This window comes from Algoriphagus mannitolivorans DSM 15301 (genome assembly GCF_000429425.1).
Lineage (GTDB): Bacteria > Bacteroidota > Bacteroidia > Cytophagales > Cyclobacteriaceae > Algoriphagus > Algoriphagus mannitolivorans.
On the sequence record NZ_AUBV01000006.1, the window covers coordinates 1 to 57,671 of the forward strand.

The window sequence follows — 57,671 nt, forward strand, 5'->3', positions numbered from 1 at the left end:
TATGCAAAATGCTTTTATCGAGCGATTCAACAAAACCTACCGAACCGAAGTATTGGATTACTATTCCTTTGTATCACTCCAAGAAGTCAGAGAGATTACCCGGGAATGGATAGAGGACTACAATCATCACAGACCTCACGGAAGCCTGAATAATTGCTCTCCAATAGATTTTGCAAAGCAATGGGCGTTAACAGTGGATAACTTCTCTGAAGTTACCCACAATTAACACCCTTAGTAGTAATAATAGTCAACATCAAAAACCAATTTTGTCTATTTTAGAATTGTCCAAAAAGTGGGAAGCCTTCAACTGGATGGATGTAAAAGGCATATTTTGAAAGGAAAAACAGGTAATTTCCTTCCTCTCGAAATAGGTTGTCATTTCCATTTGCATGGGTCCAAACATGGTAAAATGTACCCGATTCAAATTGATCCTTTGGAGTAGGCATAGCTAAAAAGTCATCTTGAATTTACTGATAAAAAAGAAAATATCTTGTTAAAAATTTCAACTCTCTATGGGAATGGATCAACCCTCCAAGGGTTTAAAAACCCTTGGAGGGTTTGTCAAAAAGTCCGCTTTGGTCTACAAGAAAGAAGCCTGTCTAGATTCTCCAAGCCTCCAAGGTACCTATATTCCTTTATCCTGATTTTGCAGCGAAGTACCAACCCTCCTAGGGGCTCAAAGCCCTTGGAGGGTATTTGCGACAACTACCTGCACCTCCTCAAATCCCTGATACCCACAAATTACCGCCTCAAAATTCTCCAGATCTCCGTGATGCTTAAGGGTTAGAGGAATGAATTTCTCGGAGGAAATTTAATAATACTCCCTTTCCGGAAGGAAAAAAGGTTACTAAATCAAAAGCGGTTTGAGTAATCACTCAAACCGCTTTGTTAGGATTCTGTAGTTTGCAAGACTTTTTACAGTTCCCAAAGGATCAAGCTCTATTTTCCTTAGCTCTTGGCCAATATTGGAGCTTTTTTGCTTCTTCCCCAGGCAACCCATAACGCAATTCCCATCAAAATAACATTCATCCCTATTGCCGAGAATTCACCTCGAACAAGATGAAAGCCTCCTGCAAAAACCATTACCAAAGCCAGGCAAAGGGCTGCCCAAACAGTTAAAAAAGGTTTGAACCGGAGAATAGAGGGAATTATTAATCCCAAGCCTCCTAATATTTCACTAACCCCAATTAATCTTATAAATGCTAAAGGTACGGTTGATGCAAATGGAAGAGATTCAGTCAATGTCTCTAGTGGTTGGGTGGCTTTCATAATTCCTGCCATTCCAAACATGATAGCCAATAAAACCTGTCCAATCCACAAAGCTATATTCATTGCCTTGTTGCTTTTTTGATGTGTCATTTTTCCTTTTTTTTGATTGAAGCACAAAACTCCTAAGCTCAGAGAGCCTATGCCTTGATGTACATCAAGAAATGACACTGGATTATTTATTTTTGGATAGCTCGTTTCTAACTCGGCTCAAAGCCTCAGGAGTGATTCCTAAATAGGAAGCCACCATTTTCAGTGGGACTCTTGGAATAATATTAGGGTAGGTTTCGACAAAGTGCTCATACCTTTCTTTGGCGCTCGAACTCATTAACATTACAATCCTGTTTTGCATAGAGTTTAAACGTCTAAATAATGCATTAAAGTCTGGGGTTTCTTTAACCATTTCCTCTTTGGAGGCGACGTTTAATATAGAGTCTTCAATTGCATCTATAAATAATTGGCAAGGGGTTTCGGGTTTACAATTGTCTGTGACCAGCCAGTTTTCAGGGCCAAACATATAAATATGTTCTTTCCCCTTTTCATCAATCGTATAGCTCCGCAGCAAACCACTTTCCACCAAATAAACCTTGGAGTTTGTATCTCCTTTTCGCTGCAAAATGGTTCCTTTTTTTACCGTTATTTTTTTCAATTGTGAAATCCTATGAGTTGTCCAACTTGAAAGAAGCTTATTAGTCCGGGAATATTTAAGGTTTCCAACCTTCCCAATCTGATGGATTGATTGTTGTTATTCCTATGATTCCCAATTTTCGAAATTTAAAAATATGGATATCCGCCTTCTTACCAGTATAAAAAAAATTCGGCTTATTGTCTACTAAAAGGATCAGAATCCGGAAGCTTCGGTCTTCGGTCATCGGTCTTCCAACCAGCCAAGCAAAGAAAATAAAGCAACTGGCATGATTACGGATAATCAGATTTAAAAAAACCATTTCTCAAGCTTAGTTGATTTTAAAGGAAAAGCTTTACCACTAACTCCTGAGTCTCCTCAAACCCCTGATATGCGCAAATCACGGCCTCAAAGTTCTCCATATCTCCGAGATGTTTTAGTGCAAGTGGATTGCCGAAGTGGACAAGTATGCTAGGTTTGCTTTTCGCCAAAGTCTTGATTTCATCCAGTACAGCTTGATCCATTCCAAACTGATTTAAAGGCTTGTGGCTTGGGACAAATACCCCCAAAATCTGCTTTTCGGAGGTTTCCGCCGGAGGCAAATTCAGCAGACTTTGAAAAAGACTTTTTTCCTTGCTGAAAAACTCCTGATACCCCAGTTTACCTTTTTGAGTCAAATCCTTTAATACTTCGAGATCCAGCTTTCCGGAATGGACTTGTACATAGTTTTCCGCCAAGGTTCGCTGGAAATCAGAGTGGCTTGTCCAGTCGAAAGCAGGAACTTCCACCTTTTTGGACTCCATCACGCCCAGTCGGGCCTTGAGTTCCATGATCTTTTGGAAGGCAGTTTCGATTTGTTCTTCGCTGGCTTTTTCGGAGATTTTTTGGATGCCCTCCTTCACATGATCGGAAAAACAAAGGATGTCATTTCCGGCGTGGAAGGCCTGCCATTCGAGTTCGCCGGGTTCGGGGAAAAGATTGGCGACAGCCTTCATGTTCAGCGCATCGGAAATTACCAGGCCTTCGAAGCCCATTTCTTCCTTTAGCAGGCCTGTAATCAGTTCCCGGCAGATACTGGCAGGGATATCTTTTCCACCAGTCAATGCCGGAACTGCCAAATGTCCGACCATAATCATTTCAACTCCTCGGTCAATTCCATATTGGAAAGGAAAAAGCTCTTCAGCTTGAAGCTCTTCTTTGCCTTTATGCAAAATCGGCAAGCCCAGATGCGAGTCCACCGCAGTATCTCCATGACCCGGAAAGTGCTTCAGGCAAGCTCCGATCCCCGCTTTTTTCATTCCTGTGTAAGCCGCGAAGGAGAGTTTGGCGACTTTCTCTACATCGTCTCCAAATGAGCGATAGCCGATCACGGGATTATTTGGATTGGTATTGACATCTGCGCAAGGAGCAAGATTGAGATGAATTCCCGAACGCTTCATGTCCATTCCCATGCGATAGCCCACCTCTTCCACGAAGATTTCGGCATCTTTTTTCAGCGCACCCAACGTAATCGCGAAAGGGTATTGAGGGGTTTCTTCCACCCGCATGGCCAAGCCGTATTCCCCGTCGATGCTGATCAGCAAGGGGACTTTGGAGGCAGCCTGGTAGCGGTTGATGAGGGCAATGAGTTTTTCAAAAGTACCTTCTGTACTCAAGGTTTCTGCGCGCTTTTCGAAATTGGCTGCAGCAGAGTGTCTGCTATGAAAAAAAGTAAGCCCACCGATTTCCTGTTCCACGATCATGCGTTCGATGGCCTGGTAGTTTTCCTCCGTGTCGTGGATAAATGCAGCAGGAGAGAAGATCTGGGCTATTTTTTGGGATTTGTTCATTTGCTGATTGAAATATTTCAAAATTGTAAGATTGGAAGATTAGGGTTTCGTGTCAGACCGAGCGGAGTCGAGGTCGTGTTTGTAAATGTTGTAAAGGTCTGGAGTTAAAGTGGTGAAAAGTCTTCATCTAATTTAATCCCTTCGTAAATCGTACTTTGAAATGGCTTGGCCTCCCTGACTAGCCGTCAGGCAGGCGCTCAGCCTGACAAAGACTCCGCCCTGGTTGACAACGACTCCGCTCAGCCTGACAGGATTTCGTCTTTTTCGGCTGAGTTGCCTACTTCGATATTCATTATTCAGCGTTCGATATTCGATATTTTTAAACTTTTAAGACTGGATATTGAATGTCGAAGATTCTGCTTTCTGACTTTAGCTTTCTAACTTCTTCCCAAACTCCCTCGGATACTTCACCCAATACGCCATGGCGAATCCGGGAATCGTTGCCAGCACTACCCAAACGAAGAATCCGGGATAACCCAACCATTCCTGCATATATCCGCTGAGCATACCGGGGAGCATCATTCCCATGGCCATAAAGCCCGTGGCTAGGGCATAATGGGCGGTTTTGAAGATTCCTTCAGCGAGGTAAATCAGGAAAACCATATAGGCAGCAAAGCCAAAGCCGTAGCCAAGTTGCTCAATCACCACTACCGAGGAGGCAAATACGATACTTTCCGGCTGAGACCAAGAAAGGAGGATGTAGCCGATATTCGGAGCATTAATCGCCACAGCCATGGGCATCATCCATTTACCCAAACCATCCCGGGAAATAACGATCCCACCCAATATCCCTCCGATCAACAGGGCTATTACTCCCATCGTTCCGTAGATAAATCCCACTTCGGTGGTGCTTAACCCCAAGCCACCGGCTGCACGGTCATCCAGGAAAAAAGGAGAAGCCATCTTGACCAATTGGGATTCACCCAAGCGGTAAAGCAGGACAAAACCCAGAGAAAGCCCGATATTTTTCTTGGTGAAAAAGGTGGAAAACACTTTTCCGAAACTGGGTTGGTCAGCTTTCGCTATGCGCTTCTCAAGTACATTGGGAGTGGAGAGGTAATTGATTCCGGTAAGGATCAGCATCAAAGAGGCAACGCCAATGGTAGTCCAGGACCAAGCTTGAGCAGGGTCTCCGAATTTCTCTTCCAAAAGCCCCGCTACGATCACGATCAAGCCCTGTCCGGTCAGAAACCCGATCCGGTAGAAGGTGCTTCTCAGGCCGACAAAAAAGCTCTGTTCCCCCGGATTGAGGGCAATGAGATAAAGCCCGTCTGAGGCAATATCATTGGTCGCCGAAGCAAAAGCTCCTACCCAGAAGAAGGCCAGCGTAATCACAAAAAACTGACTCGTTCCCGTTGTTAGCCCCACCCCCAAAAAAACCAGGGAAAGGATCAGTTGCATACTGAGAAACCACTTTTTCTTTGTGCCAAAAAGCTCCAATACCGGGCTCCAGATGGGTTTGATCACCCAAGGAAGATAGAGGAAGGAGGTATAAAGTCCGATGTCGGCATTGGAGATGCCGAGGTTTTTATACATCACCACCGATACCGAAATGATGATCGCATAAGGAATAGATTCGGTGAGGTAGAGACTTGCAATCCAAATCCAGGGGTTTTTGGAGGGTTTTTGGGTCATGGCTTACGAAGTAGATTTTGGTAGATGCTGGTCTCGGATCCTTCGATGATTTTTGCTCCGACGGCTTTTTCATAAAATTCCGCAGGTCCGACCCCGCCAATGATGGCATAGGCGTAGCCCATTTCCCGGAGGGATTCCAAGGCTTTGATCAAAAGTATTTTCCCGATCCCTTTTCCCCGCTCAGACTCTAAGGTTCCAGTGGGGCCAAAGAAATTGCGAGCCGTGCTTTCATAGACGGCAAAGCCTAAAATGTCATTTCCCCGCTGGGCAATCCAACAGGAGACAGGTTGCCGGGAAAAGGAAACCTCTACCTCGGATTTCCAGTAGGCTCCAAAGTTTTCCATGACCCATTCGCTGACTAGGTGTTTTTCGGGAGCAATTGCTTTTCGAAAAATGATCTGCTCCTTTTCGGAGAGTTTCTTCTCGATTTCTGAGCTATTGGGAAGCTCTGTCAGCCGAACGAGCATGTCTTTCATGGGCGGGAGGATTTGGGCATTTGAAATACCTGAGTCTGAACGATTCGACCATAATGATCTATCCAGCGAATGGCTAGGTATTCGGTATTCAAACTCGGTACTTCTAAATATCGGACTCTTGATCCACCTACCCAAGCCGTATGAATAATTGCATCATGAAGGCTATTAAGGTAATTTCCACCTTGGACCATGGCGTAGCGAATTGCTGGATCTAGTGGCTTTTCGAGGTTGATTTGAGTTTTTTCGGAATTGGTCTTTACGTCCATCACCACCGGAATTTCGATGACCGATTGATTTTTAGGATTAAAGGAAGGTGGCAAAGTAGGCTTATTATAAAGCTCATTTTTCAGCATGGAGGCGATATCCCGGTTTTTGAGATACATGGATTTGGCTGAAAAATAAGCGTTTCCATGGATCTGGGGTAGGGTTCGGGTGTAGTTCACCTGGGTGTTGAGTTCGCCGGGGTTTTTCCAAGCTTCATCCGAGTCTTCCCGGATTTTGTATGGACCATTGCCGATGTAAACATTGGTATTGTAGGTGTTGTTGGACCACCAGTCGGCCAGTTTTCGATAAGAAGCAAGCCTATGCTCCATGCTCCAATAGAGCTGAGGCAACATGTAATCCACCCAGCCATTTTTCATCCAAAGGAGGACGTCAGCGAAAAGGTCGTCGTAGTTGGTCTGCCCTGCTTGAGTAGGGGATCCTTTGGGGTCTTTGCTTTGATTTCTCCACACTCCAAAAGGGGAAATTCCAAACTGTACCCAGGGTTTTTGGGCTTTGATCGTTTGGTGAAGTGCTGCGATCAGTTCGTTTACATTTTGCCTTCTCCAATCTTCCACCGATTGACCTGGCTTTTTGTATTTGGCATAAGAAGCCTTGTCCGGAAATTCGAGTTTGGGTTCCCGATAAGGATAGAAATAATCGTCAAAATGAATGGCATCGATGTCGTAATTGGTGACAACTTCTTTGATGATGGCAAGGAGGTGATTTTTTACCTCCGGAAGTCCAGGGTCATAGTACCATTTGGTGCCGTATTTCAGCATCCAATCCCGGTGCTTGTGGAAGTCATGCTCGGGACTCAGTTCATTGGTTTCGAGGGTCATGGTGGCCCGGTATGGATTCAGCCAGGCATGGAACTCCAAGCCTCGGTTATGCGCTTCTCGTATCATCCAGGTCAATGGATTTTCCTGGGTTTTGGGAGCTTGGCCTTGTTTTCCTGTCAGGTATTTGGACCATGGGGCATAATTGCTTTGGTAAAAAGCATCTCCCGCCGTTCGGATCTGAACGATCACCGCATTGAAATTAAGGTCTTTGTAGTAGTCCAGGAGGGCGATGAAGTCTCGTTTTTGTTTTTCCCAAGGATCAGTTCCCGAAACCGGCCAGTCAATATTGGCTACCGTAGCGATCCAGACCCCACGGAATTCGCGGGGAATATCCGGGAGTTGATAGGATAAGGGTTGTAGTGCTACTGGAGGCTTTACCGGGGTTTTGGTGGGAAGTGTTTCAGAGGTTTTGGGGCTGGTACTTAGGGGCCCGGAAGGCCGGGGAGGGACAGTTGTCGAAGGTTTTTGCGATTTACAAGCCCCGAGAAAAAATAGACAGGCAAAGGTCCAGATGACCCATTTTGAAGTGGACTGCATAAAGAAATTAAAGCTTAGGAACGGGTTTGAGATTAAGGTCGGATAGGTTTTTTCTCAATTGATTCATGAATTTGTCTCCGGGGTCCGTCTTCACGGTCCGGTAGTTGGGATCGGCTTCTTTCCAAAGCTCTGTTCCCTGAAAATTTTGGTACTCGTGGTGGCCGATTACATACTCGATAGGATATTTTCTTTTCAGGTAGCGAATCAGGGCTTCATTAGCTTGGAGTTGCTTCTTGGTCAGAGGCATATCATCGCTTCCTACATTTTCCACTCCTATGGCCAAATAATTCAAGCCAATGGTGTGCCGAGCGAAAGTCGTGTCTGGCAAAAGCCTGAAAATTGTCCCGTCCCGATCAATCAAAAACTGGCTGGAGACATTCAGATTGCTGGCACCTGTGAGATCTGCTCTTCCGCCAAGCGTCGGTGGATCGAAAACGTCAAAAGTCACCTCAATATTATTGATTGCTGTCCAATGGACTACCACCATCTGGGGTTTGATGGAGGCGGTATTTTGCTCCAATCCATGTCGGTCTTTGAGGTATTGAATAGAAAGTTTTTCTCGCTCGGCATTCCAGGTGATCGGTTTATCGATAATCCGGAAGGTGGCTTGGGGGCTACAGGAAAATAGCACTGAGGCAAATGCAGCGAGTAAGATTTTGGGAAATAGACACTTCATAGTTCTGGGGTAGGAAAGTCTGAATTCTTTGCACTAAACTAGCCAGAAAAAAGGAGGGAAGTGGTGGAGTAAGGCCAAAAATTAAATTCCGGGCCTATAGGTTCTCTTGGCAGATTTGAGGACTGTTTCCTTATCCAGGCTCATGGGCTTGAGTTTTCGGTTGAGAAAATACTCCATCTGATCCGAATAATGAGGACTTCCGGGACGATTACTGGCGCCATAGACGTTGATGGTTTCAATCTCCGGCAATCCCTCTCCAAATTTCACTAGCATGATATAAGATTCTCCCTGAGCTCCTTTGCGCATTCCTTTTTCCCAAGGAGTTGATCTCATGGCGGCGATCACATCATCTATTCCCCATAGTGCTAGGGCTTTATCCCCTCGTACTAATTTTTGATATTCTCCCAAGGGTACCAACGATTTCCCAAAATGGGTTTCAAAATGAGTTTTGGCAGCCTCAATCCCTTGTACAGCTTCAGCCTCGGTCAAAACGGTTTCAAAGCTTCTCCCTGTTTTCGCAAATTCATCCCACCAGTAGTAATATACAAAAGCAAATAGCGCAGCTCCTTCACTTTCCACTCCAGCTGATTTGTCCCAAGTGGCTAAGGTTTTGATTTGCGTAGCCAGTTCTGGATATTTCAAGGTGTCCAATTGGAACAAAGCCTCCATGTCGGTTCGGAAAGTAAGTTTTTTCGGTAGGGTCTGATCAAATTTTATCTTTTTAAACTCCTCATAGCTTAACCTTCCGGTATCCGCCATCAATTCCCGGAACCTCATGGAGCGGTTGTTGTCTCGAAGGATATAGCCCATTTCGACTGGATAGTCTTCCGGATTCAGATTATCTGCAAAAGAACTCGCTTTGAAAGGGGAATGGTTGGTATTGAAAAGATAGCCTGAGGGTGGATTTACCTGCTGAGGCAATTCTGAAAAGGAGTGAAACTCTGACCAAAGCGATTGTAGGGTATTTCCCGGGACGGTTCCTGAGTAGTCAAATCCGGGTGTACGCTTCGGTAGAAGTCCATTGCTTACATAGAAAATCGTGTCATATTTGTCTGCATAGACCGTGTTGAAATTGGTGAGCTGCATGGTGTTCATGGCGGCCTCCCATTCTGCGAAATTCTTGGCTTTGTTCATTCTCCACCATTGTTCGGGAGCTCCCACGCGTTGCAAAGCCCCAAAACGGATAGAAAAGGCACCTTGCTCGGTGACCAAAGTGGGACCATAAATACTTTTCCAGACTTTTTTGGGAACAGGTAAAGTGATCCAATCCCAAAGTCTCACCTTAAGCCAGACATACTTGGATTCGAGTTCCAGCCACTCTCCATCCACCCGGTATTCGTCTTCATCCTCCGGATTGATTTCGAGTTGGTATAGGTCCAGGAAATCAGGAAAATTAACCGTGTGGGCCCAACCCAGATGTTCATTAACCCCATGGAAGATCATCGACCCTCCGGGAAACAAACCTCCTAAAATATTCCAGCCTTCTTCTGACTGTAGATGCGCCTCATACCAAGCCACTGGTCCCTCCAAAGGTTGATGGGAGTTGATAGCGAGGAAAGTTTCCCCGGAATCTGTTCGGGAGGAATGGAGGGCAATGGCATTAGAGCCTTTCGGGTTGGAATCTACCGGGATCAAATCGACCTGTCCATTCACAATTTGCTGAACCGCTCGATCCGCTCCGGACATTTGGGCTAAAGAAAGGATGTAGGCAGAAAGAATTTCTTTGGGATTGATGGGGAAAGCAGGGCTATAAAAAACCTCCTCCGGATGAGCTAAGGCATAATCATTCAAGCCTGCAGCATAGCCTTCGAGGACTTTTTTGAATTCCGGAGAAAAGGTGGATTCATAGTTTTTTCGGGCAATTTCCTTGGTTTCCAACAGGTGGACAAAAAAATCAACTCCTGCACCTTGTTCTCCAAAAACTCTTCCTGCGAGTGCTTTTCCGGCTAAAACTGTCTTTTGGATGGTTTCAAAGTCATCCTCGGCATGTGCCCAAGCCAGCCCATAAGCCACATCAGCATCTCTTTTCCCAAAAATATGAGGTACTCCAAATTCATCTCTGACGATTTCAATTTGGCTAGTGTCCCAACCAGATGGTTTTAAGACTCTTTGGCAAGAAAAAAGAATCAGAAGGATGAGGGCAAAAGGAAGAGATTTTTTCATTCGAGAAAACTATATTTTCAAAATATAAGGGGAGCTTCAGGATTAACCAAGCTTTGCGGCTTTCCTCTATTTTTTTAAAAAAAAAGAAAGCCGACTGTTGCCGGCTTTCGGGGTGATCAACCACTTTTCTCCTTTTTGGAATTGAGCAATCGACTTATCTGAATTCGTAATCGACTCCGCTTACTTGGGTCAACAAGGTGGCTGGAGCGTCTAGAGCCACCGCCGATTTTGGAGGGATCGGAGTGACTGGTGAATTTTTCGCCAAGTAGTTTTTTACTGCCTGGTGAAGCGTAAAGGCGGTATTTTCAGTCTCCTTTACTCCTTTGAACCTACAAAGCATATCATCTGGGTCTCCATCCCGCTCGCAGGCACATATTTTATAAACCTGAGTTGGATCAATTTGTTTTCCGTGAACCAAAGCGGATTGAACTCTTTTTCCTTCTTCGCCGAAGGCATTGAACTTCACTTCCATTCCTCGGAACTTGATCACCCAGCCTCCAAACCGCTTAGAGGCATCCTCGGCAAAGACATTGTTGAGTTCCCTTTCCAGCCAATCCCGGATTTGAGCTCCGGTGACCTTGCCGGTTCGGATGGTACTGTCCACGGGCAGCATATCAAAAATATACCCGTTGGTAATGGGGATATTTCCGCTTTGGTCTGGAGTGGATCGAGGTGGACAAAAGCGGAATCCATTGGATAGCACGATATCTACATCGGGAATTTGCCAGGAAATGGCATCCAAAATCATCGTGTCGATGGTGTTTTCGATCACAAAATACCGATAGAGAGGAATGGTGGAATAGCCTGCTACTTGCTGAATATCCTGAAGGTATGGTCCTTCATTCTCAGCGATGATTTTCTTCATTTCCATAGACTCAGGATATTTTTCCGCAGATACTTCCATGAGATCGTAATGGTCTGAGATCACCTTTCCGTTTTCGATTTTCAGATCTAGTTTTCCCACAAATGAACCAAAAGCTCCGGGCTCCACCACTTTGGCGTATTTGGCCTGAATGGGTTTTCTGACCCGCTCATGGGTATCGCCTCCGAGTATGTAATCCACTCCTTCGCAGGCAGGAATATTGGCCAGGTGGATTTGTTGAGAAAGTCCTAAATGGGCCACAATAGCCACAAAAGCACATTTTTCTTGATTTCGTAGAACGTCCACGTAATGGGCTAGATTTTCTTCTGGTTTGGTATAGACTATTCCCTTGCTGTAGTTTGGGGATTGTCGGATGGGGACCAAATGATCCGTGTAGCCCAAAAAGCCGAATTTCACTCCATTCACTGTCCAGATATGGTAGGGAGGAAAGATCAATTCTCCTTTTTTTCCATCACCCAAATCATGGTACATATTGGCGCAGACCTTGGGAGCAGTCAAGGATCCCAAGAGATGCTGCATGGATTTTTTGTAATAAATCACTTCCCAGTTGCCGGGTAGGTAAAGGTCGTAATCCAATGCATTCAGGATGGGAACCATGGCTTCTCCAGTTGTTTTCACGGAAAGCTCTGAGCCTTGAAACATGTCTCCCGCATCAATGAGAAAGCTGTTTTCGAGTTTGGCTCTTTCCTGGTCCAGAAAGGTTTTGAGGTGGGAATAACCGCCTGTTTTTCGGAAAACAGATTTTCCATTTTCCCAAAACAACTCGTCATGTGCATGGATTTGACAGTGCACATCGGTGGTTTGGAGGATGGAAACGGTAAAGGATTTCGGATTGGATTTTGGCTTTTGTGAGGCTTGGGAAGCATGGCTTACGCCTGCAAGGCCGGTACCGGCTCCCAAGGCTCCCAATTGAGCCAGGAATTTTCTCCTTGAGGATTTCATGATCAAAACTTTGGGCTTATTGTAAGGGAATAAATTTTTTGACTAGGAAAGCGTTTTTCCAAGCTGAGGGAAAAATAGCTCTAATTCCAAATTAAATTTTGTGATCCCTGTCACAAAGGGGGAAAATAGAGGCTGTCTCCTAAATAGGAAATGTCACCTAAAACCTAGACGCAGTGACAGTCTTGCCCAAAAGTATTTATTGAGACAGCCTCTGAAAAAGTCATGGGTGATTACTTCGAAGCAGTAAACTTGACCACTTCATTCGTGATGGGAGGAATAGTTTTCAAATAGGCATAGATAGCTTTTAGATCATCCTCCTTCATCCCCGCATACATGGTCCATGGCATGATGGTGTTGAATTCTCCAGGAGCTACTTTGGGAACCACATATCCGGAATCCACATATTGTTTGAATCTGCTCAGAAACATTTCCTCGGTCCAGTTACCGATTCCGGTATCTGGGCATTGAGTAATGTTGGAAGATGTACTTACAGTGCCATCAGGAAAAGGGAAATCTCTTCCTCCTGCGTAAGCTAATTCTTCAATGATCATTCCTTCGGGGGTGACTTGGGTATGACATTCGATACATCCGGAAGCATTGACCAGATAGGCTCCATAGGCTACTTGGTCTCCGGGAGATGGTTTTTTGACCATTTCTGCATTTTTGGGAATGGTCCTAAGGATCAAATTGACTGGAAAGTCGGGTTGGGAATCAGGAACGTTACTTTCAATGGAGGGCAAGGAACGTACATAAGCGATGATGTCATAAATATCCTCCGGATCCATTTTTCCATAGTATAGATAAGGCATCAGGGGAAACATGGGGCGCTCATCATTGGTCACGCCTGTTGTGATCAGCCTGTACAATTCCCCATCTGTGTAATCTGAAATTCCAAAGGGAGTAATGTTTTTGGCATAGAAAACACCAGGCAATCCCATTTCATGGTCAAATCTGTCTCCTCCTGCACCAAGAGTGCCAGGGGCGGGTGGACCTGAAAAAAGTGAGAAATCACGGGTGGAGTGACAGTCCATACAAACTGCCACATGGTTGGCTAAATACGCTCCTCTTTCAATCCGATCAGGGGTGTATTCGATACTTAGTTCCGGGGCTGGGCTCACATCAGGATAGGATATGTAAAGCACGGCAAAGGCTACAGCAAAAAGAATGACTACCGCTCCTAAAAAATAGGCAGCGATTTTTATGATTCGGTTCATAGTGCTTTTTGATTGGTTATCAAAAAGTTAGGTAAAAAGCTAAGTATTTGAAAATCATCGGGAAGTAAATTTTGGATATTTGGTAAAAAGTGAATTTAAATCTTGATATGGTCCAATAGTTCGAAACAGAAATCTGTTTTAGGGTGCAGATATGTAATTTTTATGACCTTTTAGGGAAAAGTATTCCTATTTTCACCTTTAGAAAACCATCAATTATCATGAAAAAAATATTCCTATTTGTATTCCTACTGACAGGCATTGCAGCCTTTGGCCAGGAGGAGGATGTCTTGAAAAAACTGGATTCCAAGTCGGAGTTTTACGGCAAAATAGCCCATCAAATCTGGTCCAAACCTGAACTTGGATATTTGGAAACTGAAAGCTCGGCCTTGCTTCAAAAAACACTTTCAGATGCAGGATTTAAAGTGACTGCAGGAGTGGCAAACATTCCAACCGCTTTTGTGGCGGAATACGGTTCGGGTAAACCTGTAATCGGGATTATGGCGGAATTTGATGCGCTTCCGGGAGTTTCGCAGGAAGCTGTACCATTTCGCAAGGCAGTCGTCGATGGGGGAGCAGGCCATGCCTGTGGACACCACCTTTTTGGGACCGCTTCTGTGGCAGCAGGTATTTCTGTGAAAGAATGGATGGCTGCTAATAAAATCTCCGGAACAGTCCGAGTCTATGGTACTCCTGCTGAAGAAGGCGGAGGGGGCAAAGTGTACATGGCCCGTGCCGGCTTGATTGACGATGTGGACGCGATGCTGCATTGGCATGCAGGCTCTCAAAATGCCGCAGGAGCTACTTCTTCCTTGGCCAATATTTCTACCAAATTCAGGTTTTATGGAGAGGCTTCTCATGCCGCGGCAGCGCCGGAACGTGGAAAATCAGCTTTGGATGCTGTGGAAGCCATGAACTTTATGGTCAACCTGATGCGTGAGCACGTGCCGATGGAAACCCGAATGCATTATGTGATTACCCGTGGTGGTGAGGCTCCAAATGTGGTTCCTGCATTCGCAGAATCCTACCATTATGTAAGACATCCCAATGCTCAAGTGGTGAAGGACATCTTTGCCCGAATGGTTAAGGCTGCCGAAGGGGCTGCATTGGGCACCCAAACGCGCATGGAGTACGAGGTGATCAATGGAGTTTATAACCTTTTGCCTAATGAGACATTGGCCAGAATCATGCACAAGAATCTGGAAAAAGTCGGCGGGGTAAACTACAATGCTGAGGAGAAGAAATTTGCCGAGGAAATCATCAAAACCTTCCCGAAAGGAGTGATTGCTTCTCCGGAAGATGCCACTAAAATTGCTCCGTTTGTAGTGAGCGAAACAGGTGGTGGAGGAAGTACCGACGTGGGAGATGTCTCTTGGTTGGTTCCGACAGCGGGCTTAAATACCGCAACTTGGGTACCTGGAACTTCAGCCCACACTTGGCAGGCAGTAGCTGCCGGAGGTACAAGCATTGGTCAAAAAGGGATGATGGTAGCCGCAAAAACATTGACCTTGACCGCCATGGATATTTTCAAAAATCCATCTGTGACCAAAACCGCCCTTGAAGAATTGAACAAAAGGCGAGGTGCGGACTTCAAATATGAGGCTCTGGTAGGAGACCGAGAAGCTCCATTGGATTACAGAAAATAATATTTGGTTTGCCAAAGTATCAAAAGGCCAGAAATTCCGCTGATGGAATTCTGGCCTTTTTTTCTTTCCTCTTTTTCAAAAAAATCTAACTTGTCATTCCTTTATTTTCCCAAAATACCCAAACATGGATAGAAGAAAATCCCTCAAGATATTAGGCGCTACCGGTGTCGGTATAGCAGGATTGGCCTTGCTGGATTGGAAGTGGCAGATCGTGGATCGGCTTACCCACCAAGGATTTTTCTCTTTCGAAGAGGAAAAAACCATCACAGCCATTGCTGATACCTTTATCCCTGAGGGTTTACCTCCCATTTTGCCATCTGCCGATGCCAAACCTATCGGTGCTTTAAGCACCGGGACTGACCAGTTTTTGATTCAGCTTTTTGAAAAATGCTACGAAAAGGAGGATCAGGAATTGATTAAGTCTCAACTGAAAGCCTTGCATCAAGCTGGATTTTTGGACCTGAGCCAGGAAGAAAGAGAGCAAATGCTTTTGGGGTTGAAAGACTCGGAAGTGGAAGAGGAGAAGAATTTCTATAACCTCATGCGCTCCAATACCATCATGGGCTTCACCACGGTCAAAGAAGTGATGGTCGAATACCGGGATTATAAAGTCGCCCCGGGATTTTATCATGGATGTGTAGATGTGCCTGCTTCAAAAGCCTAAACCCAAAACGACATGCTTCAAGATTCTAAAGAAAAACGTACCTACGATGCCATTGTGATTGGTTCAGGAGCTTCAGGAGGCTGGGCCGCCAAGGAGCTTTGTGAGAAGGGATTGAAAACCCTCGTCCTCGAACGAGGCCGTATGGTTCGTCATATTGAAGACTATCCCACTGCCTCCAAAGCTCCCTGGGAATTTGAATTCCGGGGAGTAGTCCCCATCGAGAAAAGATCCGGAGTTGGTGCGGCCAACTGGAGACGGGAGGAAACTATGCATTGGGCATTAGCTGAAGATGAGCAACCCTATATCGAGGAAAAGCCCTTTCGCTGGTTCAGAGGCTACCATGTAGGAGGCAAATCCCTGCTTTGGGCCCGGGGCACCCAGCGTTGGTCTGATTTTGATTTTGAGGGACCTGCCCGGGATGGCTTTGCGATCGATTGGCCGATTCGATACAAGGACATGGAGCCTTGGTACACCTATGTGGAGACTTTTGTGGGTTTTGCCGGAAGTCGGGATGGCTTGGATGTATTGCCGGATCAGGTGGTGCAACCGGGATTTGAGCTCAGTTGTGTGGAGCAGTATTACAAAGAGAAGCTCAAGGAATTCTATGGAAATGATAGGCACTTGGTGCAGGGGAGATGTGCGCACCTTACTGACCCTCAGCAAATCCACAAGGATCAGGGCCGGAATAAGTGCCAAAACCAAAACATGTGTAACCGAGGCTGTGTGTATGGTGGGTATTTTTCTGCCAATGCATCTACCTTGCCTTGGGCAGAGAAAACCGGGAATCTGACCATACGGCCTGATTCTGTGGTAGAGTCTGTGCTTTACGATGAGCAGAAGGGAAAAGCTATCGGAGTTCGGGTCATTGACCGACACACCAAGGAGGCGATTGAGTTTTATGCTAAAGTGATTTTTCTCAATGCTTCTACGCTGAACTCCAATGCAATTCTGCTCAATTCCAAGTCTTCCAGATTTCCGAATGGATTGGGAAATGACAATGGCTTGATGGGCAAATATATTACCTGCCACAATTATCGGGGAAGTGGAAATGCCACGTTTGAAGGATTTCAGGATAAGTTTAACGACGGTAAGAATCCTGGGCATGCGTATGTTCCGAGGTTTCGAAATGTGTACCGCCAAGAAACAGATTTCTTGAGAGGATATGCGATCGGTATGTCGGCCAGCCGGCAATTGGACGGCAATGGGGAATTGATCGGGGATGCCTTGCGGGACAACTTGCTCAATCCCAAGTACGGGCTTTGGAGTATGGCAGCTTGGATGCAGGGGGAAATGGTCCCTGAGGAGTCCAATCATATCCGATTGAGTACCGAGGAAACCGACAAATACGGAATTCCTAAAATCATCATGTCAGTGGAGTGGAAGGAAAATGACGACAAGATGACCCGGGATTTTGTGGAGCAACAAAGCGAAATGTACGAACGCATGGGCTTCAAAAATATCAATGTCGTAGATCGAGGAAATCCTCCCGGATCAGATATCCACGAAATGGGTGGAGTTCGAATGGGAAATAATCCCAAGACCTCTCTGCTCAATAAGTATAATCAACTGCATGCCTGCAAAAATGTCTTTGTAACCGACGGGGCCTGCATGACCAGTGCCAGTACTCAAAACCCAACTTTGACCTTTATGACTTTGACAGCCCGGGCGGCCAATTATGCCGTGGAGGAGTTGAATAAATTGAATTTGTAATTGGTCAACGGTCCACGGACGACAGTCAACAGCCAGTCAATTCTATCCATATAGAGCATGATCTGAATTGGCCTCATCGAATGAAGTTCTCATAATTCGGCAGTGGACCGTGGACTGTCGACAGTTGACAAACCTTAAAACCTATGAAAAAGACCCTTTTCTTAATTCTCCTTGCCTTTGTTTGGATGTTTATTCCTACGAAATCCCAGGCCCAAAAGAAAGGAGACCCTTTGTTCCAAGCTCCATTGGGAATCGCCTCCTATACTTTTCGAAACCACTGGAAAAACGGAGTGCCAGAGACTTTGGATATCATTCAGCAAATGGGTTTTGTCGAGTTTGAAGGAGGAGCACCTCAGGGAGTATCCCCCGAGGAATTCAAGCAAATGCTGGCGGATCGGGGAATTTCCATTCCGTCCACCGGAACCGGATTTGAGCAATTGGAGTCAGATTCTCAGGCGGTCGCAGACCGAGCCAAAGCATTGGGGGCCAAGTATGTCATGTGTGCCTGGATTCCGCATAAGCGTGGACAGTTTTCCAAGGAAGATGCAGATCGAGCCATTAAGGCATTCAATGCCGGGGGAAAAGTGCTGAAAGAGAATGGCATCACCTTCAAATATCATGTTCATGGGTACGAGTTTCAGCCTTATGAAGACGGGACGCTTTTCGATTACTTGGTAAAAAATACTGACTCCAGATATGTGTCTTTGCAAATGGATGTGATGTGGACCCACTTCGGCGGGGGAGATCCCGCTGCTTTATTGAAAAAATATGGAAAACGATGGGTGTCTCTTCACTTAAAGGATTTCAGAAAAGGAGCCCCTAAAGACATGACCGGGTTAACCGGTCCAGAAAACGATGTGGCTTTGGGTCAGGGAGAATTGGACTTTCCGGCGATCCTTAGGGAGGCCAACAAGATTGGCATCAAACACATGTTTATCGAGGACGAAAGCGAGCATGAGTTGGAGGCATTGCCGAAAAGTATCGCCTATTTGAGGAGTTTGAAATATTAAGGTTTTTGAAGATTATTTTCGCTCAAAGAGATTTGTAATCAGGATCCCAACTTTTCCAAAGTATGGAACTTTGGAAAAGTTTCAATCCGAAAACCTTCCGCTATTCGGGATTTGCAATATCGAATTTCCAATCGTTGGATTTGTAATCCGAAAAAGATTCAACTCACCAACTTAAACCCATATCCCCGCACATTCAGGATCCGGATTTCCGGATAGTGAAAGTAAATTTGGATCCCTCTCCAAGCTTTGATTCCAAAGAAATCTGACCTCCCAGAAATTCTACCGCTTTTTTCACGATGGCGAGGCCGATACCCGTACTATCAGAATCTCCTTTAGGATTTATTTTTTGAAACATGATGAATACCTTTTCCCAATATTCTGGATCAATTCCAATCCCATTATCTTCGACGGTAAACACCCAAAAATCAGATGACTCATTGCAGCTAATATTGATGACTGGAGGGACATCTGGTTTGGAATACTTGATAGAGTTGGATAGAAGATTGAGAAATATCTGAAAAACGGTGGTTTTGTAGGAATAAATTTCGGGGAGATCCTGAAAAAGGATAGTGGCATGACTTTCCCGGATAGGTTTTTTGAGATAAAGCTGGATCTGTTTTAGGAGTTTGTCTGTAGAAAAAGACTCCTTTTTTTCGTCAGTATTCCCAATTTTGGAATGCTCCAAAAGATCAAGGATAATCTTTTGCATCTGCATAGCGCCATTTTTTGCAAAATGGATGTATTGATGGGCTTTTTTATCCAATACATTTCCATACTTGAGATCCAAAAGCTCCATAAAACTGGAAATCATCCTGAGAGGTTCTTGCAGGTCATGGGAGGCGACATAAGCAAATCGCTGGAGTTCCTCATTGGAAATGGCTAGTTCGTGGATTTTATGTTCGAGCTGATCATTGAGTTTTCGGAGTGACCACTCCAACTCTTTTTGATTGGTGATGTCCTGGATAGACCCTACAGTCCGGATGATTAAGCCCTCTTCATTTCTTATGAGAAAAGATCTACAAGATACATAGGCTATTTCCCCGTTCTTTTTTATAATTCTCAGTTCAATAAGCCAATTGGTAAGATTGGATTTTTTGGACATAAACCCAGAAATGTCCTCCAAAACCCGGTCTTTGTCCTCTGGATGTATGATTTCAAAAAGTTTGGTCAGTGATAGATCGGCAGGTTCGTATCCAAATAGCTGCTGAAATCCCTCTCCAAAATAGGTAGTTTTCTGAGTGAAGTCATAATCCCAAATCGCGTCATTTGTAGCTTTGGTAGCCAATTGGTACCGTTCAAAATTCTCAGCAGATAAGCGCTTGCTCTCCATCAGCTCACTGATATCTTGTCCGATTCCCAAAATTGCTGGATTCCCGTGGTATTGGATGAGTGATGCTGAAAAATGGACAGGAAAGCTTTTGCCGGTTTTAGAGTAAATTTCTAGGACGATTTCCACATTTTTCTTCTCTCCCACCTTCTTAATTGCTTTTTGGATAGCTTTCTTGAATTTGGGATGGAAAAAATGTTCAGGAGACATGTCTTGGATTTCTTCGGGACTAAAACCTGAAATATGCTCCAAATGTGAATTCCAAAGTAGGAGATTCCCGTCTAAAGAGAACAAAAACAGGGCCCCGGGAAGATTTTGAATCAAAGAATTGTTTAGGATAATCTGATCGTTTAGCTCCCTGGAAATTTCCTTTTCCCGAGTTATATCTACCATCAACCCCTGAAGTTTGTGGGCTTTTCCGGCCACCGATATCACCTTGACACGGTCATTGAGCCAGATCGTTTTTCCACTTCGGGTTTTAAATCGATAATCAAAAGCGTGATCTTGTTGTTTTTGTGTCTTCAAGTGGCAAAAGTTGATAGCAAAATCTCTATCCTCCGGATGGATGTGATTTTTCCAGAATTGAGGGTCTCCAAGCCATTCTTTTGCAGTGTATCCAGTGATTTTTTCAACCTGAGGGCTGACAAAGCTGAACTCAAATGTAGTTGCATCTGCTTCCCAAAAAATCCCATCTAGATTTTCTATCAAAGACTTATTTTTTACCTGCTCATCTCCAAGCTTAGCCTGTGTCTCCAATAAATGAGTGATGTCTTGAAATGCTCCCGAAAGAACATTTTTCCCTGTTTCAGGATGCAAAGTCCAAATTGCTTTGGAAAGAACCTTGATGAAAGTTCCATCCTTTTTGATCAACCGCTTTTTGAGATAATATTCCTTTGAATTGACCAGTACATCATTCATGTGATCCAGGGCATTTTGACGGTCATCAGGATGGATTACTTCCAAACCTTTTTCAAATGTGACCTCAAATTCTCCTGGGGAATAACCTAACATTTTAAAAACACCTGGAGACCAGAATAGTGTTTTCTCTTCCAGATTAAGTTCCCAAGTTCCAGACTGGGTAAGCTCTTCTAAAAGATTCCTTTGAAAAGTGTTTTTCTCTTGATTTTTCATAAATGAATAGTCAAAATATTTCTACAAAAATTGGGATAAGTAATTTAAAATTTTGTCCTGAAAAAATCATCAAAGCCTATTCTGATAACCTGTTTCGAAAAGTAAAAAGAGGGGAAATTGTTTATTTCTGGAGTTAAAACTTTAAAATTCCCAGAAAACAATTTGTCAAGGGAAACTGAATAATTCAGTCTATCAAGGGTAAGAAGGTTACCGAGAAGTTTGAAAAATTATAATGAGAAGTGGAAGGCTAGGCTTACTTTTCTATTTCTGATTTAATAAGATCAAGACTTTTCCAAAGTTCCAAACCTTGGAAAGGTTGTATTCCCTCAACACACCAACTTAAACTCCGCTATTCGAGATTTGCAATCTCGATTTCCCTATCGATGGTTTTGTAATCTAGAAAAGTTTCAACACACCAATTTAAACCCATATCCATGGTCGTTCAGCATCTGGATGGTGTTTCATTGCGAAGTTTAGTGAGGAAGAAATCAATGCTTTTTGCGTAGAAAAAGTCATTCTAACTTTCGGTAAAGAAATAAAAAATCGCATTTTTAGTTTTATATCAATGAGAATTATAAGTAAAACTAATACGGTCCCGGTCTTATGGAGAAAGTATCGAAAAGGTTGGCATTTAAAATCTTAAAAGAAGTGTTTCTGCGAAATGGCTATGTCAGGATAAAAGACGAATCAAAGCTAAAAGAACTTGGATCTCAAAAATATAAACAGGGCTACGAAGTAAGGCTTATTGCCAAGGACGAAGCAGAGTTGGAACGCATACGAACTGCCATTTCCGTCTTGGACTTACATGTAGCCAAATCATATCTCAATGGAAAACAGTTTGTTCAGCCAATCTATGGCAAAGAGGTTACGAGGAAATTTGAAAAGCTTAAGCCAAAAAAAGAATCGGTTTTATGAGTTGAAATTTAAGTTCTTAGTGATTCGAAAGTGCTAGCTTTTTTTATAAACTTTTCCAAAGTTCCAAACTTTGGAAAAGTTTGATCTACTCAACACACCAACTTAAACCCGTATCCCCGTACATTCAGAATCTGGATTTTTGGGTCTTCCTGCAGCTTTTTGCGGAGTTTGGTGATAAAGACATCCATGCTGCGGGCGTTGAAAAAGTCGTCCGATCCCCAAATGACTTTCTAAAAAATACCCATAAATCCTCAAAGGTTAATAAAAGAAAATTAAGGGAATGGTCCCTTTTCTAAATCTAAAACTCTCGGGTTTTCCCTAAATGATTTCAAGCAATTTCTTTGATAAAAAACAAACTGAAATTCCTTTATAAATATTTCAATAAAAATTTGTTCGTTTTCAGTTAAGTTGTTTAATTCAACCCATTCTTTAATAATGATTAATTTTAAGATTATGTACACACAATCCCCCCCCCCCCCTCCATTTTGAATGGAATTTTGTAAGAAAAGGGAAAAGATTTTTCCCTGAGATCGTGTCCGGTTTGCTGTTTTTTTCGTGCAGCGAGATGGAATCGTTGCCTGATAGCCAGCTTGAACTGGAGGCTAAAGCTGAGAAACTGGGTTTAGATCCCAAAGATCCCGGTTTTAGATTTGCTTCTGCTTTGTCGAGCGGATTGAAAGATGAGGCCGTGAGAAAGTTTGTCTCGGAAAACATCCAAGACCAGTTTGACGGAGATTTGAACTTTCTGTATTACACGACCAAGGGTAAATCACTTGGCGGACCCAATTCAAAGTCCATCACCTTTGAGGAGGCTTTGTTTGGAAGTCAATCCAACTTTAGGACGACAGAGCCTTCCTTGGAATTTGATCCGCTGATGCAAGTCGCATTAAGAGGTCCTGAGGAGCAGCTCATTGATTTTTCTGAAATTGATGAAGGAATTTCGGTATTGTACATTGCACCGGGTCAGGATTTGAAATCAAATCCAATCGTTCCCATGATTACCGAAGGTGGAGAAGTGTCCGAGTGGGACATCAGAACTGTACCGGCCACACCAGTTTTGGTAATCAGCCAAAATGAGCGACTGGTCAAAGTTCCCAAAAACCCTGCAGCCCGGATCCAAAGTGGAGATGCCTGTCTGCAGAGTGCTACTCCTTATTTCAGCGATGATATAAATGACTATTACTTTTATACGGATTACTACTGTGGTGGAGGAGGTTTAATTGATAATCCTCCGGGAGGAGGTAGTTCTACTGGATGTGACCGAGATTTAAATTCTAATTGGGAAAGGATAGATCGGGTCAGATTTACTACCATGGAGGAATTGAATGAAGCTTCGAACTGGGCAGATGGTGCCCCGGAAGTTTTCTTTATCGTCTTTACCGGCTCGAGTCAACCAAATTTAGCTCAGGTGAAAAAATTTATTCCGAAAGTAGATCGGAGTAAATGGAAAGACTGTAGCGTTTTTAATTGCAAGACCGAGTGGGTTTTTCCTAATAACTTAGAGGTTTTTAATTGGGTAAAATTGGATTATTCTCAGACTATCACCATACAATGGTACGAGTATGATCCCGGCGATTCAGTGACCGAAGAGAGGGAATTTACTTACAAGGACCCAATAACAGGGATCGAGTACACTAGAACTGAAACCGTGGTTACTTCCGATAACGATGAGTATTTAGGCATGACTCCTGTAGAATATTGTAATGATGCTACAGGTACAGATGCTAAAATGTATACAACAGGTAAAATAGATTTTGTGCTAAGGATAGACTAATCACATGAAGATTAGAATATTGATCTTATTGTTTCTTGGATTAAACCTTGAAACCTTGGGGCAAAACTTAAAATTTGGGATTGCCACTGGGAGAGAATACTCGTTTAGTAATTCGGTAGTTCAAATTGATTCAGTTTCTGTTTTTGAGCAAACCGAGAAGGGAGATTATTTTTTGATACCATTCGTTAAAATTGAATGGCCGCTATCAGAGCGATTTCATACCAGCTTTGGGGTTCAATATTATAGATCTTACCTGTCTCTATTGGCAAGTTATTCATCTGAATCATTTCCTAAACATATCCCATATATAACAAAAGGAAGGGTTACAACCACCTACAATTTCGAATTTCCTGTGGGTATAAGCTATGTCCTAATCAAAAAGAATCAATTCAAATTATTCTTGGAATTAGCAGCAGTTCCCGTCCGTTCAATTCAGGATTTTGAGCCCTTCAAACTCGAAGTGCCACAGGGAATAGACTGGACTCAAGAAATACTGGATGTAATTAATGCTGTAGAAACCATCCCCAATCCCTTCTACATGAACTATCAGTATGGGATATCGATGGAGTATAAGCGTTTTGGATTGACTCTCTTCCGATCAGAGAACATGAGTCGATCAATCAGTACGGATTATGAGCTTTATGGTCAGAGTTATAATTTTCAAAGGAGAATTCAATCGATAAGGTTAGGACTATATTATTCCCTTGGACTGAAAAAAGAGAAAGATTGATCTCCAATATTTTAAATAGGAAGACCTGAAGCCTCCTTAGTTTCAGGTCTTTTTTGTTTGGGGTCAACTTTTTCCGCTATTCGAGATTTGCAATCTCGAATTTCCTATCCATGGATTTGTAATCCGAAAAAGCTTCAACACACCAACTTAAACCCATACCCCCGTACATTCAGAATCTGGATTTCCGGGTCGTCCTGGAGCTTTTTCCTGAGCTTGGTTATAAAGACATCCATGCTGCGGGCATTGAAAAAGTCGTCCGAACCCCAGATTTGATTTAGAATCAATGTTCGATCGGTGATGTCGTTGGCATTTTCCAAAAGCATCTGGAGCAGTTGGCTTTCCCGGGCTGTTAGGGGAGTCTCAGTGTCATCGATTTTGAGCAGTTGACGAGTGGGATGAAATTCATACTTACCCACTGCAATCCAGTCGCTTTGATTCTGCCGGGTTCGGAGTCGATCCAAATGGGCTTTGATCCGCACGATCAGTTCCTCCATGCTGAAGGGTTTGCGTACGTAGTCATTGGCACCCAAGCCAAAGCCTTTGACGACATCCTCGGTCTGGCTCTTGGAAGTCAGGAAAATAATGGGTGTGTAAGGGTCGGTTTTTCGGATTTCAGTAGCCAACGCAAATCCATCCTTTTTGGGCATCATCACGTCCAAAACCAGAATATCAGGTTTATCCTGATGGTAGCTTTCCCAGGCTTTTTCTCCATTTTCACAAAGCCTGACTTTGAAGTCCCGACTCTCCAAACTTTCCTGAATGATCATGCCCAAGGCCATTTCATCCTCGGCTAGCAATACTTTGACTTTGCTCATGGCCAGTAGGTGATAAAGGTGGTGGAGTTTTTCCCGGTTTCCAGTTCGATCTTGCCTTCGTGCTTTTCTAGGATCTTTTTGACATAATAGAGCCCTATTCCAAAACCTTTGACATCGTGCACATCCCCTTTTGGAATTCTGAAGAATTGTTCAAAAACGCGTTCTTTTTGCTCCGAAGGGATATTCCCCCCATTGTCATAAATTCGGATTTTGTTCATTCCATTTTGATCCAGGCAGATTCGGATTTCATTTCCTCCGTACTTCACTGCATTATCCAGAAGGTTTGAAAGTGCATTTTCGAAGTGAAAGGGGTCGGCGTGAATGGCTTTAAGTTGAGCCGGAAGAATCAAATCGATTTTCTTTTCAGGACTCAAGGTCTGGAATTTCTGGACGAGTTGTCGAAGAAGCGGTTCAAGGTTAATCGATTCTTTTTTTAAGGTCAACTGGTCAGTATCCAAGGTGGCTGTTTCCAAAAGCTTCTCCACCATTAGGTTGAGTTTATGCATCTGGGACTTCGAAATGCCCAAATATCTCGAAGTCTTCTGAGGATCATTTCCCGGATTAAACTGCTCAATTCCTTCAATTGCCGAAAGGGTCGTGGCAATGGGGGTTTTGAATTCATGGGTAATATTGGAAATCAAATCCTGTTTGATTTCTGCAATTTCCTTTTGGTTTTTGATGGTTTGGTAGAGGTAGAAAAAGGCAAATCCGATGATTCCCAGAAATAGGAATGAAACCAGAACCTCAATAGCTCCCCGCCTGAGGATCGTGGAGGCGGTATTTTCAAAGTACATGACCAGGCTCTGTCCAGCGGGCAGAAAGGTGGATCGGGAGGCCGTCTGAAAAGGCATTTTCGGATTAGCTGCCATCCTGATGCTGTCCTGATCTTTTTTTCCGGTGAGGTGAATCAGCCTATAGTCGATGCTGATATCTCGCCTAGTCAATTCCTCAAAGAGAAACTGGTTTATCTTTTCAAAATCTAAACTGTCGCGGGTAATGGAGATGATGATTTTACTCGTCAAAAACTTAAGCTGATTGATGCTGTCGGCCTGATTTCGGCCAAAGAAGATGTTGAGATCGTTTTTTCGGTCCACCGCAATTCTCCTCGAAGAATCTACAATGACTAGATTGGAATTGGTGTCGCTTTTGATTTCTGACCAGAATAGGGAGTCAAACCCACCTTTTTCTCCTTTTTCCAGTGCTTGAAAAATTTTATGGCTTCCTGAAACTCTTTCCAAAAAGTCGGATGCACTATCCACGGAATTAATTCTTACTCGGGTGATTTGAGCTCGAGAAGATACGCTGTCCGGGATTTTAAAAGGCTCTGAAGCCTTGAAATCGGTGAAGGTCACCACATCCGTTCTGGCGAGTTCGGCATAATAGTTTTCCAATGCATTGTCCAGACTTTCCTGAATATCATTGGTAACTTGACTTTGAATGATTTCAAACTGGTTGAGCATTCTCCAAGATTGGACTCCGATCGCCACTACGAGAGTTGCTCCGATTAAAATCCCTATCCTTTTGAACTCCAGTTTTTTCATGAGAGAGTATTTTCTATAAGCTCGTACTTGAAGGGTATAGTCTAGCTGACCGAAATATCTACCTTCGAGTTCACGATGCTAAATTACAGGCAATTACATAGGGATAAAACTCAGCTTAACACTCGTTAACACTGCTTAACTCAGAGTTTTTGATCCTTGATGTTGATTTGTAAGGTAAATCCAAAAATGCTATGAAAACGAAAAATGTACTCTTGGCTGTGTTGCTCTTTTGGGGAGCAACTTTCAGCGAATCCCTAGCCCAAGGAATCACTGGAAGGGCTTATTATAAATCATCTTCATCTTTCAGGTTTGAATTGGATTCTTCCAGAATGGCTCCTGAGCAGATGGCAGAGATCAAAGCCCAGCTCAAAAAGCAGATGGAAAGAGAATATGTCCTTTCATTCAATCCTATCGAATCCAATTGGAAGCAAGTAGAAAGTCTGGGTGGAGGACCAGCCACCGCATCTTCCGGAGGCATGCAGATTGTGATCAATGACGGAAGTGCTGACCGGGTTTTGTATAAAAACATCGCCGAGCAATCTTACGAGCAGGAGCAGGAGATCATGGGAAAAGAATTCCTGATCAAAGACAGTCTAGAGCCTGCTGAATGGGAACTCACCGGAGAAACCAAGAAAATCGGCAACTATACTGCCCAAAAAGCTACCTATTCCAGAATCGTGGATTCCCAACGATTTTCAACTGGGATGACCGAAATGGAAAATGTCAAAGATACCATCCAAGTGACGGCTTGGTTTACCCCTGAAATTCCTGTTCCCCATGGTCCTGAAAACTTCTTTGGTTTGCCGGGATTGATTTTGGAATTGCAAAGCAGCGGACGAACGCTTATCTGCGAAAAGATCGAATTGAATCCTAAAAATGACCCCGTTGCAATCGTCAGACCCAAGCGGGGAAAGTCAGTCAGTCGGGAGGAATTCCGTGCCATGCAGGAGGAAAGCATGAAGCAAATGATGAACCGCTACCAAGGCAAACCTGGAGAAGGAAATCAGTTTACGATACGGATAGGGAACTGAATTTAGAGGCAAGAAGCTAGAGACAAGACTTTAGACACAAGTAGCTGTATTCGTTGCTTTCTCGAGGGAAAATTTCAGCTTTCTCACTTCAAATTTCATACTTAACCAGCTATGCTTTTTTCAAAAAGACTGATCCTTCTTGCCTTTTTCTTTGGCTTTGCTTTTTCGGCCTTCGGCCAAAGTAAACCCCTCATCGGGCAGGTTCTGGATTCTCTGAATCGGCCCATTCCCTATGCCAATATTGTAGCAATCAACCAAAGCACCCAGAAGATCGGGGGCTTTGGAATTTCCAATGAGGAGGGAAGGTTCAAAATCACCCTAAACCCCGGCGCTGAATATCTACTCAGAGTTTCTTTTGTGGGTTTTAGGCAATTTGAAATGCTCATCAAAGAATGGGATTCCGAAACTCCCATGCTGGTGGTACTAGAGCAATCCGATACCGAATTGGGATTGGTGGAGGTCGTTTCGGAGCTGCCCGTTACCATGAAAGGCGACACCCTGACCTACAAAACCGATGCATTTACCACCGGAACAGAGCGGAAGCTACAAGATGTCCTGGAAAAGCTGCCGGGCTTCCAAGTGGATGAAAATGGAGAAGTGAAAGTTCAGGGGAAAAAGGTGGACAAAGTCTTGGTGGACGGAAAGACTTTTTTCGACGGTGATACCAAATTGGCGACTAGAAATCTCCCAGCCAATGCGGTTGACCGGGTGCAGGTGCTGAAAAATTTCAATGAAATTGCCCCTGTCCGGGGACTGGACAATGACGAGACCTTAGCCTTGAATATCCAGCTGAAGGAGGGGAAGAAAAACATGGTTTTTGGGGATTTGACTGCCGGAGCTGGGCCTCAGCAGCGATACCTTGCTCATGCAAATGCCTTCTATTACGCACCCAAGTTAAATATCAACCTAATCGGTGGCTCTAACAACGTGGGAGAACAGACCTTTACATTGCAGGATTATTTTCGCTTTAGTGGAGGAATGGCCGGTCTGGGAGGGAGGTCAGGTTCAAGAGTTCAGTATAATCCGGATGATTTGGGGATTCCCATGGCCAGTCGAACCAATGCCTTTGATCTACAAACGACCCTAGGGGCATTGAACCTGAATTTTACTCCCAGCAAAAAATGGAGACATACCGGATTCCTGATCGCTTCCAGTTCGGACAATCAATTGGGTAGCAATTCTTTGAGGACTTATCTGAATTCCGGGGAAAATACCCAAGAGACTTTGAATTCTACCAGCCAAGTGGAGAATAAATCCGGCTTGGCCAAATATGCACTTACCTATACACCCAAGGAGGAAACGTATCTGAAATACAGCTTTTTTGGGAAGCTTTCTGAGATTCAAAACAGTAACCTTCTCAATTCAAGATTCGGGGATTTGGATCAAAATATTGAAGCTTTTAATTCCCGAAGCCCATACAGCTTGCAGCAAAGGCTGGATTACTATCATGCTCCCAGCGCGAGGCACGTTTTTTCCTCAGAGGTTAACTGGGAGAAGAAATTCACGGATCCTTTGTATGAATTGGCCACTAACCGAAAGCCGCTACTAGGGTTATATCCGGTCATGGATGCGGATGCCTACAGGTTTTTGCAAAATCAGGAAATCCATTCCCAAACCTTGGAAGGCGCCCTGAATTACTACTATATCCTCAATCCGACCAACCACTTAAACTGGACTTTGGGCTATCAAAATCTCTCCCAAAACCTTTTGGGAAGGCTGAGTCAGGAAGGTTCCTCAGAAGAGTTTGAGGATTTTGACAATGACAATGAATTTGGATTTCAAGATGCCTACATGGGTATGACTTGGAAGACCAAATGGGGAAAATGGATCTTCAGTCCTTCGGCTTACCTACACCGATATACCTGGAAAGACCAACAGTTGGGTGATGAAAATACCTGGCAAAAAAACTTGGCTTTACCAGGCCTTTATGCCAAATGGAATATCAAATCGAACAAATCCCTAACGTACCGATTCCAAACTGAGGCAAATTTCATGGACATCCAAAAGCTGGCTCAGGGACTTGTATTGCAGGACTACAATGCGGTTTTTCAAGGTAATCGAATGTTGGACAATGGAGTTTTTGCCAACCACTCTCTGAATTACAATCATTTTGACATGTTCTCAGGTTTGACGCTTTTCGGGAATATGAATTACCAAAGAAAGCGGAATGAAATCACGACAACCACAGACTTCTCCGGAATTAATAGGCTCTTGACATTGATGAATGTAGAACCAGTGAATGAATCCCTAAACGGTGATTTGCGTCTGGATAAAGCTTTCAACAAAATGAAGTTTGAACTGGGCGGGAGATGGAATGCATTTAAAACCAACCTGTTTCTGGATGAATTGCCTACCCAAAACCGTCAGTTTTCCCAGACCTACGACACCAAGTTGACCACGACCTTTTTCAAGGTTTTGGAAGTGGATTTCGTATATTCTTTTTCTGCCAACCGCTACAATTCCGGCAATGCCCAAAATACCTTCACCACGCATAGCCCCAAGCTGGATATCGACTTGGATATTTTCAAAGGGCTAAAGCTGAAAGCTGATTATACCTACAACACCTATCTCAATCAGGCCACTGCCACCCAGAGTGATTTTGATTTTCTGAATGCATTCCTGATTTATCAGGGAAAGAAAAGTCCTTGGGAATTTAAATTGTCTGTTTGGAATATTCTGGATACCCGAGCCATCCGAAGAGACAGCTTCTCCGAAAACCTGATCAGTACTTTCTCCTATTTGGTCCAGCCAAGGTATGGATTGCTGACAGTGAAGTATGATTTGTAAATGGAATTGACTCCTTGAAGAATCTGTGAGAATCTGTGGTGAAATCAGTGAAAATCTGCGGGAAACAATATCTTGGAATTACACCTTTTGGAGTAAATCATACGCCACTTTCCCATGCCCATCCGGGGTGGTATAGAATGGCCTTTTTTCGATCTCATAATTCAGGTCGGGCGGGATGCCCAAGGCATGGTAGATCGTCTGATGAATGCTGTCGATTTTGATCGGATTTTCGATCGTTTTGCAGGGTCTTTCATCAGCCGTTTTGCCAAATAAATGGCCCCGCTTAATTCCTCCCCCAAACATCAGCATGGAGCAGCCATCCGTGAAATGCCGGTGCATGCCGTAATTTTTCAAGTCCTCCACGATATCCGGAACTTCCACCTGATCTTTGACTTTGAGGTCTGGCCGGCCTTCTGTCAGCATATCCCGACTGAATTCACTGGCGACAATCACCAAAGTTCGATCTAGCTTTCCGCTTTGATCCAGGTCCTTGATCAATTGGGCAATGGGAGCATCGATCAGGTTCTTCATGTCTTTGAGCCGAGTGTGCCCGTTGTCATGCGTATCCCAACCCATGAAGGGTTCATATTCTGTGGTGACCGTAATGTATCGAGCACCTTGGTCCACCAACCTTCTCGCTAGGAGACAGCCCAAGCCAAATTTCCCGGTATTGTAGCGATCATAGTTTTCTTTGGGTTCTTGGCTTAGGTCAAAAGCTTTCGCCTCGGGGGAATTGAGCAGGATATAGGCCTGTTCCATGGATTGGCGAAGGGATTCCTTTTGGTAATCAGAGCCGAATTCCCCCATGGGTCCTGCACTGATGAGGTCCTTGTAGAGTTGATTTCTGGATTCAAATCTTTTGGTGTCCATTCCTACCGGGGGGCGCACAGCTTCCAGCCCTGATGTGGGATCCGGAATCAAGAAGGGGCCATATTCCGAACCCAAAAATCCTGCAGAATGAAAGGCTTTCAATTCTTCCCCTTCTCCTACAGTAAATCGCTGACCGATATTGATGAAGGGTGGAATTACCGGGTTGAGGGCTCCTTTTTCCTTGGCAATCCAACTTCCCAAATGGGGTACGATCACCGATTGTGGAGGCTCATAGCAGGTATGAAAATGATACTGATGGCGTGTATGCAGGATATGTCCCAAATCCGCCGCTTGATACGATCGGATCAAAGTGCCTTTATCCATCACAGAGGCGATGTTTTCCAGTCCTTCCGAAAAGAAAATTCCATCCAGCTTGGTAGGAATGGAGGGGAAAGTGCTGAGAATTTCCTTGGCTTCCATTCCTTTCCGGAAAGGGGTGTATGGTTTGGGGTCAAAAGTTTCCGTGTGTGCCATTCCTCCGGCCATAAAAAGCAAAATCACCGAGTCAGCAGTGGTTGGGATTTTGCTTTCGCAGGAGGAAAGCAAACCTACCAAAGGAGCTCCCATGCCCATGGTTGTGAGAGCTGCAGCACTGGTTTTCTTCAGGAAGTCGCGTCGGGTGTGGAGGGTTTTCATGGCTTTTTAGGTTAGTTCCGGTGTGTGGTGACACACACCTGGGCGAGTGAGGTATTTCATAGCTAATGATTATAGTTTCGGTGTGTGGTGACACACACCGGGGCGGATTTTGTCAGGGATAGTTTCAGTGTGTGAGGACACACCAGAGCGAGTTGAGGCATTTTTTTCAGTAAATCAATTGGAATTCAGGTAACAAGAAAATAGCCCAAAGTAAATCCTGCACAGCTTCAGGACTTGGTTTGGGACCAAGGGCTTTTGTGGCAATTTCCAGTTCTTTGGTACTGGGTTTTCGAAGTAAGGCTTTGGCATACAGGTTTTCCGTAAGGATCGCTGGGTCTGGAAAGGTAGAGGCCCATTTTTCTCCACCTTTGACTAAAGATCGATTGAGCTTTTCTCCATTGCTGAGTTCCAGTGCCTGTAGCAGGCTGGCTTGAGAGTCCCGGCTGGTAGAGACAATTTCCCGATTCGGCCTTCCCAGGGCTTTCAGAAAACCGTTATTGGCCACCAGAGAAGCTCTGGCAAATCCCAAAGATTGCTGAGCTTCTGGAATCAGTTGGTAGGGGCGAAATTTGACTTCTACTGAGTCAAAAAGAGGGGAAGAGAGATTCCCCACTGCATCCGCAAATTGTTCGGCCGTGATTCTCCTTTGGACGACTCCCTGGAATCGATAATTTTCTGCCAAAAGCATATCCGGACTTTTTACCGCAATAGAAGCACTTTGATAGATTCTGGAGTTGGCTATCTGGGCAATCAAGCGCTTCAGATCATAGCCGTTTTCCACAAAATCCACCGCCAGCCAATCCAATAAATCCTGGCTCCAGGGTTCATTGTCCATTTCGTCCACGGGCTCCACAATTCCTCTGCCCATCATCTGTTTCCAGATTCTGTTGACAATAGTACGATAAAGCCTTCCATTAGCCGGTTGGACGAGCCGATCTGCCAATTGCCGAAGTTTCTCGGCTTTGGTAGCCAAACTGTCGATTTCGCCTAATTCCTCCCACAAGATTTTGGTCTTAGCCATGACTCCAGTGGGCTGCTCGCAACGACTTACTTCCAGGGTTGAGTCGGCGAAAATATTGGCAAAAGCATAAGACTGCTCCAGTTTCCAATCGCTGATAAAGCTGTCATGGCAAGAGGCACATTTGAGGTTTAAGCCCAAAATCACCTGTCCCACATTCTGCGCAGCTTGCATTTCGGTCCTTTGGGAGGCATTGACGGTCCCTCTCCAACGGATTCCTTCGATAAAACCTTTGGATTTTTCGGTGGGATTGAGGAGCTCCCTGACAAATTGGTCATAGGGTTTATTCTCCCGAATGGAGGTGTATAGCCAATCGGTAATCGCAAATCTTCCTCGCGTGATATAGCCAGTGCCGGTGTAGTCATTTCTCAGTGCATCATTCCAAAAGGTCAGCCAATGCTGCGCGAAATCATCTTTTCTGTCTAATAGTTTTTCGATCCAAAATGCTCGCTTTTGGGGATTGGGATCTGCTTCAAATGCAGCCAATTCTTCAGGAGCGGGTAGTATGCCTATCAGGTCGAGATAGACTCTTCTTAGAAAGGTTCGATCATCAATAGTCTTGCCCCAGGATAGTTGGTTTTCCGAAAAATAGAGATCCACCCATCGGTCAATGGGGTTTTCGAGTCCCGGTTTTGGTCTGGGCAAGGAAGGTTTTCGGGGAGCCAAGGCTGCCACCCGATATACAGACTGTTGAGCAACTCCGTCCGGCCAAGGGGCACCTTTTTCGATCCAAAGGCTGAGCAATTGGATTTCTTCTTTGCTCAGTAATTTGCCTTTTTCGGGCATCACGTCCTTGTGGTTTTTGGAGAGGGAAATGCGATGGATCAATTCACTTTGAGCGGGATCTCCCGGAATGATGATGGGGCCGTTTTCTCCTCCAGCAAAAACAAATTCCTTTTCATCCAAGCGCAGCTTTCCTTCGATTTTGGCTCCGGAGTGGCATTTGTAGCAGTTATGGGCAAAAATAGACCGGACATTGGAGGCCAATAAGATCTCTTTGTCCAGAGAAAGCTCTTGGGTAAAATTGGCCAAATCCACGGAAAGGGAAGGAATATCCTGCTGGGCAGATTGAAATGGCAAAACCTCGGTGAGATAATCCTCACCGTGAGTCAGGGAAGCCCCAAAATGCCCGGCGGCACCGATTCCGATTCCAGTGAGAAAGAGAAAAAATCGGAAGGTTTTGATTCGGGTTGGAGTTGCCTTGACATCGATTTGGCGCAGGAGAATCAACAAACCAACCGCAAGAAAAGCACTGACTATTCCCAGAATCCGGTGGAGGTCCAAGGAGGCTCCGGAGATGCCTTCATTTTCGACGAGTAGCCATCCCATTCCAGCAGAAAGGACAGCCGAAACTGCTCCCAAAAGGACTAAAAAACGAATTCCTGATCGGAAGGAATGCCGAAAATTACCAATGGTAAACAATTCCATCACAGCAGCAACCAGCACAAGTGCAATCGGAAAGTGAACCAGCATAGGATGAAGTCGCCCGAAAAGCTGACTTAGCCAAAAACCACCGTCCATGAGTAAAAAATCCACTCTGAGAGTGGGGTAAAATAGGTCGAAAGTGGATGGATAAGTCAGCAAAGAAGAAATCATGGAATAAGATTAAGCTCGAAAAATATAAGGCTTTCGTGTCTAAAAACAGTCCTTTACTTGGTGAAAAAACTGGTTGCCAAACTTTTATTCTGAAGTCAAGTAGCAAAAGCCGGATTAATGCCGTCATCGTACTAACCAAATAAGAATCCAGATGCGTAAGTCTTTGATTTTTCCCGTTTTTCTTTTTCTGCTCTCAGGATGCCTGGAAAAAAATGAATTTGCTACAGCCCTTGGAACTGATCCGCTTACCCAAAACGGGGAGATTTTTATCTCAGAAGATGGAGAGGAATATTGGATGGGGTGTGAGAATTCCTATTGTTATGGTTTTTCAGGTGGGATTCCGGGAAGTATCAAAACTTTACAAAATCTTAGGATCCCAGATAATCTGCCGGCTTCTCATGATCTATCTAATTTTCTCCCAGAAGTAGGAAATCAAGGAAGATTGGGGTCCTGTACCGCTTGGGCCACGGCCTATTATGGGAGAAGTTTGCTACACAACTTCAGTCAAGGTTCCTCACGCGCTCAGGCAGTTACTTTGAGTCCTTCTTTCATTTACAATCAAATCACCAAGGGGCAATGCAAGGGGACTTCTATTTTTCAATCCCTTCAGCTTTTAGTAGAGGAGGGGACAAGCGAATGGGAGGTTTTTCCCTATCAATCCACAGGATGTAATCTTCAACCAAGCCCTGAGCAGCGAGAAAATGCAAGGAATTTCAAAATGAAAGATTTTCTGATTTTATCAGGTGAAAATATGGTCGCAGAGGTTAAAACGCTTTTGACTCAAGGCAATCCTGTGGTGGTGGCCATGGGATTGGATCGGGAATTTGGGAAAAAGGATGCGTTGGGACTAAGTGCCTATCGACCTCATCAAGTCAAAAAGAAGGAAATTTATGGATCTCATGCCATGTTGGTAGTGGGCTATTCAGATCAATATCGGGCTTTTAAGCTAGTGAATTCTTGGGGAAGTGGATGGGGAGATCAAGGTTTCATTTGGGTGGACTATGCAGCTTTTGAAAATGTATTTGATCTTCAAAATCCTTTTCGGGTCCTATGTCAAGCCTTGGTGGTGATGAATTGATTACCAATGAAAATGGCCTCAGAATCTGTGTTTCTGAGGCCATTTTTATTTTTTAATTTATTCAGTCTGTTATCGAGTTTTTAAACTCAATTTCATTGATGCCCATCAAGACTTCCTCACCTTTGACATCCGGGTTTTTGAAGATGAAATAGAGGTCCTGAACCCCAGTGCTTGGCTTGATGACTACTTTGGCTCTATTGGAATTTATTCTCCTCCATTCGATCATGCTTACTCCCTGAGGGGGTCTAAATCCTCCCCCGTCTTTTCTGCCGATTTTTTCAGATTCACCCAAAAGTTCCCCGTTAGGAGAGCCCAGACGGATTTCCACAGATCCTCCTAAAGCCCCGTTTCTTTGAGTAATTGCTGCCAAAACATCAATTTGAACTATCCCGGTCAGATCTATTCCTTTGAGTGCAAAGTGAGAATTATTTCCGCTCATCAGGAAGTTGATACTTGGAGTGGTCAGTAGCTGGACACCTTTTCGGTCTACCGAAGTTTGAGGGTCAACAAACGGGGATTTCAAAGCGATAAAGCTTACTCCATTCAAGGAACCGATATTTCCCGCTCCTTTGTCAGCATAGGCGGCACGGAGCAAGAAGCTTCCCTGTCCGTTTTCCCCTTCTGGAATGACCGCATTCACTTTTCCACTGAGCGGAAGAGAGGCAATATTGGCCTTTTCATCATCCATCGCCAGGATATAATTCACCATTCTTCGGGCATCGGCATCACTCAAGGAAGGGTGGGCACTCATGCCATGCTCACCCCATACACCAGCTCCTCCATTTTTGATTTTGCCGATGAGGTAGGTGACATTTTCTTCGGAGTTTGGATATTTCTCTGCCACTGCCTGATAGCTCGGGCCGATGGATTTTTCCTGGAACTGGTGGCAAGATTTACAATCACTTTGTTCGATCAAACTTTTGCCCAGGTTGAGAATGGCTTCATTTTCTACCCCACTTTGCTTGGAGGCAATTTCAATAGGATCAAAGCCTGCTGGGACATAGTCAAAGGTAACCGCGACTTCATCCGCTTTGATGGTACCCGCTTCTGTGGACCCATCTTCTTTATCGCTGACAGAAATTGAATAAGCCAATTCTTTTTGACCAAACCAGAAGGATTTGTTCAGACCTCCAAATTCAATGGAAACCTTTGGAGGCTCATTTCCTGCAATGATTTCCAAGGTACTGGAATTGGTTTCTCCTTTCGTATCAGTGACAGTCAAGACAACTTGATAGGTTCCGGGTTCATTGAAAGTGAAGCTCGGGTTGGCTTCCGTCAGCGTTTGGTTAAATCCAGAACCATTGGTGATCGTCCAAGAATAGCTAAGCTTTCCTTGGTCATAATCATCAAAATCATTGGTGCCTTCAGAACTGAAGTTCACAGCCAAAGGAACAGATCCCGAAGTTTTGTCCACGCTTGCTTGGACATTTGGCTTACGGTTTCCTTTGTTGAATTCGATTTTGATCAGACGGGAATTCGCATTTCCTCTAAACCAAGCCGACCCATATTCCAGAATATACAAGGATCCATCCGGACCGAAATCCATATCGATGGCGGAGCTGAAGGTTTCATTGGGCAGGAATCTCTCCATGCCGGTCATATCTCCATTTTTGTCCATGGAAACTGCGAAAATCCAGCCTCGCATAAAATCTACTATCAACCATTTGCCCTCGTAATAGGCAGGAAATATATAAGGAGCATCTTTGGCAAAATCCGCCTTACGGAATACCGGTCCTCCCGTAGCACTTCTTCCGGAGCTACCCAATTGGGGAAATTCATCCGAAACACCATAGGGGTAATAAATCATGGCCGGTACTACAGGTTTTGGCAATTCTCTCAGTCCGGTGTTGTTTCTGGAATCGTTGACTGGATTATTGACATCATAGGGTTCCCCGTAGGTGCCAGTCTCGTAATCATGCCGATTGTAGGGGAAATTGTTTCCGATAAAATACGGCCAGCCGAAGAATCCCGGCCCCTTGGCTTGGTTGAATTCGTCATATCCCCGAGGCCCCCAAATAGAATCCACGGAAGCATCAGGCCCCACTTCACCCCAATAGAGATAGCCTGTTTTACTATCCAATGTCGGTCTCCAAGGGTTTCTATGACCCATGGTATAGATTTCTGGACGGGTTTTTTCTGTCCCTTCCGGGAAAAGGTTTCCTTTTGGAATGGTGTAGCTGCCGTCATCCTCTGGATGGATTCTCAGGATTTTTCCTCTTAGGTCATTGGTATTCCCAGGAGCACGCTGATCATCGTTGTTTTCAAATCCCGGACGGTCATCCAAATTGGAAGTGCCTTCTCGGGGGTTGACGGTATTGTTTCCAACGGTCAGGTAAAGATTTCCCTCCGCATCGAATACCATCCCGCCACCGGTATGGCAACATTCTTCCCGCTGGGTGGGTACTTCCAGGACGATTTTTTTGGTGGATTCCACCAACTCATTTCCTCGGAGTTCCCAACGGGCAAGGACGTGTTTGGAGTCATTTGGATCTGCATAATACATGTAGATCCAGTTGTTTTTTGCATAGTCAGGGTGCGCTATCACACCCATCAAGCCTTCCTCGGCTTCCCGGGTGACCCCTTCTTTGTTGGTGTATTTGGTATTGACGGGGATAGTGGCGACTAGGGTGACCTCCCGGGTTTTTTCATCCAGGATTTTTACGCCTCCCTTGCGTTCTACAAAGAGGATTTTGCCACCTGGCAAAAAAGTCATTTCCATAGGTTCGTCCATTCCTTCCGTCAATACGACTTTGGTAAATCGGTTGTCTTCGGGTTTGAGAGTTGGGTCATCTTCAGGCTCTGATTTACAGGCAAAAATTGCCATTGTCAGACAAAGAACTGAAAGGAGCTTCCAGGGTAAGGATTTCCACATAGATTTTTAGGGATTATTCTTAATGAAGAAGAACAGGTTTTCTATTGTCTCAATTCTGGACAAAAGAATTTCAATTTCCTAATACAATTTATGTTTCGGTAAAAAATCAGGATAAATGCACCTCTGAACTGATTGATTATTTGGGACTAAATATCAAAATAGAAATATTTTAAGGTCTTGGAATAGGAAAGCCAAATAACCAGTGGTAAAAAACTTGCGCAACTCTTCCTGTCTTTTCTTAATTTTTGACCAAAGCCAATCCTTATGAGAAAATTACTTTTGTTGTTAGGCCTGATTCCGGCCTTGAGTTTTGGGCAGAATCATGCCGAAAATATTCGCAAAATCTACGATGCCGAACTTACCTCAGGCCACACATATGAAAATCTACGCTATCTCTGCAAGGAGGTCGGCAATCGGCTGGCAGGCTCACCCGGAGCTGCGGCTGCTGTGGAATACACCCGTCAGCTGATGGAAAGCTATGGTTTTGATACCGTGTATTTACAGCCGGTGATGGTGCCCCATTGGGACCGAGGAGGTAAAGATGTGGTAAGAATCGTGAATTCTGAGAAATACGGAAGTCTTGAGCTCAATGCTTTGGCTTTGGGAAATACTGAGGGTACCGGTCCTCAGGGTTTGGTAGGGAACCTGATTGAAGTCAGCGGGATCGAGGAGCTGAGACAGTTGGGAGAAAAGGTCAAAGGCAAAATCGTTTTTTTCAACGGACCAATGGATCCGAGGAAAATTAACACCTTTGAAGCGTATGGAGGAGCTAATGCCCAAAGAAGTTCTGGGGCTGCTGAGGCCTCCAAATTTGGAGCCATTGGCACTTTGGTTCGTTCCCTCAGCAATACCATCAATCCATATCCACACACCGGAAATCAGCGCTACAATCCTGATTTTCCCAAAATACCGGCCATTGCCATCAGTACTCAAGATGCAGAAGTGTTGAGCCAAGCTTTAAAGTCTCAACCGGGATTGAAAATATACCTTGAGTCCCATGGATCAATGAAAAATGAGGCTCTTTCTTACAATGTCATCGGAGAAATCCGGGGTACTGAAAAGCCGGAGGAAATCATTGCAGTCGGAGGCCATCTGGATTCCTGGGACGTAGGAGAGGGAGCTCATGACGATGGAGCAGGTTGTATGCAGGCCATTGAGGTGTTGAGGCTATACAAAGAATTGGGTTGGAGACCTAAACGCACTATACGCGCAGTGATGTGGATGAATGAGGAGAATGGACTTCGTGGAGGTCAGGAATATGCGAAAGTCGCCAAGGAAAAAGGTGAAAAGCACATTGCGGCCATTGAATCAGATTCTGGTGGATTTTTACCTACTGGATTTTCCTTTAGTGGTACTTCCGAGCAAAAAGATAAATTACTCTCCTGGGCGGAGCTGTTGCGTCCTTATCAGCTTTGGAATTTGAACATGCCGGGAGGAGGAGCAGATATCGGTCCTTTGAGAGACCAAGGACCTATCCTGATCGGGTTAAAGCCGGATTCCCAGCGGTATTTCTTTTATCATCATACCGAAGCAGACGTGTTCGAAGCAGTGGATCAGCGGGAATTGGAGCTCGGAGCAGCTGCTATGGCGGCTTTGGTGTACCTAATTGAGCAAGAGGGGATTTAATCCCCTCTTTTTTGATTTAATATCCCTTCACTCCGGCTTCCGCAATAATTCCATCTTGGGCAGAAGTCACCCCCGAGATGCCGATTGCTCCGACAATGATACCGTCTTTGAATATCGGAAGACCTCCTTCTACTCCCACAGCATTGGGAAGCGTTGCTATTCTCGCACCTCCTTCTGCTTTCATTCCGTCCTCAAATACTTTGGTGGAACGTTTGAAAAATACGGCTGATTTGGCTTTGGCTTGAGCCACTTCTATCGAGCCGATTTGAACACCGTCCATTCTTCGAAGGGAAATCAGGTTCCCTCCGTCGTCCAAAATGCAAATCACTACATTCCAGCCTTCGGATTTTGCTTTCGCCTCTGCAGCATCAGAAATTCTTAAGGCATCATTCAGACTGAGGTAAGGCTTGGTCTGAGCGGTGGCCAAAATGGGAAGAGCAAGAAAAAGAAATAAAATTAGTTTTTTCATAAATGCGTAGGTTTGTCGAGAGGAAGTTAACTCAAAATCGGAATCAATCCACGGCTTTTTCCACATCATTCACCTGCTGGATTTTCAAGATCACATTTCCTGTTTTTTTGCCGGATGCTACATATTCAAAAGCTTCCCGGATTTGGGTAAGCTCAAAGCTTTGCTCATCAATCAAAGGCTTGAATTTTCCTTCGATGACCAGATTTTGAATTGTTGTCATACTGCTTAAGATTTCGCTTGGAATGGGGAATATGACTTTCTTGGGACCCAAAAGTGGAGCAAAAAGCGCAAGCCAAATATTCTCCCAATTTGGTCCTAGCTCAGAGGAAATGTAAGTTCCATGAGGCTTCAAGATAGGTTTTACCTTTGGAAACCGACTTTTTCCTACCGCATCAAATACAAAATCATAGGCTTTGTTTTCCTTGGTAAAATCCTCCCGATCCAAGGCAATAACCCGATCCGGACCGAGATTTTTTACTTTTTCGACGTCTTTTTCAAAGCATACTGTTGTGACTTCGATATTCATGGCTTTCAGGATTTGGATCGCTGCTGATCCTATGGCCCCGGTACCTCCATTGACCAAAACCTCCATTCCGGGCCGTAGATCCACCTTGTTGATAAAATTCACGGCATAGTGAGCAGCTTCTGCGCAGGCCACCATTTCCTGGAAATCTACCCCATCCGGAATTCTCAGAATGCCTCCTTTGTCCGGAAAACATACATATTCCGCATGCGTTCCAGCCCCGTTGTCATTGAATCCCCAAACCCGATCTCCGGGCTTGAAGGCTTGAACCTCCGATCCAACCTCTTCCACCACTCCGGCAAAATCTGTCCCTGTTATCGGGATTCGTGGTTTGTCCAGGCCCGAAAAGAGCCGAATAGCATAAGGCTTACCCGTCAAAACTCCCACATCTGTCCGGTTGACCGTAGTGGCTATAACTTTTATTAAAACTTCTCCCGGCTTGGGAATGGGTTTGAGATACTCCAGAATTTGAGTTTCCGAAGGACTGCAATACTTGTGACGGACAGAAGCTTTCATGGCGAGGGATTGGAAAAAATGGAAAATAAATTTTACTGAATTTGAGCAAGTTTGGTTTGGATAGCTTGAAACATTTCAGCGGATTCTTGCCGGATACTTTCCACAAAGCCTGTAAATATTTTCCGTTCATCCGGTGAAACTTTAGCAATTAAATCTTCAGCTTCTACTCGGATAAGGAACACATCCCGGTCGTGCCAGGCTCCCAATAAGCTGGACAACTCCTCAATTTTTGGGATGTGTATCGGGAAGTTGTTTTTGCCGAGAATTTCCAGGGAATACTGATAGATTTTCAGTTTTTTGCGAAGCAGATGGGCATTGACAGGATCAATTCCGGAAGCGATCATCAGGAGAATTTCTTCCCATAGATCCTCGATAAAATGGGTGAATTCCAGTGGTTTTTGGTTCTTGATTTCCTTTTGTATTCGCCTAAATCTCTTTTTGATTTTTTTGGTTCTGGCCAGATTTCGGCTCTTAAAAAACTCATTTCTTCTCTTTTGAATTTCCTTGTCCAGTTTGGATTTAAGGTCTGGGACTTTATCTAGGAGTTTGTGCTCGGATAATAAGTCTTTTTCCAATTGCATTTCCCGGATCGGTCCGGCCTTTTTGAAGAGCTTGCGAATGGCTTTTTGGACAGATTTGAAATCGAATTTAGGATTAGCCCTATGAAGAATCTGGAGGAGTGCATTGAGTCTTTTGACTTCAACCCGAAACCGATGGAAGGCTTTTTTACTGAATTTTCTCTTGGAGTACCTCAACAAAAAAGTGAGAGCCTTCTTTCTGGACTTGAAATATTTCGAAAGGTGCTTCATGCGGTTTGATTAGGTGAAAAGATAAAGACAAATTAATTTTTTTAATCCCCAAAGTCCAGAAAGGGAGACATGGATATTCCTGAAGATCCGAATTCCGGGAATTTGATTCGGAAGAAAAATGACTTATATTCTAAGGAGACGGTTTCTATGTGCCTGATTATAACCAGTTTTTTGAGTGACTTTCGTCATTTTATTAGAATAGAATATAGACTAGACTTGAGTAGAATATAACCCCTAAAACCATGACAGATCCCAGAATTTCCAAAGCTTCCATTCTTAGAGCCTGTTTGATCAAGCAAGAATTGACCATAGATGACTTTGAAAAAGAAGCAGCACAAATCAAGTCTGATATCACTTCACGGGACGAATCTGCAAGTCAAGCTCATAAAGGGTCCTCCGAGAGAAATGAGCTGCTAGTTCGAATGGAGAGGGAGATTGTTTTCTTGAAAAATGAATTAATGGGACTGCAATCCATTGATCCCAGCAAAACAAATGTGATCGTTGAGCCGGGAGCGGTAGTTGTGACAGATCAGCGTATATTTTTTATTTCTACCTCAATCGAGCAGGTGGAAGTAAATGGACAAGCTGTCTTCGGAATATCCTTAAAAGCGCCCCTCTATGCCTGCATGAAGGGCAAAAAGAAAGGAGAGAGCTTTTCCTTTGGAGGAGTGAATTACAAAATCCTAGACGTGTATTAAACACTCATTCTATTGGTAAACCGCTCATGGACCAAGCTTGGATTCCGCCTCTCAAATGATAGACTTTGGTGTATCCTTGCTGAATCAAAAGATTGCCAGCCTCCTGACTTCTTGCACCCACTGCGCAATAAATAAAGATTTCTGAATCCTTAGGAAGCTCGGTTGCCTTACTTAAAAAGTCTGGCTCATAGAAATTCAAGGCCAATGAGCCTGGGATTTTTCCTTGGGTGATTTCCTGCGGCGTTCGTACATCGAGAATAATTCCGCTTTGGCTTTTTTCGCTGAATTCCTTAGGGTCCAAACTTTCTACGCTGGCTGATGAATTAGCGGTCTCGGTGGATTGGGATTCTTCCTTTGGGCTGGAACAGGAAGAAATCAGCAAAATAAAGAGGGCTATTAAACTCAGGAAATTTCTCATGACGCGGGATTTTCCTCAAAGCTAAGAATCCTTTCAGGAATTTTTCTGTGAGTTGGCGCACAAAAAGAAGCTATTCACGGATCTGTCCCTCACCCCGGATGATCCATTTGTAGCTGGTCAATTCCCGCAAAGCCATTGGCCCTCGGGCATGTAGCTTTTGGGTACTGATGCCAATCTCTGCGCCGAGACCAAACTGATTTCCATCCGTAAATGCGGTCGAAGCATTGGCATAAACTGCCGCTGCATCTACTTCGCTCAAGAAGCGCTGGATATGTTTGGGATTTTCTGAGACTATGGCTTCGGAATGCTTTGAAGAATAGTTGGCAATATGGTCCATAGCCTCCTCGAGATTTGCGACAGTTTTGATCGCTATTTTCAAGCTCAAAAACTCAGTCCCGAAATGGCTTTCCTCGGCTCTTTGGATCAGGGCATGAGAAGGAAGGACTTCCAGGGCTTTTTGATCCGCAAAAATCTGAACTCCGCTTTGAAGTAGGGGTTCGAGCAGATCCTGCAAACTAGGAAGCAACTTCTCGTGAAGGATCAGACAATCCAGGGAATTGCAGACACTTGGACGACGGGTTTTCGAGTTGTGAATAATTTGTCGGGCCTTCTTTAGATCGGCAGTTTCGTCCACATAGGTATGGACGATTCCAGCTCCAGTTTCGATGACAGGGACTTTTGCATTTTGTCGGACAAAGTCAATTAAGCCTTGCGAGCCCCTAGGAATAATTACATCTACATAGCCGACCGCTTCCAAAAGAGCCTTAGTTGCCGCGCGGTCTGCAGGCAAGAGCTGAAAAGCCTCGATTGGAAGCCCATGCTTTTTGACAATTTGGTGGATCAGGCTAAGGATAGCCCGATTGGAAAAATCAGCATCTGAGCCACCTTTCAGCACAAGACCATTTCCTGATTTTAGTGCCAAGGAAAAAACATCAAAAGTCACATTTGGTCTCGCTTCATAGATAATCCCAATCACTCCCAATGGAACCGTGATTTTGGTCAGTTGAAGCCCGTTTTCAAGGGTTTTTTCTTCCAAAGCTATCCCCAGTGGGCTTGGGAGATTTTTGACCTGCGTAATTTCCTTAGCAATCCCTTGGATTCTGGCTTCGTTGAGCAAAAGCCTGTCGTACATTGGGTTCTCAGGATCCATTTTTTGCAGATCTTTTTGGTTTTCAGCCAAAAGAAATGGAATCTCCTCGACCGCTAGCACAGCCAAGTCAGAGAGGATGGTCTGAACTTGATCCTCAGATATCGCAGCGAGCTTTCGGCTGGATTTCTGGACAGACTGAAAGGTGGTTTTCAACTCATTCATGGTCAAAAAGATAGAGGTAGTCGTAATGAATTAATGCTTTTTGGTTTTTCTGTCCGATTCTTTCCAAGGCGAGTTTCGAAGTGTATTCCGCCCTTCCAATGCCGATTTTATTTCCCTTTTCATCCCGGATAAGCAAAATATCACCTTTAGTAAATTCCCCTTCGATTTGAGTAATCCCGATGGGCAGCAAGCTTCGAATTACGGATGAGGTCAAGGATGCCTTGGCTCCATCGTTAATCGTGATTTCACCTTTGTAATAATGCGCTCCGTGAGCCAACCACTTTTTCGGAGCTTGTTTCACTTTCTTTGGCTCAAACCAAGTGCAGCGGAGTTTTTTGGCCGCAAATTCGGAAAGAACACCGTCCTTTTTGCCATTGGCAATCAGCACCTGAATCCCCAAGTCTGCCGATTTTTTGGCCATAGCATATTTGGTTAGCATGCCCCCACGTCCAAAAGAGGATTTGGTGGCAGAAATATAATTGCTCACTTCTGGCATGGAAGAGGCTATTTTTTCAATCAGCTCCGAGTCTGGGTTTTCCGGATTCCCGGTGAAAATTCCATCCACATTGGTTAGCAGCATTAAGGTGTCAGCATTGATCATGGCCGCGGTAAGGCTGGCCAATTCATCATTGTCCGTAAACATGAGTTCGGTGATGGTGACCGTGTCATTTTCGTTGACAATCGGGAGGATGCCTTGTTGAAGTAAGGCCTCCAAGCAGTTTTTCATATTCAGGAAATGCTTCCGGTCTCTGAAATCTTCTTTGGTTACGAGAATTTGGGCTATTGGCTGATTCAGTTTTCCAAAGAAATCCTGATACTGATTGATCAGGCGGATCTGTCCCGTGGAGGCCCAGATCTGTTTTTTAAAAACTGGATTGAGCTTTTCGGGCAAGGCAATCGTCTGTCTTCCAAAAGCAACGGCACCCGAACTGACCAGTACTACTTTCTTTCCTGCGGAGATCAATTCCTGAATTTGGGAAACCAAATGGCTCATGCGATCCAGATCCGGCAGGCCGTTGGCTTGAGTGAGAACGTTGGAGCCTATTTTGATCACGATGACCTTGCTTTCCTTCATTTGTTAGAAAATTTGCATAAAAGTAAGGGTTTGGATAGGGAATTGCTAAGAAGGAGGGATTTTGTTGAAAAGTTGGAAGATGGTAATCCTTCGTTATTCATTATTCCGCGTTTGACATTCGATATTGATATATATATGATTATCCGCAATTGCACCACAATCCAAAATTCCTTTGGTTTGGCGGTCGGAAGTCCGAAGAGCGAAGTCCGAAGCTGACTAAAACTGAACTTCAAGCGGGATTTTATTCCTAATGGATGGCCTACTGGTAAGAAAGCAGATATACCTATTTTTTTAATAATGAATATCGAACCCTGAATATCGAACTCCGAATTAGAGATGAGACTCAACTCTACTCAGCCGCTCGTAAATCGTAAGTCGTAAATCGTAAGGTGGTAATCCTTCGACATTCATTATTCAGTGTTCGACATTCGATATTTTTTTAATGATGAATATCGAACCCTGAATATCGAACTCCGAATGAGAGATGAGCCTCAACTCTACTCAGCCGCTCGTAAATCGTAAGTCGTAAATCGTAAGGTGGTAATCCTTCGACATTCATTATTCAGTGTTCGACATTCGATATTTTTTTAATGATGAATATCGAACCCTGAATATCGAACTCCGAATAAGAGATGAGCCTCAACTCTATCCAGCCGCTCGTAAATCATAAATCTCAAATCTTACTTCACAAAAACGCCATGCTCAGTGTGCCCGCCAGCATCAGCAATTTGGCCCAGGATGAAAGACGTGTGAAATCGCTTTTGCGATCTGAGGTATATACCTTCCACATGTAAGCAATGAAGGCCATCCCTAAGATTGAAAAAAATATAAATAGATGGGGGTTGTTGATTTGGAATGTTACCGTCAGAATAGCTCCTACAAAACAAATTGCGATCACGAAAATGACCTGTTTGGTTTTACGGAATCCAATCACAATCGGCAAAGTGCGACAGCCATGTTTTCGATCCCCGGGACGGTCTTCGATATCTTTGATGATTTCTCGGATTAGGTTGAGAAAAAAGGCAAAAATAGCGTAAGTCAATACCAAGAGTTCGTTTTTTTGATAGTAAAAGGCGACCAAATAAATCGAAAGTCCTGTCAAAAATGCGACGGTAAGGTTGCCAATGAATGGCTCTCTTTTGAGTCGGTTGCTGTAAAGCCATAGCAAGAAAGCAGCGATAAAATTTATCAGCGCCACTCTCGGGGATACCAACCAACCTAAGCCAATGGCAAAAAAATTAAAAAAGGTATGGAGGAAAATCACCACACGTCTTTTGATTCCTTTGCCTACTACCACTTCATGCGGGCGGTTGACATAGTCGATTTTGACATCGTAGTAGTCATTGATCATGTAGCCCGCAGCCGTGATAATTACCGTAGAAAGTACCAAGAGGTAAAGTCGGTAATCCTGGAGTACGGGCAGTCCCTGGGAGTTGGTTTCTATCAGGAAGTAGGCCGCCATCATTTGGGCAAATGCCACCATCAGCAGATTGATCGGTCTGCTGATCCGGAAAAGGCTCCGAAAGGAAAGCGTGCGTTCCATAGGTTTTGCTTAAGCGCTTAAAAATAGTCTAAAAGTGTATGGAATTGTCAATTGGAAGTTGAACAATCCAGGAAAATCGTTTCCGTAACTTTTGATTTTGGTTAATCCTCATTTGTTTAACTTGATTTCCATAATACAATAACCCTTTAACCATGAAAAGTAAAAAGCTTCAATCCAGACGGGATTTTATTGCCCTTACGGGTGGTGCCTTGGCAGGCTCTATGTTTCTGCATCCTGTAGCAGAAGCTCTGACCTTGTTTAATCGCCCGGGCGAAAAGATGAAACTCGCCTTAGTCGGTACTGGGGTCCGTGGTCTGGCCATGTGGGGAAGAGATGTGGTCAGAGAGTACAAAGGCCAAATCGAATTTGTAGGCCTGGCAGACAAAAATCAGGGAAGACTGGAATATGGAAAAACCTATATGGGAGTCAATTGCCCTACATTTTTGGATACCGATAAAATGCTTGCCCAAACCAAGCCGGATGTCTTGATCGTCACTACCATGGACAGTACCCATCATGAGTTTATCGTCAAAGGGCTGATGGCAGGCATGAATGTGATTTCGGAAAAGCCGATGACAACCGATGAGAAAAAAATGCAAGCCATCTTGGATGCGGAGCGAAAATCAGGCAAAAAATTAATCGTCACCTTCAACTATCGCTATTCCCCTCACCGCCAAAAAATGTATGAACTACTTCGGGCAGGGGAAATCGGAGAAATTACCTCCGTGGATTTTCACTGGTATCTCAATACTTCCCATGGGGCAGATTATTTCAGAAGATGGCATGGTGAAAGAGAATTTAGCGGTACCCTTTTGGTCCACAAATCCACCCACCACTTTGATTTGCTCAACTGGTGGATTGATTCAGATCCAGAGGAAGTGTATGCTTATGGGGAGTTGGAATTCTATGGCAAAAATGGCCCCTTCCGATCCAAGACCTGCAGAGGCTGCACTCATGCCTCCAAATGTGATTTTTATTGGGATATCACCAAAAGTGAACATCTGACCAAGCTATATGTAGAGGCGGAAAAGTATGATGGCTACCATCGGGATGGTTGTGTGTTCCGTGAGGAGATCGATATCTACGACAAGATGGCGGTGCAGATCAAGTATAAAAACAAAGTTCAGGTAAGCTATTCCCTGACGACTTATTCTCCCTATGAGGGTTACAGAATCGCTTTCAACGGCACCAAAGGACGGCTGGAGGCCTGGATCAAGGAAAGTCAACCTTGGCAGGAAAAAGAGGAAGACGAGATTCACTTGACCAAAATGTTTGGCCATCGGGAGGTGATTACGATTCCTCATGGTGGTGGAGGCCATGGTGGAGGAGATACCCGACTGAAGGATAAGCTTTTCAAAGACACCAACGCAGCTGATCCTTGGAGACAATCCGCAGGAAGCCGAGATGGTGCGATGTCTTGCTTAGTGGGAATTGCGGCCCGACATTCAATCGAACAGGGCAAACCGATCAAGGTTCAGGATTTGACGGATATTCCTTTGGTAGCTTCGGGAAGAGGAGCTTGATTTCTGGTGGTTTGTGGAGACCTGCCTTGGCGGCAGACAGGCACAAACCACGGCAAAGAACTTAGAAAATCTGAATTCTGAAGTTAGAAATCTGAAAAATGGAATCCCGCAAGGCAGAGGCTTTGCGGGATTTTTTTGGCCTTCAAAAAGGTGAATGAGAGTGGGGGGTACGGGGTGGTTTGTGGGGACACAAACCACGGCCCGGTTGGTGCTCGATTCAGTTGGTTTGTGGGGACCTGCCTTGGCGGCAGACAGGCACAAACCACGGCAAAGAACTATGAAAAGCCGAATTCTGAAGGCAGAAATTTGAAAAATTGAATCCCGCAAGGCTGAGGCTTTGCGGGATTTTTTTCACCCTACAAAATAGGGGTAGTAAAGAATCACTCCGATTACCAAAGCCGTAAAAACCGCAAAGGAAACAGCCCCCGCGGCAACATCTTTGATGATTCCGATTTGATCATGGAAATCGGGATGAACGAAATTGCAGATTTTTTCCACTGCGGTATTTAAACCTTCAATGGCAAGAACAAAACCGATCAGGAAAACATGAATCAGCCATTCCACCTTTGTAATCTGAAAATAAGCTCCCAGAAATAGTGTCAAAATTCCGATGCTCAATTGGCTTATGATGGCATGCTCAGTTTTGAGAAGGTAGAACATTCCCTGGAGTGCATATTTGATACTTTTGATTCTTCCTAATACGAAGGAGGACATAGGCGATTGGGTTGAAGGCTAAAATTAACTCCGAGGATTAGAATTTCAATATTTGTAAGAAGAAGGCCTTGGCTGGGAGGATTCCCTACTCATTCTCAAGGGAAAAAGATCGCTGTCTCTCCCGATTTACCCTGAGCTGAAGGACATCCGGTCTGGAATAATGTCCAACTGGATCGAAGTTTTGTCTTTCCTCTAGCACCCGGTTAAAATCCAGAGAATGGACAATCAGACCCTCTTGCTCAGCCACAGGTTCTATAATCCATTTTCCATCTGGACCAGCTATGCAGCTTCCTCCATTGGCGAGCACATCCGGGCAATTTTCAAGAATAATATCGAGATGAGGCGTGCCTTTAGGAAAGTCACTTTTTCGCATGAGACTGGAGACTGAAATCACGAAAGATCTGCTTTCTTGGGCAATCATTCGGGTGATGTTTTCAGTGTTTCTCACTGCTCCCGGCCAGACCGCTACGTGGAGATTTTCTCCCAAGCCGTATAAAGCTGTTCGCGCCAAAGGCATCCAGTTTTCCCAACAGTTGAGTCCCCCGACAGTGAATTCTTTCAAAGGATGAACGCGTAAACCATGTCCGTCTCCAGGCGCCCAACTCAGGCGTTCGTCGTAGGTAGGTCGGAGTTTGCGGTGAATTGAACCGATTGCTCCTTGGGTATTGATATAAACCAAAGAACAATACAGGCTATGACCGCCACGGTCTTGGGGTCTTTCGATGATGCCCAGATAGATCGCAATTCGGTGTTTTTTTGCCAAAGCCTGAATTTCGTCCAGATCTCCTTTTTCTACCTGTACTGAATTCCTGGCGTAATGTGCATGGATTTCTTTCTGAATCCTGTCATCCCAGGCCGAAGAATGCGTGATCGAAAGCCACCAAGGATAGCCAGGAACTAACCCTTCCCCAAAGACGATCAGCTCGCACTCCTCTGCGGCCGCTTCTTGGATTTTTTCTTTAACTCTGGAAAGGGTGGCGGCTTTGTTTAGCCATACCGGTGCGATCTGTGCAAGGGCAACTTTTAATTTTGAATCTGACATGAAATTTATCCGGGATTATTCTTCGCCTGGCTTCAGGAGATAATTGACCATCCACCCAATCCCAAATTTATCCTCAAAACTTCCAAAATAGGCTCCCCAGAAAGTTTTTTGATATTCCATTTCTACTTTTCCTCCCTCAGAAAGCCCTTTGAAGATCCGCTCTCCTTCGGCTTTGGAGTCAGGAAGAATTGAAATGTAATTCTGGTTGCCTTTGACCCAGACATGCCCCATGGATGGACTGGTGTCACTAGCCATGATAGTCACTGCCTCGTTTACATTTAGGCTAATGTGCATGACCCGGGATTTTTCCTCCTCGGGAATTTCCATGTCGGGGATTTCTGAGAAATAGCTGATGGGACCTTCAAACTCTCCTCCTAAAACGGATTTGTACAGAAGCATGGCTTCCTCTGCGGTTCCGTCAAAATTTAAATAGGGATTGATTTTCATAGTGCTAGGGGTTTATTGGATTAAAATTTACACCTTTTGGCTAGGAAGTCCCAATGCCCATTCAGGAATATCGGACGATGGTATAGTTTCGGTCCAGCTTAAAAGAAAGGATTCCTGCGATCAGCCCCATGCCAGCCATGATGAAAGCAGGGATGAGATTGTAGTAAGATACACTTACAGAGACAAGGCAAAGCCCTAAGCCACATAGCCAGACCAAGTGCCCCAAAATTGTTTTGGAGGATTTTCTTTGGTTTTTCCGGATTAATGAAGTCTCGTTCAGAATAGGGATAAAGTAATTTTTGTATTGCCAAAGAATAAAAAAGTTCATGGCCAGCAAGACTCCAAGAACATAAGGTGTCCCTCTCCAATGCTGGGAAATGGTTACCATCAATATGTTCAGAATCATAGGCACGAGCATGATAGATCCCAGTAGCTTATACCTTGTGGTGATCAGCATAAACCCGATGCAGATCTGGCAAACAGCAATAAACTGGGCATAAAGGCCTAAGTCGAATTCAGCCAATCTTTCAACCAGCCAAGGTGGTCCAATCCATTGAATGAAATTATGGCCTGCGTATAATTTGACCATTCCTGCCCCCCAAAAGGTAAATCCTAAAAAGGCGGAGGTTCCTTGGACAAAGAAATGTTTCATGGCTTTTTTGGGTTTGGAGAAATAATTTAAAGAATTGCGCTCTGAATTAGATGCTCGAAGTGTCCAAAAGTTACAATCTAGAGGATAGGCGAGGCTTTTTAAGGATGGTAATGATGGGGTTTTTCAATACTTTTATTATTGTAGGTAAAAATATTGAAGAATATGTCAGCAAGTGAATTGGGTGTAGGCAGCAAAATTAGCCATCCAAAATTCGGCTCTGGAGTGATTGTCTCCGTGGACGCCACTTATTACAAAATCTATTTCTCTGGCACGGAAGAGGTGAAAACCCTCGCGAGGGACTATGAAGGATTTACCGTCGAGGAAAGTAAACTTCCTGATTTTCCTATGCTCACGATGAAGGATGTCGAGAAAGCCATAAGAGAGGCTTTGATCGCCACTTCCGAGAGGGCGCCTTTGGTTCCGCTGGGTGGGAAATGGATGGGAGGTAAGCTAGTGTTAGAGCCTTCAGATTCCAGTTTACAGAGTAAGGAAGTGCCTTTGGAGACCTTTTTCCATAAAATTGTGATGGTTCGGGAAAAGCTTCGGGTTTTGGAGCAGAACATCAACAATCATCCAAAGCTGGACGATGAAGACCGGGTTGGCCTGCAGCAATATATTACCCGCTGTTATGGGTCTCTGACCACCTTCAATGTGCTTTTTGCTTACAAAGAAGACCAATTCAAAGGGAGTGGTTCCTGATTGAATTTTATTTGAAAATCCCTGAAATTCAGCCATGAAAAAAATCATCCTTTGTTTCCTCATCTTTGGGCTGTTCTCGGCCAATTCTTTAAACCCAAGCTTAGGTATGAAGGAGGTTTTTAGGGATGATTTTAGAATTGGTACTGCAGTAAACCTCGCTCAAGTCACCGGGCGTGAAAAGGGGGGCGACTCTTTGTTGAGCCTGCATTTTAATTCCCTTACGCCCGAAAATGGGTTAAAATGGGCGCTAGTCCAGCCTCAGGAAGGCAGATTTGATTTTGCCTTTGGAGATGCTTTTGTCCAGAAAGGGCAGGAAATCCAGGCCTTTTTGGTAGGGCATACCTTGGTTTGGCACCAGCAGACTCCAAAATGGGTTTTTGAAGACCTCGAGGGGAAGCCTGCATCTGCAGAATTGCTCAGAAGCCGGATGGAGCAGCATATTCAGGAAGTCGTGGGAAGGTTTCAGGGAAAAATCCATGCCTGGGATGTGGTGAATGAGGCTTTTGAAGATAATGGTACCTGGAGGCAGACTCCTTGGAGAAGAATTTTGGGCCCAGATTATATTGAAATGGCTTTCAGAAAAGCCCATGAAGTGGATCCGAAGGCTAAGTTGCTATACAATGACTACAATGTCTGGAAGCCGGAGAAATTGGAAGCCATTTTGGCTATGATAAGGACCTTACAAAGTAAGGGAGTGAAAATCCATGGTGTCGGAATGCAGGGGCATTATAGACTCGATACTCCCAGTATTGATCAGATTGAGAATGCCATTCTTAAAATCCATGAGTTGGGTTTGGAAGTCCATTTCACCGAACTGGATATCGATGTCTTACCTCGGCCTACAGATCAGGAAGGGGCAGATCTTTCCCTAAATTTCGCCCAATCCCCGGAATGGAATCCCTTTCCTCAAGGACTTCCAAAGGACATGGAGGAAAAACTTGTCAGGCGATATGTTGAACTTTTCCAGCTTTTCAGAAACCATGCCGACAAGATCGAGAGAGTAACCTTTTGGGGCCTTTCTGACCAGACGAGCTGGTTGAATAACTGGCCAGTGCGTGGAAGGACGAATTACCCCTTGCTCTTTGACAGGAGTAAAAATCTGAAGCCGGGGTTTATGGACAAATTCTGATCAGATTATTCTTCTTCCCGAAACTCCAAGATATCTCCTGGTTGACATTCCAAAGCCTTGCAGATGGCCTCCAAAGTAGAAAACCGGATTGCTTTTGCTTTCCCGGTTTTCAGAATGGATAAATTGGAGAGTGTGAGTTCAACTTTTTCAGAGAGCTCGTTGAGTGACATTTTTCTTTTGGCCATCATCACATCCAAATTCACAATTATCGGCATGGCTTAGACGGTAAGTTCGTTTTCGGATTGAATTTCTACCCCCTTTTTGAAGATTTTGGAAAGGACAAAAATTATCCCCGCCAAAAAAATAAACTCAGTCACCTCAAAATTAATGGGTATGGCAATTTCGAATCTCCTTTCCAAAAATTGGGTGATATATAAATTGGTGACAAAGGCAGTTATTCCTGTTTGAAGTGCTGAATTGCCGAGTTTTGAAATCAACTGTACCACCTTCTCCTGAAAAGGATTGGTCAAAATCTGTGCGTCAAAAATCCGGATCACCAAATAGGCTAGGTAAGCTTTCAAGCCGTAGATGATCACGATCAAACTGCTTAAGCTTAAGTAATTTTTCAAGCTTAACAAATGTAACTCGCTGAGGTCTATCGTGCGGTACAGGACTTGCCCATCTTGCACGGGAACAATCAGAGAAATGACAAAGGAGACAAGGATAGACCCTGTTTCTACGCTCAGTCCAATAAAGGCAATCCAAGCGAATACCTTCATGACACTAAATAGGGGTTCGGTTTTCTGTTCCATAGGTTTCAATTATGAGGCTATATTACAATAAAAATTTATTGATAAACAATAAATAATTAATTATTCTCAAAAAATAAATCTTATCCCTAGGCTAAGACTATCTTCTTGAACCAGACTGCTATCAGCTAAACAGACAGGTTTAATTCATTTAATTTTTTGTTATAGCTATTATTAGAAATAAAATTTTGTCTTTTGATTTAAAATCAACACAATCAGAATTTTATTTCACAAAGTCATTTTCGTGTCTGTGATCAATCATAAGTTAAGCTGACTTTTGTCAGGTAAAAATCCTGCTCTGGTCCTGAATTTAGCATCATCAAAAACGCACAAACTGATGATGAAACGATACGCAACACTTTTAATCCCGGTAATTTTCTTCCTCTTTTTGGGGACTATCGAAGGATTCTCGCAAGCCAAATATCAACTGGCTCCCAACTCTCAGTTGAAGGTGGAAGGCGGTTCAACCTTGCATGACTGGCATATGGAAACCAAAACTGCCAAAGGTGAAGGCTTATTTGTAGTCGAAGCAGGTCAATTTAAGTCTGCAAAAAGTTTAACAGTTCAATTTCAAGCTGAGACACTTAAAAGTGGAACCAAGGGATTGGATAACAATGCCTACAAGGCTCTGAATACCCAGCAATACAAGGAAATAAGATTTGTTCTCAAGGAATTGACGGGCTCAGGCACATCTTTTATGGCAAAAGGTGACCTCACGATTGCAGGAGTAACCAAACCTGTAGGCTTTCCTGTGAAGCTTACTTCCGCAGGGGACAAGTTTACCTTCGAAGGAAGCCTGGATACCAAACTGACAGCATTTTCCATCACCCCTCCCACAGCTCTGATGGGGACTGTGAAGACCGATGATGAGGTAAAGCTCTCTTTTAAAACAACATTTCAACCTACCCTTTAATCTATATTTATTATGAAAAAGTACTTAATCGCCGCAGTTTTGGCTGCTGGATGCACCGCTGCGGCCTTTTCCCAAGGCTTGCAAAGAGATGTACAGTATTGGAGACCCTATGATCAGAGAGGGGTAAATGTCTTTGAAACATCCAAATTGGATACAGTGCCTTTCGAAGGAGTTAAGGTCAGAGTTGGGGGCAGCTTTACCCAACAATTCCAAAACTTGCGTCATGAAAACACCGCTTCAGCCGTGCTGAATACCAATGGTGTCAATCTTAATCAGTTGATAGACATTGGGTTTGGTTCGAATCTGGCGACTGCCAACCTCAACATCGATGTGGAATTGATGGATGGTGTAAGATTGAACTTGATTACTTACCTGTCCTCAAGACACCACCCAGAATCTTGGGTAAAAGGCGGTTACTTACAGCTTGATAAGCTTCCGTTTCTCGGAAACCCTGATTGGTTTGCTAAATACCTGACTTTGAGAATAGGGCATATGGAAGTCAACTACGGGGACTCCCACTTCCGAAGAACAGACAACGGGAATGCTATCTATAATCCTTTTGTAGGAAACTATATCATGGATGCATTTGCCACAGAAGTAGGTGGAGATCTGACTTTCCAAAATAATGGCTTCCTTCTTATGGGAGGGATGACCGGAGGTGAAATCCAAGGTGGAGTTACCAACCCGGACAAAAGAAAGGTCAGCTTGATCGGTAAAGTCGGTTATGACAAGCAATTGAATGAGGATTTTCGATTGAGAGTAACAGGCTCTATTTACACCACTTCCGGATCTAGCAGAAACACCCTTTTCGGTGGCGACCGGGCAGGTTCCAGATATTACCTAGTGATGGAAAATACCCTTGCTTCTACTTCAGGCAATTTCACCTCAGGCCGTATCAATCCAGGACAGACCGATAATATCACCGCCTTGGTGTTCAATCCTTTCATCAAATACAAAGGCTTGGAGCTGTTTGGTAACATTGAACAAACCAAAGGAAAGGCAGCAAACGAAAATGCTGACCGTACCTGGAATCAAGTAGGATTTGATGCAGTATATCGATTTGGAAGTATGGAGAGATTCTACTTTGCAGGTAGATATAACAAGGTAGATGGAACTTTGGCAGGAAGTGGATTGGATATTTCCATCGATCGGGTGCAGATAGGCGGAGGCTGGTTTATTTCCAAAAATATCTTAGCCAAGCTTGAGTATGTTTCTCAGAATTATAAAGGATTTGCAGCCACAGATATCCGAAATGGCGGTAAGTTCAATGGATTGATGCTTGAAGGTGTCATTGGATTCTAATCACCCATTGCTGTGAAAACCCTGATCCTATTCCTCAGCTTGATTTACTCTTCTGCTTTTTGGCAGGAGAGTAAGCAGCTGATTATCATCGAGCAAAAAGTGCAAGTGAAAGGATACACCTCCCTGGGGAAGTTCAACTGCGGATTTCAAAAGGTAGGACAGGCAGACACACTCAACATTAATTCCTCCCAATCTCAGAAAATCATCCAGTTTCAGATCCCTGTCAAAAATTTCTCCTGCGGAAATTTTCTCTTAAACAGTGATTTTCGATCCACCCTGAAGGCTGATCAATATCCCTATGCTTATGTTTCGGTCAAAAATCTAAGAGAAAAATCGGGAAGGGTGTTTTGCCATTTGACCGTCGATCTAGTAGGGAAAAAGCTTGACTTTCCTGATTTGATGCTTGAAAAAGTATCCAATGGATTGAGCGGAAAATTGATCCTGAACTTTCAAATGCTGGATTTATCTCCACCGAGCAAAATGGGCGGACTGGTAAAAGTCGAGGATCAATTAGATTTGGAGCTTCTACTAGGAACCTGAATAGGAATCAAAACCCTGATTATTTCAGGGTTTTTTGTTTAAAAAGGATTGAGAAAAGTCAATCACTACTTATAGTCCCAGAAGTAGATTAAGAGAAGTTTTTCTTTTCGATAAAAGTTACCGGCACAAACTTCTCATTAGGAGCTCCGATGTAATAGACTTTCCAGTTTGGATCATGCTGAGCAAGTAATTCGGACAGACAGTCAGCCCGATGGCCCTGAGGATTCTGACAATCGTCCCAGTAAAAAAGCTCGACTTTATAGTGGAGATTTTTCTTTTGGTTATTGACGGTGACTTCGATATGGATGTCGTGTCGGCCTTCTTCCTGAGGTATGGGTATAGCGATATAGCTCATAGCAGTTTATTTTTTGATAAATGACTTCAGGAAGTATGCCAGGAAAAAAACCTTAATATCAGCTTTATGAGCTGATTTTGAAGGTTTTAGATGAAGGGTTTTCGGGCAAAAATGTTCGCC

At 44.2% G+C, this 57,671-nt stretch carries 49 protein-coding genes and 1 pseudogene; 19 read left to right on the plus strand and 31 right to left on the minus strand.

The window, feature by feature from the left end:
• Positions 1-226, plus strand: a 226-nt coding sequence (locus tag G458_RS20310) for an integrase core domain-containing protein (protein ID WP_026951215.1), incomplete at its 5' end; no start/stop codon positions are given.
• A gap of 722 nt (positions 227-948) precedes the next feature.
• Here G458_RS20310 and G458_RS0106670 read toward each other — a convergent pair.
• The 10 genes from G458_RS0106670 to G458_RS0106720 all read right to left on the minus strand — a co-directional run bounded on the left by G458_RS0106670 (position 949) and on the right by G458_RS0106720 (position 13,349).
• Positions 949-1,386 carry a DoxX family protein gene (locus tag G458_RS0106670; RefSeq protein ID WP_245579241.1) on the minus strand — a complete coding sequence of 146 codons (438 nt, stop codon included), beginning with the start codon at positions 1,384-1,386 and terminating at the stop codon, positions 949-951.
• A gap of 55 nt (positions 1,387-1,441) precedes the next feature.
• Entirely contained in the window at positions 1,442-1,915 is a 474-nt protein-coding gene (locus tag G458_RS0106675) for a Crp/Fnr family transcriptional regulator (RefSeq protein WP_026951217.1), read from the minus strand.
• Positions 1,916-2,232: 317 nt separating this feature from the next.
• A complete protein-coding gene (locus G458_RS20315; RefSeq protein ID WP_035467882.1) occupies positions 2,233-3,720 on the minus strand; it encodes a glycoside hydrolase family 3 protein in 1,488 nt (495 codons plus the stop codon).
• Positions 3,721-4,089: 369 nt separating this feature from the next.
• Entirely contained in the window at positions 4,090-5,355 is a 1,266-nt protein-coding gene (locus G458_RS0106690) for an MFS transporter (protein WP_026951219.1), read from the minus strand.
• Positions 5,352-5,831, minus strand: a complete 480-nt coding sequence (locus G458_RS0106695) for a GNAT family N-acetyltransferase (RefSeq protein WP_026951220.1) — start codon at positions 5,829-5,831, stop codon at positions 5,352-5,354. The genes G458_RS0106690 and G458_RS0106695 overlap by 4 nt, the downstream gene beginning before the upstream one ends.
• The gene (locus G458_RS20320) at positions 5,828-7,471 is read right to left on the minus strand and encodes a glycoside hydrolase family 10 protein (protein WP_169719256.1); all 1,644 of its coding nucleotides are present in this window, start codon (positions 7,469-7,471) and stop codon (positions 5,828-5,830) included. The genes G458_RS0106695 and G458_RS20320 overlap by 4 nt, the downstream gene beginning before the upstream one ends.
• Positions 7,472-7,478: 7 nt before the next feature.
• Positions 7,479-8,147 carry an N-acetylmuramoyl-L-alanine amidase gene (locus G458_RS0106705; RefSeq protein ID WP_035467883.1) on the minus strand — a complete coding sequence of 223 codons (669 nt, stop codon included), beginning with the start codon at positions 8,145-8,147 and terminating at the stop codon, positions 7,479-7,481.
• An 81-nt stretch (positions 8,148-8,228) separates the two neighbouring features.
• Entirely contained in the window at positions 8,229-10,310 is a 2,082-nt protein-coding gene (locus G458_RS0106710) for an acylase (protein ID WP_026951222.1), read from the minus strand.
• Between the two features lie 154 nt (positions 10,311-10,464).
• A complete protein-coding gene (locus G458_RS0106715) occupies positions 10,465-12,135 on the minus strand; it encodes a bifunctional metallophosphatase/5'-nucleotidase (RefSeq protein WP_026951223.1) in 1,671 nt (556 codons plus the stop codon).
• A 230-nt stretch (positions 12,136-12,365) separates the two neighbouring features.
• On the minus strand, positions 12,366-13,349 hold the full coding sequence (locus tag G458_RS0106720) for a c-type cytochrome (RefSeq protein WP_026951224.1): 984 nt from the start codon (positions 13,347-13,349) through the stop codon (positions 12,366-12,368).
• Positions 13,350-13,567: 218 nt separating this feature from the next.
• Between G458_RS0106720 and G458_RS0106725 the strand changes: the two genes are divergently transcribed.
• The 4 genes from G458_RS0106725 to G458_RS0106745 all read left to right on the plus strand — a co-directional run bounded on the left by G458_RS0106725 (position 13,568) and on the right by G458_RS0106745 (position 18,376).
• Positions 13,568-14,992, plus strand: a complete 1,425-nt coding sequence (locus tag G458_RS0106725; RefSeq protein WP_026951225.1) for an amidohydrolase — start codon at positions 13,568-13,570, stop codon at positions 14,990-14,992.
• Between the two features lie 124 nt (positions 14,993-15,116).
• A complete protein-coding gene (locus G458_RS0106735; protein ID WP_026951226.1) occupies positions 15,117-15,656 on the plus strand; it encodes a gluconate 2-dehydrogenase subunit 3 family protein in 540 nt (179 codons plus the stop codon).
• Between the two features lie 12 nt (positions 15,657-15,668).
• Complete coding sequence (locus tag G458_RS0106740; RefSeq protein ID WP_026951227.1) at positions 15,669-17,366, plus strand: GMC oxidoreductase; 1,698 nt, start codon at positions 15,669-15,671, stop codon at positions 17,364-17,366.
• Between the two features lie 143 nt (positions 17,367-17,509).
• On the plus strand, positions 17,510-18,376 hold the full coding sequence (locus G458_RS0106745) for a sugar phosphate isomerase/epimerase family protein (protein WP_026951228.1): 867 nt from the start codon (positions 17,510-17,512) through the stop codon (positions 18,374-18,376).
• A 193-nt stretch (positions 18,377-18,569) separates the two neighbouring features.
• Here G458_RS0106745 and G458_RS21365 read toward each other — a convergent pair whose 3' ends face one another.
• The gene (locus tag G458_RS21365; RefSeq protein ID WP_051287088.1) at positions 18,570-20,834 is read right to left on the minus strand and encodes a PAS domain-containing protein; all 2,265 of its coding nucleotides are present in this window, start codon (positions 20,832-20,834) and stop codon (positions 18,570-18,572) included.
• A gap of 603 nt (positions 20,835-21,437) precedes the next feature.
• On the opposite strand from G458_RS21365, the gene G458_RS0106760 reads away from it, so the two are divergent.
• Positions 21,438-21,749, plus strand: a complete 312-nt coding sequence (locus G458_RS0106760) for a hypothetical protein (RefSeq protein WP_026951229.1) — start codon at positions 21,438-21,440, stop codon at positions 21,747-21,749.
• An 89-nt stretch (positions 21,750-21,838) separates the two neighbouring features.
• Here the strand turns inward: G458_RS0106760 and G458_RS21640 are convergent.
• A pseudogene (locus G458_RS21640) lies at positions 21,839-21,976 on the minus strand (winged helix-turn-helix domain-containing protein); the annotation flags it as partial.
• A gap of 338 nt (positions 21,977-22,314) precedes the next feature.
• Here G458_RS21640 and G458_RS0106770 point away from each other — a divergent pair.
• Positions 22,315-23,523: a hypothetical protein gene (locus tag G458_RS0106770; protein ID WP_026951231.1), complete on the plus strand. Its 1,209-nt coding sequence runs from the start codon at positions 22,315-22,317 to the stop codon at positions 23,521-23,523.
• Between the two features lie 400 nt (positions 23,524-23,923).
• Positions 23,924-24,253 carry a hypothetical protein gene (locus tag G458_RS21770; protein ID WP_157359721.1) on the plus strand — a complete coding sequence of 110 codons (330 nt, stop codon included), beginning with the start codon at positions 23,924-23,926 and terminating at the stop codon, positions 24,251-24,253.
• 134 nt (positions 24,254-24,387) lie between these two features.
• Here G458_RS21770 and G458_RS0106780 read toward each other — a convergent pair whose 3' ends face one another.
• Entirely contained in the window at positions 24,388-25,068 is a 681-nt protein-coding gene (locus tag G458_RS0106780; RefSeq protein ID WP_026951233.1) for a response regulator transcription factor, read from the minus strand.
• Entirely contained in the window at positions 25,065-26,609 is a 1,545-nt protein-coding gene (locus G458_RS21370) for a sensor histidine kinase (protein ID WP_051287090.1), read from the minus strand. Before G458_RS21370 ends, G458_RS0106780 begins: the two co-directional genes overlap by 4 nt.
• Before the next feature lie 191 nt (positions 26,610-26,800).
• Between G458_RS21370 and G458_RS0106790 the strand changes: the two genes are divergently transcribed.
• Together G458_RS0106790 and G458_RS0106795 are read left to right on the plus strand one after the other, a co-directional pair.
• Positions 26,801-27,640 carry a GLPGLI family protein gene (locus G458_RS0106790; protein ID WP_026951234.1) on the plus strand — a complete coding sequence of 280 codons (840 nt, stop codon included), beginning with the start codon at positions 26,801-26,803 and terminating at the stop codon, positions 27,638-27,640.
• Positions 27,641-27,751: 111 nt separating this feature from the next.
• Positions 27,752-30,427, plus strand: coding sequence for a TonB-dependent receptor (locus G458_RS0106795; protein WP_026951235.1), 2,676 nt, complete (start codon positions 27,752-27,754; stop codon positions 30,425-30,427).
• 78 nt (positions 30,428-30,505) lie between these two features.
• On the opposite strand, the gene G458_RS0106800 is transcribed toward G458_RS0106795, so the two are convergent.
• Positions 30,506-31,933 (minus strand): DUF1501 domain-containing protein, encoded by a 1,428-nt coding sequence (locus G458_RS0106800; RefSeq protein WP_026951236.1) that lies wholly within the window; start codon positions 31,931-31,933, stop codon positions 30,506-30,508.
• Positions 31,934-32,099: 166 nt separating this feature from the next.
• On the minus strand, positions 32,100-34,547 hold the full coding sequence (locus G458_RS0106805) for a DUF1549 domain-containing protein (RefSeq protein ID WP_322786237.1): 2,448 nt from the start codon (positions 34,545-34,547) through the stop codon (positions 32,100-32,102).
• 151 nt (positions 34,548-34,698) lie between these two features.
• Between G458_RS0106805 and G458_RS0106810 the strand changes: the two genes are divergently transcribed.
• Positions 34,699-35,625 carry a C1 family peptidase gene (locus tag G458_RS0106810; protein WP_026951238.1) on the plus strand — a complete coding sequence of 309 codons (927 nt, stop codon included), beginning with the start codon at positions 34,699-34,701 and terminating at the stop codon, positions 35,623-35,625.
• 61 nt (positions 35,626-35,686) lie between these two features.
• On the opposite strand, the gene G458_RS0106815 is transcribed toward G458_RS0106810, so the two are convergent.
• Entirely contained in the window at positions 35,687-38,497 is a 2,811-nt protein-coding gene (locus tag G458_RS0106815; protein ID WP_026951239.1) for a PQQ-dependent sugar dehydrogenase, read from the minus strand.
• A gap of 264 nt (positions 38,498-38,761) precedes the next feature.
• Here G458_RS0106815 and G458_RS0106820 point away from each other — a divergent pair, with 264 nt between their 5' ends.
• Positions 38,762-40,123, plus strand: a complete 1,362-nt coding sequence (locus tag G458_RS0106820) for a M20/M25/M40 family metallo-hydrolase (RefSeq protein WP_026951240.1) — start codon at positions 38,762-38,764, stop codon at positions 40,121-40,123.
• A 16-nt stretch (positions 40,124-40,139) separates the two neighbouring features.
• Here the strand turns inward: G458_RS0106820 and G458_RS0106825 are convergent, their stop codons facing one another.
• Genes G458_RS0106825 through G458_RS0106835 form a run of 3 tightly spaced genes read right to left on the minus strand, consistent with a single transcriptional unit; the run spans position 40,140 to position 42,440 of the window.
• Entirely contained in the window at positions 40,140-40,592 is a 453-nt protein-coding gene (locus G458_RS0106825; RefSeq protein ID WP_026951241.1) for a GlcG/HbpS family heme-binding protein, read from the minus strand.
• 43 nt (positions 40,593-40,635) lie between these two features.
• Complete coding sequence (locus G458_RS0106830; RefSeq protein WP_026951242.1) at positions 40,636-41,631, minus strand: NAD(P)-dependent alcohol dehydrogenase; 996 nt, start codon at positions 41,629-41,631, stop codon at positions 40,636-40,638.
• Positions 41,632-41,663: 32 nt separating this feature from the next.
• Positions 41,664-42,440, minus strand: a complete 777-nt coding sequence (locus G458_RS0106835; RefSeq protein ID WP_026951243.1) for a CHAD domain-containing protein — start codon at positions 42,438-42,440, stop codon at positions 41,664-41,666.
• 242 nt (positions 42,441-42,682) lie between these two features.
• Between G458_RS0106835 and G458_RS21375 the strand changes: the two genes are divergently transcribed.
• On the plus strand, positions 42,683-43,138 hold the full coding sequence (locus tag G458_RS21375) for a hypothetical protein (protein ID WP_051287092.1): 456 nt from the start codon (positions 42,683-42,685) through the stop codon (positions 43,136-43,138).
• A 4-nt stretch (positions 43,139-43,142) separates the two neighbouring features.
• Here the strand turns inward: G458_RS21375 and G458_RS0106845 are convergent, their stop codons facing one another.
• The 4 genes from G458_RS0106845 to G458_RS0106860 form a co-directional block, all read right to left on the minus strand.
• Entirely contained in the window at positions 43,143-43,556 is a 414-nt protein-coding gene (locus G458_RS0106845) for a rhodanese-like domain-containing protein (RefSeq protein WP_084438833.1), read from the minus strand.
• A 70-nt stretch (positions 43,557-43,626) separates the two neighbouring features.
• Positions 43,627-44,868 carry a glutamate-5-semialdehyde dehydrogenase gene (locus G458_RS0106850; protein WP_026951245.1) on the minus strand — a complete coding sequence of 414 codons (1,242 nt, stop codon included), beginning with the start codon at positions 44,866-44,868 and terminating at the stop codon, positions 43,627-43,629.
• Positions 44,861-45,943 (minus strand): glutamate 5-kinase, encoded by a 1,083-nt coding sequence (gene proB / locus G458_RS0106855; protein ID WP_026951246.1) that lies wholly within the window; start codon positions 45,941-45,943, stop codon positions 44,861-44,863. The genes G458_RS0106850 and proB overlap by 8 nt, the downstream gene beginning before the upstream one ends.
• A gap of 685 nt (positions 45,944-46,628) precedes the next feature.
• Positions 46,629-47,486, minus strand: coding sequence for a geranylgeranylglycerol-phosphate geranylgeranyltransferase (locus G458_RS0106860; RefSeq protein ID WP_026951247.1), 858 nt, complete (start codon positions 47,484-47,486; stop codon positions 46,629-46,631).
• A 152-nt stretch (positions 47,487-47,638) separates the two neighbouring features.
• On the opposite strand from G458_RS0106860, the gene G458_RS0106865 reads away from it, so the two are divergent.
• Positions 47,639-49,009 (plus strand): Gfo/Idh/MocA family protein, encoded by a 1,371-nt coding sequence (locus G458_RS0106865; RefSeq protein WP_026951248.1) that lies wholly within the window; start codon positions 47,639-47,641, stop codon positions 49,007-49,009.
• 351 nt (positions 49,010-49,360) lie between these two features.
• On the opposite strand, the gene G458_RS0106880 is transcribed toward G458_RS0106865, so the two are convergent.
• The 4 genes from G458_RS0106880 to G458_RS0106895 all read right to left on the minus strand — a co-directional run bounded on the left by G458_RS0106880 (position 49,361) and on the right by G458_RS0106895 (position 51,864).
• Entirely contained in the window at positions 49,361-49,723 is a 363-nt protein-coding gene (locus G458_RS0106880) for a diacylglycerol kinase family protein (RefSeq protein ID WP_026951249.1), read from the minus strand.
• Positions 49,724-49,808: 85 nt separating this feature from the next.
• On the minus strand, positions 49,809-50,765 hold the full coding sequence (locus G458_RS0106885; protein WP_026951250.1) for a carbon-nitrogen hydrolase family protein: 957 nt from the start codon (positions 50,763-50,765) through the stop codon (positions 49,809-49,811).
• A 15-nt stretch (positions 50,766-50,780) separates the two neighbouring features.
• Positions 50,781-51,212 carry a VOC family protein gene (locus G458_RS0106890; protein ID WP_026951251.1) on the minus strand — a complete coding sequence of 144 codons (432 nt, stop codon included), beginning with the start codon at positions 51,210-51,212 and terminating at the stop codon, positions 50,781-50,783.
• Between the two features lie 61 nt (positions 51,213-51,273).
• A complete protein-coding gene (locus tag G458_RS0106895; protein ID WP_026951252.1) occupies positions 51,274-51,864 on the minus strand; it encodes a hypothetical protein in 591 nt (196 codons plus the stop codon).
• A gap of 162 nt (positions 51,865-52,026) precedes the next feature.
• Between G458_RS0106895 and G458_RS0106900 the strand changes: the two genes are divergently transcribed.
• Positions 52,027-52,563, plus strand: a complete 537-nt coding sequence (locus G458_RS0106900; RefSeq protein WP_026951253.1) for a hypothetical protein — start codon at positions 52,027-52,029, stop codon at positions 52,561-52,563.
• A 34-nt stretch (positions 52,564-52,597) separates the two neighbouring features.
• The gene (locus tag G458_RS0106905) at positions 52,598-53,692 is read left to right on the plus strand and encodes an endo-1,4-beta-xylanase (RefSeq protein ID WP_026951254.1); all 1,095 of its coding nucleotides are present in this window, start codon (positions 52,598-52,600) and stop codon (positions 53,690-53,692) included.
• Between the two features lie 5 nt (positions 53,693-53,697).
• On the opposite strand, the gene G458_RS0106910 is transcribed toward G458_RS0106905, so the two are convergent.
• Both G458_RS0106910 and G458_RS0106915 read right to left on the minus strand, forming a co-directional pair.
• Positions 53,698-53,907, minus strand: coding sequence for a helix-turn-helix domain-containing protein (locus G458_RS0106910; RefSeq protein ID WP_026951255.1), 210 nt, complete (start codon positions 53,905-53,907; stop codon positions 53,698-53,700).
• 3 nt (positions 53,908-53,910) lie between these two features.
• On the minus strand, positions 53,911-54,444 hold the full coding sequence (locus G458_RS0106915; protein ID WP_026951256.1) for a DUF2975 domain-containing protein: 534 nt from the start codon (positions 54,442-54,444) through the stop codon (positions 53,911-53,913).
• Between the two features lie 334 nt (positions 54,445-54,778).
• On the opposite strand from G458_RS0106915, the gene G458_RS0106920 reads away from it, so the two are divergent.
• Genes G458_RS0106920 through G458_RS0106930 form a run of 3 tightly spaced genes read left to right on the plus strand, consistent with a single transcriptional unit; the run spans position 54,779 to position 57,196 of the window.
• Positions 54,779-55,354 carry a YceI family protein gene (locus G458_RS0106920; protein WP_245579242.1) on the plus strand — a complete coding sequence of 192 codons (576 nt, stop codon included), beginning with the start codon at positions 54,779-54,781 and terminating at the stop codon, positions 55,352-55,354.
• Positions 55,355-55,366: 12 nt separating this feature from the next.
• Positions 55,367-56,656 (plus strand): hypothetical protein, encoded by a 1,290-nt coding sequence (locus G458_RS0106925; protein ID WP_026951258.1) that lies wholly within the window; start codon positions 55,367-55,369, stop codon positions 56,654-56,656.
• 12 nt (positions 56,657-56,668) lie between these two features.
• Complete coding sequence (locus tag G458_RS0106930) at positions 56,669-57,196, plus strand: hypothetical protein (protein WP_026951259.1); 528 nt, start codon at positions 56,669-56,671, stop codon at positions 57,194-57,196.
• A gap of 88 nt (positions 57,197-57,284) precedes the next feature.
• On the opposite strand, the gene G458_RS0106935 is transcribed toward G458_RS0106930, so the two are convergent.
• Positions 57,285-57,551 carry a hypothetical protein gene (locus G458_RS0106935; RefSeq protein ID WP_026951260.1) on the minus strand — a complete coding sequence of 89 codons (267 nt, stop codon included), beginning with the start codon at positions 57,549-57,551 and terminating at the stop codon, positions 57,285-57,287.
• Positions 57,552-57,671 lie beyond the last annotated feature (120 nt).

Bases quoted from the DNA above. Each gene is read 5' to 3' on its own strand.
- G458_RS0106925 (WP_026951258.1), top strand. From the start codon at position 55,367: ATGAAAAAGTACTTAATCGCCGCAGTTTTGGCTGCTGGATGCACCGCT.
- G458_RS0106770 (WP_026951231.1), top strand. From the start codon at position 22,315: ATGGAATCGTTGCCTGATAGCCAGCTTGAACTGGAGGCTAAAGCTGAG.
- G458_RS0106905 (WP_026951254.1), top strand. From the start codon at position 52,598: ATGAAAAAAATCATCCTTTGTTTCCTCATCTTTGGGCTGTTCTCGGCC.
- G458_RS21370 (WP_051287090.1), bottom strand. From the start codon at position 26,609: ATGAAAAAACTGGAGTTCAAAAGGATAGGGATTTTAATCGGAGCAACT.
- G458_RS0106915 (WP_026951256.1), bottom strand. From the start codon at position 54,444: ATGGAACAGAAAACCGAACCCCTATTTAGTGTCATGAAGGTATTCGCT.
- G458_RS0106835 (WP_026951243.1), bottom strand. From the start codon at position 42,440: ATGAAGCACCTTTCGAAATATTTCAAGTCCAGAAAGAAGGCTCTCACT.
- G458_RS0106880 (WP_026951249.1), bottom strand. From the start codon at position 49,723: ATGTCCTCCTTCGTATTAGGAAGAATCAAAAGTATCAAATATGCACTC.
- G458_RS0106810 (WP_026951238.1), top strand. From the start codon at position 34,699: ATGCGTAAGTCTTTGATTTTTCCCGTTTTTCTTTTTCTGCTCTCAGGA.
- G458_RS0106740 (WP_026951227.1), top strand. From the start codon at position 15,669: ATGCTTCAAGATTCTAAAGAAAAACGTACCTACGATGCCATTGTGATT.
- G458_RS0106690 (WP_026951219.1), bottom strand. From the start codon at position 5,355: ATGACCCAAAAACCCTCCAAAAACCCCTGGATTTGGATTGCAAGTCTC.
- G458_RS0106820 (WP_026951240.1), top strand. From the start codon at position 38,762: ATGAGAAAATTACTTTTGTTGTTAGGCCTGATTCCGGCCTTGAGTTTT.
- G458_RS0106715 (WP_026951223.1), bottom strand. From the start codon at position 12,135: ATGAAATCCTCAAGGAGAAAATTCCTGGCTCAATTGGGAGCCTTGGGA.
- G458_RS0106860 (WP_026951247.1), bottom strand. From the start codon at position 47,486: ATGGAACGCACGCTTTCCTTTCGGAGCCTTTTCCGGATCAGCAGACCG.
- G458_RS0106710 (WP_026951222.1), bottom strand. From the start codon at position 10,310: ATGAAAAAATCTCTTCCTTTTGCCCTCATCCTTCTGATTCTTTTTTCT.
- G458_RS0106830 (WP_026951242.1), bottom strand. From the start codon at position 41,631: ATGAAAGCTTCTGTCCGTCACAAGTATTGCAGTCCTTCGGAAACTCAA.
- G458_RS0106900 (WP_026951253.1), top strand. From the start codon at position 52,027: ATGTCAGCAAGTGAATTGGGTGTAGGCAGCAAAATTAGCCATCCAAAA.
- G458_RS0106845 (WP_084438833.1), bottom strand. From the start codon at position 43,556: ATGAGAAATTTCCTGAGTTTAATAGCCCTCTTTATTTTGCTGATTTCT.
- G458_RS0106705 (WP_035467883.1), bottom strand. From the start codon at position 8,147: ATGAAGTGTCTATTTCCCAAAATCTTACTCGCTGCATTTGCCTCAGTG.
- G458_RS0106760 (WP_026951229.1), top strand. From the start codon at position 21,438: ATGGAGAAAGTATCGAAAAGGTTGGCATTTAAAATCTTAAAAGAAGTG.
- G458_RS0106935 (WP_026951260.1), bottom strand. From the start codon at position 57,551: ATGAGCTATATCGCTATACCCATACCTCAGGAAGAAGGCCGACACGAC.
- G458_RS0106865 (WP_026951248.1), top strand. From the start codon at position 47,639: ATGAAAAGTAAAAAGCTTCAATCCAGACGGGATTTTATTGCCCTTACG.
- G458_RS0106805 (WP_322786237.1), bottom strand. From the start codon at position 34,547: ATGATTTCTTCTTTGCTGACTTATCCATCCACTTTCGACCTATTTTAC.
- G458_RS0106695 (WP_026951220.1), bottom strand. From the start codon at position 5,831: ATGAAAGACATGCTCGTTCGGCTGACAGAGCTTCCCAATAGCTCAGAA.
- G458_RS0106735 (WP_026951226.1), top strand. From the start codon at position 15,117: ATGGATAGAAGAAAATCCCTCAAGATATTAGGCGCTACCGGTGTCGGT.
- G458_RS21375 (WP_051287092.1), top strand. From the start codon at position 42,683: ATGACAGATCCCAGAATTTCCAAAGCTTCCATTCTTAGAGCCTGTTTG.
- G458_RS0106795 (WP_026951235.1), top strand. From the start codon at position 27,752: ATGCTTTTTTCAAAAAGACTGATCCTTCTTGCCTTTTTCTTTGGCTTT.
- G458_RS0106825 (WP_026951241.1), bottom strand. From the start codon at position 40,592: ATGAAAAAACTAATTTTATTTCTTTTTCTTGCTCTTCCCATTTTGGCC.
- G458_RS0106910 (WP_026951255.1), bottom strand. From the start codon at position 53,907: ATGCCGATAATTGTGAATTTGGATGTGATGATGGCCAAAAGAAAAATG.
- G458_RS0106720 (WP_026951224.1), bottom strand. From the start codon at position 13,349: ATGAACCGAATCATAAAAATCGCTGCCTATTTTTTAGGAGCGGTAGTC.
- G458_RS0106800 (WP_026951236.1), bottom strand. From the start codon at position 31,933: ATGAAAACCCTCCACACCCGACGCGACTTCCTGAAGAAAACCAGTGCT.
- G458_RS0106815 (WP_026951239.1), bottom strand. From the start codon at position 38,497: ATGTGGAAATCCTTACCCTGGAAGCTCCTTTCAGTTCTTTGTCTGACA.
- G458_RS0106745 (WP_026951228.1), top strand. From the start codon at position 17,510: ATGAAAAAGACCCTTTTCTTAATTCTCCTTGCCTTTGTTTGGATGTTT.
- G458_RS0106895 (WP_026951252.1), bottom strand. From the start codon at position 51,864: ATGAAACATTTCTTTGTCCAAGGAACCTCCGCCTTTTTAGGATTTACC.
- G458_RS21365 (WP_051287088.1), bottom strand. From the start codon at position 20,834: ATGAAAAATCAAGAGAAAAACACTTTTCAAAGGAATCTTTTAGAAGAG.
- G458_RS0106790 (WP_026951234.1), top strand. From the start codon at position 26,801: ATGAAAACGAAAAATGTACTCTTGGCTGTGTTGCTCTTTTGGGGAGCA.
- G458_RS0106890 (WP_026951251.1), bottom strand. From the start codon at position 51,212: ATGAAAATCAATCCCTATTTAAATTTTGACGGAACCGCAGAGGAAGCC.
- G458_RS0106725 (WP_026951225.1), top strand. From the start codon at position 13,568: ATGAAAAAAATATTCCTATTTGTATTCCTACTGACAGGCATTGCAGCC.
- G458_RS20315 (WP_035467882.1), bottom strand. From the start codon at position 3,720: ATGAACAAATCCCAAAAAATAGCCCAGATCTTCTCTCCTGCTGCATTT.
- G458_RS0106850 (WP_026951245.1), bottom strand. From the start codon at position 44,868: ATGAATGAGTTGAAAACCACCTTTCAGTCTGTCCAGAAATCCAGCCGA.
- proB (WP_026951246.1), bottom strand. From the start codon at position 45,943: ATGAAGGAAAGCAAGGTCATCGTGATCAAAATAGGCTCCAACGTTCTC.
- G458_RS0106780 (WP_026951233.1), bottom strand. From the start codon at position 25,068: ATGAGCAAAGTCAAAGTATTGCTAGCCGAGGATGAAATGGCCTTGGGC.
- G458_RS0106885 (WP_026951250.1), bottom strand. From the start codon at position 50,765: ATGTCAGATTCAAAATTAAAAGTTGCCCTTGCACAGATCGCACCGGTA.
- G458_RS20320 (WP_169719256.1), bottom strand. From the start codon at position 7,471: ATGCAGTCCACTTCAAAATGGGTCATCTGGACCTTTGCCTGTCTATTT.
- G458_RS0106920 (WP_245579242.1), top strand. From the start codon at position 54,779: ATGATGAAACGATACGCAACACTTTTAATCCCGGTAATTTTCTTCCTC.